General features: G+C 63.4%; 44 protein-coding genes (1 of these 44 only partly in view). 24 read left to right on the top strand and 20 right to left on the bottom strand.

Translation table 11 applies throughout. The features are described 5' to 3' along the window. Positions 1-42: 42 nt before the first annotated feature. From C404_RS48170 to queA, 8 genes are all read right to left on the bottom strand, one after another. The gene (locus C404_RS48170) at positions 43-2,298 is read right to left on the bottom strand and encodes a xanthine dehydrogenase family protein molybdopterin-binding subunit (protein WP_021195975.1); all 2,256 of its coding nucleotides are present in this window, start codon (positions 2,296-2,298) and stop codon (positions 43-45) included. Continuing rightward, positions 2,299-2,772 carry a (2Fe-2S)-binding protein gene (locus C404_RS48165; protein WP_021195974.1) on the bottom strand — a complete coding sequence of 158 codons (474 nt, stop codon included), beginning with the start codon at positions 2,770-2,772 and terminating at the stop codon, positions 2,299-2,301. Further along, positions 2,769-4,025, bottom strand: coding sequence for a cytochrome c (locus C404_RS48160; RefSeq protein WP_442792371.1), 1,257 nt, complete (start codon positions 4,023-4,025; stop codon positions 2,769-2,771). The genes C404_RS48165 and C404_RS48160 overlap by 4 nt, the downstream gene beginning before the upstream one ends. Positions 4,026-4,398: 373 nt before the next feature. Then, on the bottom strand, positions 4,399-5,370 hold the full coding sequence (secF, locus tag C404_RS48155; RefSeq protein ID WP_021195972.1) for a protein translocase subunit SecF: 972 nt from the start codon (positions 5,368-5,370) through the stop codon (positions 4,399-4,401). Between the two features lie 76 nt (positions 5,371-5,446). Beyond that, positions 5,447-7,339: a protein translocase subunit SecD gene (secD, locus tag C404_RS48150; RefSeq protein ID WP_021195971.1), complete on the bottom strand. Its 1,893-nt coding sequence runs from the start codon at positions 7,337-7,339 to the stop codon at positions 5,447-5,449. A 121-nt stretch (positions 7,340-7,460) separates the two neighbouring features. Beyond that, a complete protein-coding gene (yajC, locus tag C404_RS48145; protein ID WP_031329700.1) occupies positions 7,461-7,790 on the bottom strand; it encodes a preprotein translocase subunit YajC in 330 nt (109 codons plus the stop codon). A gap of 109 nt (positions 7,791-7,899) precedes the next feature. Then, positions 7,900-9,051, bottom strand: a complete 1,152-nt coding sequence (gene tgt, locus C404_RS48140; protein WP_021195969.1) for a tRNA guanosine(34) transglycosylase Tgt — start codon at positions 9,049-9,051, stop codon at positions 7,900-7,902. A 2-nt stretch (positions 9,052-9,053) separates the two neighbouring features. Then, on the bottom strand, positions 9,054-10,118 hold the full coding sequence (gene queA / locus C404_RS48135; protein WP_021195968.1) for a tRNA preQ1(34) S-adenosylmethionine ribosyltransferase-isomerase QueA: 1,065 nt from the start codon (positions 10,116-10,118) through the stop codon (positions 9,054-9,056). A gap of 92 nt (positions 10,119-10,210) precedes the next feature. On the opposite strand from queA, the gene recG reads away from it, so the two are divergent. Further along, positions 10,211-12,400, top strand: coding sequence for an ATP-dependent DNA helicase RecG (recG, locus tag C404_RS48130; RefSeq protein WP_031329698.1), 2,190 nt, complete (start codon positions 10,211-10,213; stop codon positions 12,398-12,400). Between the two features lie 12 nt (positions 12,401-12,412). On the opposite strand, the gene C404_RS48125 is transcribed toward recG, so the two are convergent. The 3 genes from C404_RS48125 to C404_RS0130180 all read right to left on the bottom strand — a co-directional run bounded on the left by C404_RS48125 (position 12,413) and on the right by C404_RS0130180 (position 13,896). Continuing rightward, on the bottom strand, positions 12,413-12,844 hold the full coding sequence (locus C404_RS48125; RefSeq protein ID WP_021195966.1) for a hypothetical protein: 432 nt from the start codon (positions 12,842-12,844) through the stop codon (positions 12,413-12,415). Between the two features lie 190 nt (positions 12,845-13,034). After that, a complete protein-coding gene (locus C404_RS60300; RefSeq protein WP_021195965.1) occupies positions 13,035-13,172 on the bottom strand; it encodes a hypothetical protein in 138 nt (45 codons plus the stop codon). A gap of 61 nt (positions 13,173-13,233) precedes the next feature. After that, positions 13,234-13,896, bottom strand: coding sequence for a TetR/AcrR family transcriptional regulator (locus C404_RS0130180; protein WP_021195964.1), 663 nt, complete (start codon positions 13,894-13,896; stop codon positions 13,234-13,236). A 75-nt stretch (positions 13,897-13,971) separates the two neighbouring features. Between C404_RS0130180 and C404_RS48120 the strand changes: the two genes are divergently transcribed. Continuing rightward, positions 13,972-15,369: a DUF1254 domain-containing protein gene (locus C404_RS48120; protein WP_021195963.1), complete on the top strand. Its 1,398-nt coding sequence runs from the start codon at positions 13,972-13,974 to the stop codon at positions 15,367-15,369. Between the two features lie 25 nt (positions 15,370-15,394). Here C404_RS48120 and C404_RS48115 read toward each other — a convergent pair whose 3' ends face one another. Further along, complete coding sequence (locus C404_RS48115) at positions 15,395-16,426, bottom strand: sensor domain-containing diguanylate cyclase (RefSeq protein ID WP_021195962.1); 1,032 nt, start codon at positions 16,424-16,426, stop codon at positions 15,395-15,397. A gap of 677 nt (positions 16,427-17,103) precedes the next feature. Here C404_RS48115 and C404_RS0130175 point away from each other — a divergent pair. Continuing rightward, positions 17,104-18,849, top strand: a complete 1,746-nt coding sequence (locus tag C404_RS0130175; protein WP_152524466.1) for a hypothetical protein — start codon at positions 17,104-17,106, stop codon at positions 18,847-18,849. Positions 18,850-19,013: 164 nt separating this feature from the next. Here the strand turns inward: C404_RS0130175 and C404_RS48110 are convergent, their stop codons facing one another. The 3 genes from C404_RS48110 to C404_RS48100 all read right to left on the bottom strand — a co-directional run bounded on the left by C404_RS48110 (position 19,014) and on the right by C404_RS48100 (position 21,853). Next, positions 19,014-19,850 carry an undecaprenyl-diphosphate phosphatase gene (locus tag C404_RS48110; RefSeq protein WP_021195961.1) on the bottom strand — a complete coding sequence of 279 codons (837 nt, stop codon included), beginning with the start codon at positions 19,848-19,850 and terminating at the stop codon, positions 19,014-19,016. A gap of 164 nt (positions 19,851-20,014) precedes the next feature. Beyond that, positions 20,015-20,923, bottom strand: coding sequence for an alpha/beta hydrolase (locus C404_RS48105; RefSeq protein ID WP_232317395.1), 909 nt, complete (start codon positions 20,921-20,923; stop codon positions 20,015-20,017). A gap of 78 nt (positions 20,924-21,001) precedes the next feature. Further along, positions 21,002-21,853: an AraC family transcriptional regulator gene (locus C404_RS48100; RefSeq protein ID WP_021195959.1), complete on the bottom strand. Its 852-nt coding sequence runs from the start codon at positions 21,851-21,853 to the stop codon at positions 21,002-21,004. A gap of 300 nt (positions 21,854-22,153) precedes the next feature. Here C404_RS48100 and C404_RS48095 point away from each other — a divergent pair, with 300 nt between their 5' ends. The 8 genes from C404_RS48095 to arsN2 are packed head-to-tail and all read left to right on the top strand — an operon-like array spanning position 22,154 to position 26,329. Beyond that, entirely contained in the window at positions 22,154-22,477 is a 324-nt protein-coding gene (locus C404_RS48095; protein ID WP_021195958.1) for an ArsR/SmtB family transcription factor, read from the top strand. Between the two features lie 11 nt (positions 22,478-22,488). Beyond that, on the top strand, positions 22,489-22,971 hold the full coding sequence (locus C404_RS48090) for an ArsI/CadI family heavy metal resistance metalloenzyme (protein ID WP_031329692.1): 483 nt from the start codon (positions 22,489-22,491) through the stop codon (positions 22,969-22,971). 10 nt (positions 22,972-22,981) lie between these two features. Then, positions 22,982-23,476, top strand: a complete 495-nt coding sequence (locus C404_RS48085; protein WP_021195956.1) for an arsenate reductase ArsC — start codon at positions 22,982-22,984, stop codon at positions 23,474-23,476. 11 nt (positions 23,477-23,487) lie between these two features. Further along, positions 23,488-23,982, top strand: coding sequence for an arsenate reductase ArsC (locus tag C404_RS48080; protein WP_021195955.1), 495 nt, complete (start codon positions 23,488-23,490; stop codon positions 23,980-23,982). A gap of 5 nt (positions 23,983-23,987) precedes the next feature. Continuing rightward, the gene (locus tag C404_RS48075) at positions 23,988-24,695 is read left to right on the top strand and encodes an aquaporin (RefSeq protein ID WP_021195954.1); all 708 of its coding nucleotides are present in this window, start codon (positions 23,988-23,990) and stop codon (positions 24,693-24,695) included. A 28-nt stretch (positions 24,696-24,723) separates the two neighbouring features. Then, a complete protein-coding gene (gene arsC / locus C404_RS48070; protein ID WP_021195953.1) occupies positions 24,724-25,146 on the top strand; it encodes an arsenate reductase (glutaredoxin) in 423 nt (140 codons plus the stop codon). Further along, on the top strand, positions 25,124-25,861 hold the full coding sequence (gene arsH, locus C404_RS48065; protein WP_031329690.1) for an arsenical resistance protein ArsH: 738 nt from the start codon (positions 25,124-25,126) through the stop codon (positions 25,859-25,861). The genes arsC and arsH overlap by 23 nt, the downstream gene beginning before the upstream one ends. 18 nt (positions 25,862-25,879) lie before the next feature. Then, positions 25,880-26,329, top strand: coding sequence for an arsenic resistance N-acetyltransferase ArsN2 (gene arsN2 / locus C404_RS48060; protein WP_031329688.1), 450 nt, complete (start codon positions 25,880-25,882; stop codon positions 26,327-26,329). 488 nt (positions 26,330-26,817) lie between these two features. Here arsN2 and C404_RS48055 read toward each other — a convergent pair whose 3' ends face one another. Continuing rightward, positions 26,818-27,438, bottom strand: a complete 621-nt coding sequence (locus tag C404_RS48055; protein ID WP_031329687.1) for a c-type cytochrome — start codon at positions 27,436-27,438, stop codon at positions 26,818-26,820. A 38-nt stretch (positions 27,439-27,476) separates the two neighbouring features. Continuing rightward, positions 27,477-28,820: a hypothetical protein gene (locus C404_RS48050; protein WP_021195949.1), complete on the bottom strand. Its 1,344-nt coding sequence runs from the start codon at positions 28,818-28,820 to the stop codon at positions 27,477-27,479. 1,030 nt (positions 28,821-29,850) lie between these two features. Here C404_RS48050 and C404_RS48040 point away from each other — a divergent pair. From C404_RS48040 to C404_RS48005, 8 genes are all read left to right on the top strand, one after another. Further along, positions 29,851-30,936, top strand: a complete 1,086-nt coding sequence (locus C404_RS48040) for an efflux RND transporter periplasmic adaptor subunit (RefSeq protein ID WP_031329685.1) — start codon at positions 29,851-29,853, stop codon at positions 30,934-30,936. Further along, complete coding sequence (locus tag C404_RS48035) at positions 30,936-34,049, top strand: efflux RND transporter permease subunit (RefSeq protein WP_021195945.1); 3,114 nt, start codon at positions 30,936-30,938, stop codon at positions 34,047-34,049. Before C404_RS48040 ends, C404_RS48035 begins: the two co-directional genes overlap by 1 nt. Beyond that, positions 34,046-35,302: a TolC family protein gene (locus C404_RS48030; RefSeq protein WP_031329684.1), complete on the top strand. Its 1,257-nt coding sequence runs from the start codon at positions 34,046-34,048 to the stop codon at positions 35,300-35,302. The genes C404_RS48035 and C404_RS48030 overlap by 4 nt, the downstream gene beginning before the upstream one ends. A 113-nt stretch (positions 35,303-35,415) precedes the next feature. Continuing rightward, positions 35,416-36,342, top strand: coding sequence for a cation diffusion facilitator family transporter (locus tag C404_RS48025; RefSeq protein WP_021195943.1), 927 nt, complete (start codon positions 35,416-35,418; stop codon positions 36,340-36,342). 155 nt (positions 36,343-36,497) lie between these two features. Next, a complete protein-coding gene (locus C404_RS48020) occupies positions 36,498-37,022 on the top strand; it encodes a cytochrome b (RefSeq protein WP_021195942.1) in 525 nt (174 codons plus the stop codon). Between the two features lie 48 nt (positions 37,023-37,070). Beyond that, the gene (locus C404_RS48015) at positions 37,071-39,362 is read left to right on the top strand and encodes a heavy metal translocating P-type ATPase (protein WP_031329683.1); all 2,292 of its coding nucleotides are present in this window, start codon (positions 37,071-37,073) and stop codon (positions 39,360-39,362) included. 5 nt (positions 39,363-39,367) lie between these two features. Next, positions 39,368-40,012 (top strand): hypothetical protein, encoded by a 645-nt coding sequence (locus C404_RS48010; protein ID WP_021195940.1) that lies wholly within the window; start codon positions 39,368-39,370, stop codon positions 40,010-40,012. A 52-nt stretch (positions 40,013-40,064) separates the two neighbouring features. Continuing rightward, the gene (locus C404_RS48005; protein ID WP_021195939.1) at positions 40,065-40,505 is read left to right on the top strand and encodes a universal stress protein; all 441 of its coding nucleotides are present in this window, start codon (positions 40,065-40,067) and stop codon (positions 40,503-40,505) included. 789 nt (positions 40,506-41,294) lie between these two features. Here the strand turns inward: C404_RS48005 and C404_RS48000 are convergent. Beyond that, positions 41,295-42,485: an AAA family ATPase gene (locus C404_RS48000; protein ID WP_021195938.1), complete on the bottom strand. Its 1,191-nt coding sequence runs from the start codon at positions 42,483-42,485 to the stop codon at positions 41,295-41,297. A gap of 541 nt (positions 42,486-43,026) precedes the next feature. Between C404_RS48000 and C404_RS47995 the strand changes: the two genes are divergently transcribed. From C404_RS47995 to ubiA, 5 genes are all read left to right on the top strand, one after another. Further along, positions 43,027-43,974, top strand: a complete 948-nt coding sequence (locus tag C404_RS47995; RefSeq protein WP_021195937.1) for a LysR substrate-binding domain-containing protein — start codon at positions 43,027-43,029, stop codon at positions 43,972-43,974. 318 nt (positions 43,975-44,292) lie between these two features. Further along, positions 44,293-44,535 carry a hypothetical protein gene (locus tag C404_RS47990; protein ID WP_021195936.1) on the top strand — a complete coding sequence of 81 codons (243 nt, stop codon included), beginning with the start codon at positions 44,293-44,295 and terminating at the stop codon, positions 44,533-44,535. 168 nt (positions 44,536-44,703) lie between these two features. Next, entirely contained in the window at positions 44,704-45,204 is a 501-nt protein-coding gene (locus C404_RS47985; RefSeq protein ID WP_004631595.1) for a Dps family protein, read from the top strand. Positions 45,205-45,333: 129 nt separating this feature from the next. Continuing rightward, on the top strand, positions 45,334-47,505 hold the full coding sequence (gene katG, locus C404_RS47980; RefSeq protein ID WP_021195935.1) for a catalase/peroxidase HPI: 2,172 nt from the start codon (positions 45,334-45,336) through the stop codon (positions 47,503-47,505). Positions 47,506-47,580: 75 nt separating this feature from the next. Beyond that, entirely contained in the window at positions 47,581-48,456 is an 876-nt protein-coding gene (gene ubiA / locus C404_RS47975) for a 4-hydroxybenzoate octaprenyltransferase (protein WP_021195934.1), read from the top strand. A gap of 547 nt (positions 48,457-49,003) precedes the next feature. Here ubiA and proC read toward each other — a convergent pair. Continuing rightward, positions 49,004-49,828 carry a pyrroline-5-carboxylate reductase gene (proC, locus tag C404_RS47970; RefSeq protein WP_021195933.1) on the bottom strand — a complete coding sequence of 275 codons (825 nt, stop codon included), beginning with the start codon at positions 49,826-49,828 and terminating at the stop codon, positions 49,004-49,006. A 30-nt stretch (positions 49,829-49,858) separates the two neighbouring features. Then, a protein-coding gene (locus C404_RS47965) for a YggS family pyridoxal phosphate-dependent enzyme (RefSeq protein WP_021195932.1) crosses the window boundary here: on the bottom strand, positions 49,859-50,444 show its 3' portion. It continues 137 nt past the right edge of the window; only the last 586 of its 723 coding nucleotides appear in the window; its start codon lies beyond the right edge, outside the window; it ends in the stop codon at positions 49,859-49,861.

The raw sequence follows: 50,444 nt of genomic DNA, 5'->3' as shown, positions 1-50,444 counted from the left end.
CGTACGACGGCGGCGTTTTTGTTTGCATGGTCGGTCTGCGAGTTATGCCTTCAACAGCGCGCGAATCGACTCGGGGTTGAACGGCAGGGTGCGCGGTCGTACGCCCACGGCGTCATATACGGCGCTGGCGATGGCTGACGGGATGACTGCGCAGGTTGGCTCGCCAGCGCCCACGGGCGGCTGGTCCGGCCGGTCGACCAGCACCACGTCCACCTGCGCCGGCAGTTCGGGGAACTTGAGCAAGAGGTACGTGAGCCAATCGAGGCTGGTCACGGCCGATTGCGTGAAGTTGACCTCTTCGAACAGCGTTCGGCTGATGGTCTGCACCACTTCGCCTTCCACCTGGTTGCGTACGCCATCCGGGTTGACCACCAGCCCACAGTCGTGCGCCACCGTCACCTTGCCGACCTGAATGACGCCGGTGGTGCGATCGACTTCCAATTCAATAACCGCAGCCACGTAGGCGTTGTTCGGCTCGTAGCGCACGCAGGCCATGCCGCGGCCACGGGCGATGTTGCCGCTGGGCTTGGTCGAGAACAATGTGCGGCGCACCCATCCGGAGCGCTTTTCCACCGCGTCGACGACTGCCTTGATGCGTGGCTCAGACAGATGGCGCAGCCGGAATTCGATCGGGTCGGCCTTGGCGGCCACCGACAGTTCGTCCATGAACGACTCGTTCGCATACGTGTGCTGGAGCCGGCCTGGGCCACGCAGCCATGCCGGGCGCAGCGGCGCGCGCGCATAGCGGTTGACCACGACGCTGGCGTTGGGCAGCTCGTAGGGCGCGACCATGTTGAATTCCATGCCACCGGGGTTGTCGGGTGGCTCGGCCAAGGTCGCGGAGCGGGTCAGTTCGCCAGCCAGCAAGGGCACGTCGACGCTGCCCGAAGCGCGATGCGGCACCCACGACGTGTACTGCCACGCCTGGATGCGGCCCTGGTCATCGAGTGTGCCCGCCACATCGGAGATGACCGGCGGGCCCTTCGGGTCCCAGCCGTGCTCGTCGTCACGCATCCACTGCACGCGCACGGGTTGGCCGATGGCCTTGGAGAGCAGGGCGGCTTCCGCAGCGGCGTCTTCGTGGCCATTGCGGCCGTAGCAGCCGGCGCCTTCCACGTAGATCAGGCGCACATCGCCCTTGTCCATCTTCAGCATCTTGGCGATTTGGTCGCGCGTCAGATGCGGTGATTGCGTGGCCGACCAGACGGTCAGCTTGCCATCGCGGTAGTCGCCAATCGCGCAGGACGGGCCGATCGAGCCGTGTGTCTGAAACGGCCACGCATACGTGGCGCGAATGGCCTTGCCCTTGCTGATCTGCGCATCCGCCTGGCCGCGCTCCAGCACCTTGCCCTGATCGTGTAGCGGCAGGGCGCGCACGGCGTCGTACAGCTTGGCTTGCGCGGGCAGCCCCTTCCAGTCGGACCACGTGGCCTTCAGTGCGCGGGCGCTGCGGATGGCCGCCCATTCGTCGCTGGCGATGACGGCCAGCAGGTTGCCCACGCGCACCGTGCGCAGGAAGCCCGGCACCTTCTTGGCGTGCGTGTCGTCCACGGTTTCCAACTGCGCGCCGTAGGCATCGGGGTGGATCACGCGTGCGTGCACCATGCCGTCGACCTTCACGTCCTGCATGAAGGTGAAGTCGGCAAAGACCTTCGTACGCACGTCGTCGCGCTTGATCGGCTTGCCCACGAGCTTGTAGTCCGCCGGCTTCTTGAGCGGCGCCTTGGGGTCGAGGTTGAGTGACAGCGGGTGTGCGGCCAGTAGCTTGTGATACGGCGTGCCCTGCGTGTCTGCCGCGCTACGGAAGGCGAGGCCGTTTTCCAGGCGCACATCGGCGGGCGCCATGCGATACGCACGCCCTGCCACCTCGCGGATGGCCGCTGCAGCCGTGGCGGCAGCCTGGCGCAACTGCGGGCCTGCATTGGACACCGACAGTGAGCCGATGGTGGCCCCCTGGTCGACCGTCATGGCCGTATCGCCCTGCACGACGCGCACGCGGTCGATCGGAAACTCCAGCTCTTCAGCCACCATCTGCGCGAGCGCCGTAGTGTTGCCGGTGCCCAGGTTGACCTTGCCCGTATAGAGCGTGAGCGCGCCATCGCCTTCCAGCACGAGGAAGGCATCGACACGCGTGGCATCCAGGGACTTGGCCTTGGCGAGTGGTGCGGCGCTTTCCTCAGTGATCTCGCCCAGGGCACGGGCCATGGCCAGCCCCGAGAACGAGAAACCAACAGCAAGCGCGGCCCCTTGCTTCAGAAAGTGCCGGCGGGAGAACGAAGTGGATTCATTGACGCGCATTTAGGCCTCGCTGGCTTTGAGGATGGCGCGGACGATCCGCATGTGCGTGCCGCAGCGGCACAGGTTGGAGGCGAGCGCTTCCTTGACCTGGGCCTCCGTCGGCTTCGGGTTGGTGTTGAGCTGCGAGCGCGCGGCGATCAGCATGCCGTTGATGCAGTAGCCGCATTGCACCGCCTGTTCGTCAATAAAGGCCTCCTGCAACGGGTCAGGTTTCTCTGGCGTGCCCATGCCTTCGAGCGTGGTGATGGGGCGTCCAGCCGCGGCGGCAACCGGCAGCACGCACGAGCGTTGCACCACGCCGTCGATCAGCACGGAGCAGGCGCCGCACTGGCCGAGTCCGCAGCCGAAGCGCGGTCCCTTGAGCGAGAGATCATTGCGCAGCGCATACAGCAGCGGCATCTCGGGCGAGACATTCAGGTCAACCACCTTTCCGTTGACGTGCAGGGTGATGGGGGTCGAGGTAGGGGTGGTCATTTGTCGTGTCCGGTTTGCTCGCGCAGCGTCTTGACGTCGCGGGCGGTGACGGCGGGTGCCTGATTGCCCCAGCTATTGCGCGTGAAGGTCAGCGCATCGGCAATCTGGGCATCGGTGAGCGCATGGCGATGCGCGGGCATCGGATAGGGCGCGGGAACACCGTCAATCACCAACGCTTCCGTGCCATTCAGGGTGACGTTGATGAGGGAGACCGGGTTGCCTTCCAGCACGTTGGGATTGCCCGCCAGCGGCGACAACCATGGCGCGGTGCCCTTGCCGTTGGGCAGGTGGCAGGACACGCAGTAGTTCTGATACACCTGCGCGCCGTGCGCCATCACCTTCGGGTCGATGGGGCCATGCTGCGGGATTGGCGTACCCGCGGCGGCCAGGGATTTCAGGTAGACCGCCATGGCGGCCAGATCCTGGTCGGTCATCCACTGCGTGCTGTTGTTGATGACCTCGGTCATCGGCCCGAATGCGGTGGCGTGCGAGTTGGCACCGGTCTTCAGGAAATCCACGATGTCCTGGGCACTCCACTTGCCGATGCCCGTGGTGGGGTTGGATGTCAGGTTGGACGCGAACCAGCCGCCCAGCTCCGCGCCAGACAGGTAGGCGCTGCCACGCTGATCGAGCGCTTTTTCCTGCAGGCCGATACCGCGCGGCGTGTGGCATGTACCGCAATGGCCCAGGCCCTGCACCAGGTAGGCGCCACGGTTCCACTCGACGCTATTCTCGGGAATGGGCTTGAAGCGCTCGGTATCGAGAAACACCAGGTTCCACAGCTTGAGCGGCCAGCGCATCTGCAGCAGCTTGGGAATCTCGGGCGCGAGATTGGCCTGCTTCACGGGCTTCACGCCATGCATGAAGTACGCGTACAGGGCCGAGATATCTTCGTCCGAGACCTTGCTGTACGACGGATACGGCATGGCCGGGTAAAGGTTGTGCCCGTCCTTGGCAACGCCCTCACGCACGGCGCGTGCGAACTCCTGCTCGGTATAGCGGCCGATGCCGGTTTCCGGGTCTGGCGTGATGTTGGTGGCGAAGATGGAGCCCAGCATGGGCACGGCCATCTTCAAGCCGCCCGCAAAGGGTGCTGCACCCTTTGCCGTGGAGGTGTGGCAGGCAACGCAGTCGCCCGCCTGAGCGAGGTAGCGCCCGCGCTCGATCAGCATTTGATCGGGCTCGGGTTGACTGGCTCTGGCGATGCCGATGGTGCTCAACAGCACGAGTATTGCGGGGAGTAGGGTTCTCAACGGCCTGTCCTTTGTCGAAATCTGCCGCGACTTTCCCGACTGCGGGGAAAGCCATTGCCGAATGGGACGCGCCGCATTGGCGTGCTGTGAGAGCAGGGAGGGCGGCGGGAGCGACAGGCTGGGTTCGGTAGGGTGTTGCGCTTTTGGGTGTCCGATCCGCCATGTGGAGGTGCCGCTCGAATCGGCCGTGGCACGTATGGAGCGCGTCTACCCGAGACTGTGCGGGATCGCCTCGACTTCCGAAATCGGAAAAGTCCGATATGGAGGTGCGATGTGGCGCCGAGTTGCCAGAGCGGCGTCGGCGTAGCTACCAAAGAAAAAGCCCCGCGACAAGCGGGGCTTTTTCTTGCTGCCTGAACGGCTGGCGAGGTGCTCAGACCTGCGCGCCGAAGTTTGGATCGTCTTCCTTGGGGCCGCCGGCCTTCTTGTCGGCCTTGACTAGGTCTTCGCGCTTGACGCCCAGCCACATGCACAGCGCGGCCGCCACGAACACCGACGAATAGATACCGAACAAGATACCGATGGTCAGCGCCAGGGCGAAGTAGTGCAGCGTCGGGCCACCGAACACCAGCATCGACAGCACCATCATTTCGGTCGAGCCGTGGGTGATGATGGTCCGCGAGATGGTGCTGGTAATCGCGTGGTCGATCACCTCGTGCGTGTTCATCTTGCGGTACTTGCGGAACGCCTCGCGGATCCGGTCGAAGATCACGACCGACTCGTTCACCGAGTAGCCCAGCACGGCCAGGATACCGGCCAGCACCGACAGCGAGAACTCCCACTGGAAGAACGCGAAGAAGCCCAGGATGATGACCACGTCGTGCAGGTTGGCGATGATGCCCGCCACTGCAAACTTCCACTCGAAGCGGATCGACAGGTAGATGACGATGCCGATCACCACGAACAGCAGCGCCAGCAGGCCGTCGGTGGCGAGTTCCTTGCCGACCTGCGGGCCGACAAATTCAACGCGCTGCAGCGTGGCGTCGGGGTTGGTGGCGTTCAGGGCCGTCATGACCTGCTGGCTCTGCACGGCCGAGGCGATGGGCTTGCCATCCGGGCCGTTCTTGAGCGGCAGGCGGATCATCACGTCGCGCGAGGTGCCGAAGTTCTGCACCTGGGCATCGGCATAGCCGAGCTTCTCGACGTCGGCGCGGACCTTCGGCAGATCAGCGGCCTGGGTGTAGGCGACTTCCATCACCGTACCGCCGGTGAATTCCACCGACAGGTGCAGCCCCTTGTGGAACAGGAAGAAGACAGCGGCGATAAACGTGATGAACGACACGGCGTTGAGAACCAACGCGTGCTTCATGAATGGAATATCGCGGCGGATGCGGAAAAACTCCATGGTCTGCCCTTTGTGGCACCGGCTGCGACAGCGCTAGCCGGTGCCGGTTATGCAAGATGTCTGTGGGTGATGTGCCTTACTGCTTTGCCGGCGGCTGGGCGTTGGGGGCGGTATTGCCCGGCTTCCAGATCTGACCGATTGCCAGACCTTGCAGCTTCTTGCGGCGGCCGTACCAGAGGTTGACCAGGGCGCGGTTGAAGAACACCGCCGAGAACATCGACGTCAGAATGCCCAGGCAGTGCACCACGGCAAAGCCCTTCACCGGACCAGAGCCGAAGGCGATCAGCGCCAGGCCCGCGATCAGCGTGGTGACGTTCGAGTCCACGATGGTTGCCCACGCACGCTCGAAGCCGGCGGCAATCGCCATCTGGGCCGAGGCGCCGTTGCGCAGTTCTTCACGGATACGTTCGTTGATCAGCACGTTCGCGTCGATGGCCATACCGAGTGCCAGCGCAATAGCGGCAATGCCCGGCAGCGTGAGGGTGGCCTGCAGCATCGATAGCACGGCGATCAGCAGGAACACGTTCACACCCAGCGCCACCACCGAAAACACGCCGAACAGCATGTAGTACAGGACCATGAACACCGACACGGCGAGGAAGCCGTACAGCGCCGAGTCGAAGCCCTTGCGGATGTTGTCGGCACCCAGCGACGGGCCGATGGTGCGCTCTTCGATGATCTCCATCGGCGCCGCCAGCGAGCCTGCGCGCAGCAGCAGCGCCAGGTCAGCCGACGCTTCCGTCGAGCCCATGCCGGTGATCTGGAAACGCGAGCCCAGTTCGGACTGGATGGTGGCCACCGTCAGCACTTCGCCCTTGCCCTTTTCGAACAGGACGATGCCCATGCGCTTGCCGATGTTGTCGCGCGAGACATCGCGCAGCATGCGGCCGCCCTGGCCGTCTAGCGTGATGTCGACCGAGGCGTTGTGGTTCTGGTCAAAGCCGGCCGACGCGCTGGTGATGCGGTCACCCGTGAAGATCACCTGCTTCTGCAGCAGCACCGGGGCGCTGCGGCCTTGCGTGAAGAGCTCGTCGCCCAGCGGCACCGGGTCGCCGGCGCGCGGCACCAGCGGTGCGTTCGGGTCAGCCAGGCGGGCTTCCAGCGTGGCGGTGCGGCCGATGATGTCCTTGGCCTTGGCCGTGTCCTGCACGCCAGGCAACTGCACGACGATGCGGTCCGGACCTTGCTGCTGGATCACCGGCTCGGCCACGCCCAGTTCGTTCACGCGGTTGTGCAGCGTCACGACGTTCTGCTTGACGGCGTTGTCCTGCACTTCCTTCATCGCGGCTGCGGTAAAGGTGCCGGTGAGCGTGGCGCCGTCAGCGGTCTTGTCGACGCTGTAGGCCAGTTCACGGGTGGAATCTGCCAGTACGCCACGGGCGCGGTCGGCGTCGTCGGCGTTGCTGAACTTGATGGTGATGGTGTTGCCGCTGCGGTCGATGCCGTTGTGGCGGATGCTCTTGTCGCGCAGTTGCGTGCGGATGTCGCCCGCCAGCGAGTCGAGCTTCTTGGTGATTGCACCGTTCATGTCGACCTGCAGCAGGAAGTGCACCCCGCCACGCAAGTCCAGACCCAGGAACATGGGCAGGGCGTGGATGGAGGTCAGCCAGCGCGGCGAGCCCGACAGCAGGTTCAGCGCGACGATGTAGGTCGGGTCGGTCTGGTCGGTGTTCAGGCCGTGGGACAGGATGTCCTTGGCCTTGAGCTGCGTGTCGGTGTCGGCAAAGCGCACACGCACGCTGGCCGAGGTACCGTTGTTGTCGAAGAACACGCCGTTGGGCTGGATGTTGGCCGCAGCGAGCAGGCTCTCGACCTGCTTTTGCACGTTCAGGTCGACCTTGACGGTGGCCTTGCCCGAAGACACCTGCACGGCAGGCGCCTCACCGAAGAAATTCGGCAGCGTATAGAGGAACCCGATGGCAAGCGCCACCAGGATCACAAGGTATTTCCAGAGCGGATAGCGATTCATCTTGCTTGGATGGCGGTGAGGCGGCCCGTCAGCGATGCGGGCGTGGGCGCGGATTCTTAGAATAGGCGCTGCCAGGGGTTCCGGCGCCCGCGTACAACGTTCGGGCGCCGGTCAAACCGGATTACAGCGCTTTGAGCGTGCCCTTGGGCAGCACGGTCGTTACAGCGCTCTTCTGGACGGTGATTTCAGTGTTGGCGGCGATTTCAACCACCACGAATTGCTCGGTCACCTTGGCAACCTTGCCCAGGATGCCGCCGGCGGTGACGACTTCGTCGCCCTTGGCCAGGGCTTCGAGCATGGCCTTGGTTTCTTTCTGGCGCTTCATTTGCGGGCGGATCATGATGAACCACAGCACCACAAACATCAGGATGATGGGCAGGAAGCTCATCAGGCCACTGGCGGCGCCGCCCGCCGGAGCGGTTTGGGCGTAAGCGTCGGAAATGAGGAACACGGTCAAAACTCCGTAAATGGTTCGTCGATCGGGCAAAAATTGGACCGGACATTCTACCATTGCCGTCTTGCGGCAAATGGGCGCATGGCCAGTCCTGTCAAGGGGGGCGTCAGAGTGCGCCGCGAGCCCGGTCGGCGGCAAAGCGCGCCTGGAATGCGGCAAAGCCGTGCGACTCAATGGCGGTGCGCATCTCGGCCATCAGTTCCAGGTAGTAATACAGGTTGTGGATGGTGTTCAGGCGGGCGCCCAGGATCTCACCCACGCGCTGCAGGTGGTGCAGATAGGCGCGCGAGAAATTGCGGCAGGTGTAGCAGCCGCAGGTTTCGTCCAGCGGGCGCGGATCGTTGCGGTGCACCGCGTTCTTGATCTTGATATCGCCAAAGCGGGTGAACAGCCAGCCGTTGCGCGCGTTGCGGGTGGGCATTACGCAGTCGAACATGTCGACGCCGGCGGCAACACCCGCCACCAGGTCTTCCGGCGTGCCCACGCCCATCAGATAGTGCGGCTTGTTGGCCGGCAGGCGCGGCGCCACGTGCTGCAGCACGCGCATCATGTCTTCCTTGGGCTCGCCGACGGAGAGGCCGCCGATGGCGTAGCCGCCAAAGCCTTCGCCGCCCGCATCGGCGTCAATCGCCTGCAGCCCGGCCAGTGATTCATCGCGCAGGTTCTCGAACATGCCGCCCTGGACGATGGCGAACAGCGCGTTCGGGTTGTTCTCCCGCTCGAATTCGTTGCGCGAGCGCTGCGCCCAGCGCAGGCTCATGCGCATCGAGGCGGCGGCTTCGGCCTCGGTGGCGGGGCGATCCCCGATCTTGTATGGCGTGCATTCGTCGAACTGCATGACGATGTCCGAATTCAGCCGGCGCTGGATCTGCATCGAGATTTCGGGCGACAGGAACAGCTTGTCGCCGTTGATGGGCGAGGCGAACGTCACGCCTTCTTCGGTGATCTTGCGTAGATCGCCCAGCGAAAACACCTGAAAGCCACCCGAATCGGTCAGGATGGGCTTATCCCAGCCATTGAAGCCGTGCAGGCCCTTGTGCGCATCCATCACTTCTAGCCCCGGGCGCAGCCACAGGTGGAAGGTGTTGCCGAGGATGATCTGGGCGCCGATGTCCTTCAGCTCCGCCGGCGACATCGCCTTGACCGCACCATAGGTGCCCACCGGCATGAAGATGGGCGTTTCCACCACACCGTGGTTCAGGGTCATGCGGCCGCGTCGGGCGAGGCCATCGGTGGTGAGCAGTTCGTACTTGAGCATGGTCAGAGCGATTGGGTTGCCGGTTCAGCGCGCGTGAGGAGCATGGCGTCGCCGTAACTGAAGAAGCGGTAGCGCTGGGCAATGGCGTGCTGGTAGGCGCCGCGAATGGCGTCCATGCCGGCAAACGCCGACACCAGCATCAGCAGTGTCGACTTGGGCAGGTGGAAGTTGGTCACCAGCGCGTCGACCAGGCGGAAGCGGTAGCCGGGGGTGATGAAGATGTCGGTGTCGCCGCTGCCTGCGTGGAGCGTGCCGTCCGGCTGTGCGGCCGATTCGAGCGCGCGCATCGAGGTGGTGCCCACCGCGATGATGCGTCCGCCCGCCGCCCGCGTGGTACGGATGGCCTCGGCCAGCGCGGGCGTGATTTCGTACCACTCGCTGTGCATGCGGTGTTCGGCGATGTTTTCCACGCGCACCGGCTGGAACGTGCCCGCGCCCACGTGCAGCGTCAGGAAACCACGTTGAATGCCCATGGCGTCGAGCTTGGCGAACAGCGCATCGTCGAAATGGAGGCCGGCCGTGGGGGCCGCCACGGCGCCCGGGTTGCGTGCATAGACGGTTTGATAGCGCGTTTCGTCAAAGCTATCGGGGTCGTGCTCGATATATGGCGGCAGCGGCAGGCGGCCGTACTGCTCGATCAGATCCAGCGCTGGCTGCGGGAAGCGCAGCGTGAAGAACGGCTCGGCGCGTGGGCCGACCGTCACATCAAAGGCATCGGCCAGGCGCAGCGTCGTGCCCTCGACGGGCGATTTGCTGGAGCGGATCTGCGCCAGCACGGTGTGCTCGTCCAGCAGGCGCTCGACCAGCACCTCGACCTTGCCGCCGCTGGCTTTGTGGCCAAAGAAACGGGCCTTGATGACACGTGTGTCGTTGAAGACCAGCAGGTCGCCGGGGCGCAGGTAGTCGCCCAGGTCGGCGAACTGGCGATCTTCAAAGGACACACCCGAGTGCACGCCATCGGCCTCACGGCGGACGGCCAGCAGGCGGCTCGCGGTGCGGTCGGGCAGGGCGGTTTGCGCGATCAGCTCGGGCGGCAGATCGAAATCGAAATCGGACAGCGTCAGCATGAAAAGTGGCGCAGACGTGGATTGCGCCAAGTGATGGTGGCGGGCGCCGGTACAATCGGGCGACTCGCAAAGTTCGCCATTGTAAACGTCCTGTGCCGCCTCGCGCCCGTTCCGCCGCTGATACTGCTCCACTGCCCGACGCTGATACTGCGCCGGCGCCGAAGCCAAAACGCGCGACCCCGGCAGACAAGCCCGCCGGGGTGACCAAAGCGGCGGCCCGCCCGGCCGACAAACTGGCCAAGCTGGGCCTGCACCGCGACGTGGATCTCGTCCTGCATCTGCCGATGCGCTATGAGGACGAAACCACGCTCCTGACCATCGCCGAGGCGGTCGCCCGCGCCAACACCGGCTGGGCCGCGCAGGTGGAAGGCACGGTCACGCGCAACGAAGTGGCGTTCCGGCCGCGCCGGCAACTCGTCGTGCATATCGCGGACGACTCCGGCGAGCTGGTACTGCGCTTTCTCAATTTCTACGGCAGCCAGGTCAAGCAGATGGCCGAAGGCGTGCAGTTGCGCGTGCGTGGCGAGGTGCGCGGCGGCTTCTTCGGCGCGGAGATGGTGCACCCGACCGTGCGCGCCGTCGCCCCGGACGAACCGCTGCCCGATCGCCTGACGCCGGTGTATTCGACCGTGGCGGGCGTGCCGCAGGCGTATCTGCGCAAGGCGATCCTGAACACGCTTACACGCACGCCGCTGCCGGAAACGGTGCCGAACAGCCTCATCACCGGGCCACTGGCGCCGCTCAAGCTGATGGCCCCGGCTGAAGCTGTGCGCCTGCTGCACCAGCCCACGCCCGACGTGGACGAACACAGTCTGGTCGAGCGTACGCACCCGGCGTGGTTGCGTATCAAATTTGACGAGCTGCTCTCGCAGCAGCTGTCGCTCAAGCGGGCGCAGGCCGCGCGGCGCATGCGCAATGCGCCCATCCTGCGCGACAGCGGTGAGGACGGCCTGCTCGCACGCTTCATGAACGCCTTGCCGTTCAAGCTGACCGGCGCTCAGGCCCGCGTGTGGGAAGAGATCCGCGCCGACCTCGCGCATCCGTACCCGATGCAGCGCTTGCTGCAGGGCGACGTGGGCAGCGGCAAGACCGTCATCGCCGCGTTGGCCGCGTGTCAGGCCATCGATGCCGGCTGGCAGGCCGCGCTGATGGCGCCAACCGAACTGCTGGCCGAACAGCACTATCGCAAGTTGTCCACATGGCTTGAGCCGCTGGGTGTGGATATCGTCTGGCTGGCCGGCAGCCTCAAGCGCAGGCAGAAGGACGAGGCGGCTGCACGCGTGGCGGCCGGCACCGCGCAACTCGTGATCGGCACGCACGCGTTGATTCAGGATGCTGTCACGTTCGCGCGCCTTGGCTTGGCCGTGGTGGATGAACAGCACCGCTTTGGCGTGGCGCAGCGGCTTGCCCTGCGTGGCAAGGCAAGCAATGGCGGTGCACCTGTCGCTGCCAATGCCCAGGTGCCGCATCAGTTGATGATGTCCGCCACGCCCATCCCGCGCACGCTGGCGATGACGTACTACGCCGATCTCGATGTCTCCGCCATCGACGAATTGCCGCCGGGGCGCACGCCCATCGTCACGCGGCTGGTGAACGACGCGCGCCGCGACGAGGTGATCGAACGCATCCACGCTGCCGCACAAGAGGGGCGACAGGTTTACTGGGTCTGTCCGCTCATCGAAGAAAGCGAAGCGCTGCAATTGCAGACTGCCGTGGAGACGTTCGAGACGCTCTCGCAAAGCCTTGCCGGTTTGAAGGTGGGCCTAGTGCATGGCCGCTTGCCTTCCGCTGACAAAGCCGCCGTGATGAGCGCCTTCGCCAGCGGTGAGTTGCATGTGCTGGTGGCCACCACCGTCATCGAAGTGGGGGTGGACGTGCCCAATGCCTCATTGATGGTGATTGAGCACGCCGAGCGCTTTGGCCTCGCGCAGCTGCATCAATTGCGCGGGCGCGTGGGGCGGGGCACGGCGGAATCGGTGTGCATCCTGCTGTACCAGGCGCCGCTGTCGCCCACGGCCAAGCAGCGCCTGCAGACCATGCGCGAGACCACCGATGGCTTCGAGATCGCCCGGCGCGATCTGGACATTCGCGGCCCCGGTGAATTCCTTGGCGCGCGGCAATCGGGCGAGGCCATGCTGCGCTTTGCCGATCTCAATCACGATGCGTGGCTGGTCGAGTTTGCGCAGGGCGCCGCGGAGCAGATGCTCGCGCGCTTTCCCGAAGCCGTGGAGGCGCATCTCAAGCGCTGGCTGGGTGAGCGTGAGCACTATCTGCGGGTCTAGCCACCCGAGGTTCTAGCGGCGCGAGCCGCCTTCATGACCACCCTCGTGTCCGCCGTGGAATCCGCCGTGGAAGCCTCCGCCGCCCCGCGCAAAGCCACGGCCGTCGTGGTGGAAGAACGCACCGCGCATGTGGTGGATATGGTGGAAGCGGTCTACAAAGACCACGCTGCCGAAGAACACGGGGCCGCCCCAGTACCACGTGTCGTCCAGGTAGTAGGGCGGGCCCAGGTAGGTGACGGGGCTGCCGTCGGTGTCCACCATCTGCCACGTCCCATCCGGTTGCAGGCACGCCGTGCCTTGCACCTCCTGCATGACGCCATTGATCTCGGTTTGCCCCGCCATCGGCTGGCAGGTGCCGACCGGCACATCCTGCGCCGTCGCGCACGCGCAAATGCCAAAACTCATCAGCGCAGTCATCAAGACTGTCAGACGTTTCATGTTCATTCCCCAAGCTAGGAATGCCCGACGTCTCAATACGGCACCTGCACGAACTGTCCGGTCGTATCACCTGGCACATCGGTTTGCCTGCGGGGGGCTCGCCGACACCGTGATCGAGGGGCCCCCGCTTGACGAGTAAACCGATCCGCCGCGTGGTTTATTCCGGAGCGTGTGCAGCGATGTGTAACTGTTCATTTCAGTAGCCGTGGTGCGTCATGCTGCCCGCGTTTGGGCTGCTGTTGCTATTGCTTGGCGGCGCCCCGTTACCCGTGGAACACGCTGCCAGCGGCAGCAGGACGAGCAAGGCGATGCAAAGCGGACGAAGTGCGTTCATTGAGCGTCTCCTGGGGGTGGGTTTTGCCTCCCGATAGCAGTAAACCCGCGACCTTGCCGGTTTATTCCACAGCAATAGCGGGCTTGTCCGCGCACTCGCGCAGGAAACCACGGACCAGCATGAACAGGCTGTTCTCGAAGTCCGGGCTGGCGAGCCACTGCTCGTCGTAGGAAAGCGCGCTGCCGATCGCCCCCATGACCGAGCGCGTGAGCACGAAGGCCTGGATGGGCGAGAGCGTCACACGTTGCCCGTCGGCGTCACGCGCGCCGGCTGAACTCAGGAAGGTCGACACGTGCCCCGGCGTGATTAGCGGGTTGCGCCCGCGTGCGATGGCCTGTTCGAGCACGATGCGGCGCGCGCGATGCCGCCCGCCGAATGCGCCCAGCAAGGTGCGCACGGCCAGCCGCAGCCGTGCATCCGGCGACAGCGCGTCGGGCGCGGTCAGTACCGCCAGCAACTCGGCGGTCAGCCGATCGCTCTCGCGCTGCGCGAGTTCATCCAGCACCTGCAGCTTGTCTCCGAAATACTGGTACAGCGTGCCGATGCTGATGCCGGCCGCCTCTGCGATGCGGTTGGTGGTGAGCGCCTCCAACCCCGCCTGATCGAGAATCCGCAGCGTCGCTTCCAAGATGAGTTCGACCTTCTCGCGCGAGCGGGCCTGGCGCGGTTGGCGTCGCGCAAGTGATTGATCTGTATCGGGTTTGTCTCCGGATTGCGAGGCCATGGAACGCGAGTGGTGAAATATGAGTCGTGCTCATATTATGGTCGCCAGATCGAAAAACACCTCAGGAGGAGACCGATGTTGTTCAGCCGACGACGCCCCCTCGCGGGCAAACGCCTGCTCGCCTTTGCTGCGGCGAGCCTGTGCGCCAATCTGGCGGCGGCAGCCGCCCAGGACTGGAGTACCGCCGAATCCACACCCTCGCAGGAGACCGTGCTGCACCAGGCCTTCGATTACGCGTTTCCGCTGGTCGCGATGGGGCGCCTGCGTGCCGGCATGCTCGGCACGGATGCCAAGCCCGGGCGTCTCCAGTTGGGCCAGTGGTCGCATCAGCACAAGCTCTCGGGCCCGGAAGATCGCTGGGTGACCACGCCTAACAGCGATACGGCGTACTCCACGCTGTGGCTCGACTTGCGCCAGGGGCCTGTCGCACTGACGGTGCCGGACATGGCCGGCCGCTACTACTCGCTCGCCTTCCTGGACATGGCGACGAACAATTTCGAGATTCTCGGCCGGCGCGCCAATGGCACGCGCAGCGGCACGTTCGTCATCGTCGGCCCCGATTCAACGCAGCCGCTGCCGCCCAATGCGCAGGTGATCCGCGCACCCGCCAACGATGTGCTTGTGCTGGCACGCATCCTGGTGAATGGCGAGGCCGACATGCCCGCCGTGACGGCCCTGCAGGACCAGTTCAAGGTCGAACTGATCGGCACCGGCAAGACGCCGCCGCGGTGGCAAGCTGCGCCTCCGGTTGAACAGAGCCCGCAAGCCTTTGTCGACATGGCCAACCTGATGCTGGCACGCAACCCCGCACCGCGCTACGAAGATGCGCTGATGCAGCGCCTGGCATCGGTCGGCATTTGTGGTGCCGCATGCCAGTGGGAGGCGCTGTCGCCGGAGGTCAAGGCGCTGTGGACGAAGCAGTTGCCGGCCATGCTGGCCTCGCTCAAGGGCGGGCTGTCGGCGGCTGGCCCTAAGAGCGATGGCTGGTCGTACTCAAAGGCCGATCTTGGCGATTTCGGCACCGACTATGCCTACCGCGCGCAAGTCGCGCTGGGCGGCCTGCTCGCGCTCAAGACAGTCGAGGCCATGTACCCGATCACGTTTGTCGACCAGCAACAGGGGCGGCTTTCGGGCGCGCACCGCTATCGGCTGCATTTGCCGGCGGGGGCGCTGCCGGTCAATGCGTTCTGGTCGCTGTCGATGTACGAGGTGGAGCCGGACGGCAAGCTGTTCTTCACGCCCAACCCGATCGCGCGCTATGCCATTGGCGATCGCACCGCCGGTCTCAAGGTGGGCGCAGATGGCGCGATCGATCTCTTGATCCAGCGTGATGCGCCGGCCGATCCTGCCCAGCGCGCCAACTGGCTGCCGGCGCCCGCCGGTGACTTCGCCCTGGTGCTGCGCGCCTACGAACCGAAAGCCGAGCTACGCGATGGGCGTGCGCGGGTGCCGGCCGTGGAGCGGTTGGACTGAGCCTGCTGCCGTTGGGCTGAGGGCGTCAATGCGCGGTGGTGGCGGTCTGAGTCTGCTTGCGCAGGCGCTTGGTGGCGTACATCGCGCGGTCGGCTTGGTCGAGCAGGGTGGTGATCTCGGTACCGTCTTCGGGCATGAACGCCACCCCTACGCTCACGCGCAGGTCCAGCGACTGGCCTTCAAACGCATACGGTTGCTGCACCTCTTCGATCAGGCGCTCGCATTGGGTGTGCGCATCGCCGCGTGCATCGATGCCCGGCAGGATGACGGCAAATTCGTCACCGCCCACGCGCGCCACGGTGTCGGAGCGGCGCGCGCTGCGGCTCATGCGCTGCGCGGTCTCGCGGATGGCCGCATCGCCGGCGCGATGGCCGTAGCGGTCGTTGATGGTCTTGAGGTTGTCCATGTCGACGTTGAGCACGCCGAGCGCGCCTTGCGCGCGCTGCGCGAGGTGGATCGACTGGCGCAGTCGGTCGTAGAACAGTGCGCGGTTGGGCAGGGCGGTCAGCGCATCGTGCGTTGCGCGCAGGTAGAGTTGGTCGCGCTCGGCATTGGCAGCATGGAACATGGCCGCCGCAATCAGTTCGGACATCAATTCCAGCACACCGACATCACGCTCGGTAAAAGCATCCACCTCGGGTGCCACCAGCTTGAGCACGCCCACCGTCGTGTCCAGATGCTTGAGCGGCGTCACCACCATGGAGCGCAGGCCCACGCGACGGCAGGCTTCGCGGTCGACGCGCGGGTCGAGTTCGGAATCTTCGCAGCGCAGGATGTCGCCAGTCTGCACACACAGGCCCGACAGGCTGCCCTTGCGCGCCAGGCGCAGGCCCAACAGCGAGTCGGTCAGGCCAGACGTGGCGCGGTAGACCATGTCTTCGCCCTCGGCCAGTTCCAGCACGGCGCCGGTTGCGCAGGTCAGGTGCTGCGCCCGTTCGGTAACGAGCGCCATGATGGCGCCCAGATCCGTGCCGAGCTTGGCGATTTCGGACTGCGCCCGCACGATCTCGATGAGGGTGGCGGGGTCCTGCAGACTAGGGTGATCGAGGGTCGACATAAAGCGGCGAAGCGGGACGTTCGAGCCGCAAATTCTAGCGTGGTCGACCGAACTGCGTAGATCAAACTGCGGTTGCTTGGTTACAGGGGATTAGGGCATTCGGATGCCCTGTATTGGGGCGTGTAAGTGGTGCCGCGGCGTGCTTCTTTAGTTGGAAAATCAGTGGGATGCGCGGAGTGTCAGCCGTGTGAGTCGCCATGACGTCCGGCCTTGCCGATATGCCAGTCGAACAACCGCGCACGATGTCATGACCAGCAGCAAGCAATGCACGCAGTACATCGGGTTGTGTCGGAAACGTTTGGCCCCGAGCGTGCCCGATTGCAGGCGTATCTCATGCGGTTGCATGCACATCAGAGCAAAGAAACTTTCATGCTTGGCTGCCCCGGCCATCTCCTAGGCTAGCACTGCCATTGCGCAGTCCCCGCGCAGTGCACGCCGGATCCACACACAACAATCACGGCAACGCACTGTGCAAGCGAGTGCAGCCATCGGGGTACCGCTCCGCGCTGCAGCGTGCGAACCGACACGCGCCCCGACCTGACTGCGCCGTTCATTCCGCTGCCTGCGCTGTGCTTGCGCGTCGCAGCTTTCGCGGCGCATCCATGAAGGAGATGAACGCCCACCCGAATCCCGATTCAGTACCAAAGGAACAATGACCAATACCCTGGGGAGGCGCTATGCCACTGCGTTCCGGAGTTCAGCAAGCTTTGCGTGGTGCGGCGTTGCTGGCCGCGTTGGGCGTTGCACAGACGGCTGCGGCACAAGCCGTGCCGACCGATGCCGCCGGAGGATGTCCGATCTCGCCGGCCACTGTTGCGAGTTTCTTTGATAGCGGTACGGTCACGCTCAACGGTGTGGTCAAGCCCGCCGACAGCACGGTGGCGCTCGCGCCCAATTGCGGCTTCTTCCAGTGGACCGAGCAGATGTTCCTGTGGCTGACGTCGCCCGCGCCCGCCACGTATGGCGGTGGCAGCCACGTCATGTTCTCGCCGCAGTTCTACACGGTCAGCCCGGAAGACAGCAGCGGACGCCGCAACTTCATCCCCAATTCACCGGGGAGGCCGATCAACATGTTCCTGCGTGCCATGGAGCTGGGCCCGCATGGCCTGCCGATCGTGATGGCGCGCACCGGGCAGATTGTGGAAGTGCCGCACGAAATGCCGGGGCAGAAGCCGCCGTCGATCCGCCTGGGCAATGGCAAGCTGATCCCGGGTACGCAAGTCCAGAACGTGCGCAAGACCGAGCAGGGCACGCTGGAACTGCTCGATGCGCACGGCAAGCTGCTGGCGCCGAAGGTGCTCAAGCTCGCACCGATCGTGCGCCAGCGCGCGCTGCTTTCGGCAGATCGGCCGGTGCCGGTTGTGCCCGTGAAGGCGTTCACCTCTGCCATCCAGGCGCGCAAGCTGGTCGTCAAGGGCATCCCGATCTTCATTGATCCGGCGGGCAACGTGATTGACGTTGAGCCGGGCCAGGCAGACAGCGGCGTGCTGATCTCGCAGAACGGGTCGTTGATCTACTACATCATCGCCGTGAACGATGTGTTTGCCTTCCACCGCACGATGCAGGGCGCAGCGGTGATCCCGGGCAATACCAACATCGCGTTTCCAACCTCAATGGCTGACGTGAACGCCGTGGTCAGCTTTGCGGCCAGCAAGGGCCATACGATCCAGGACCCGAAGGCGCTGGCCATCGAGACCAAGTCGAGCTGGATGGATGCCAGCAAGGTGCCCAACCCGAACGACTACATCCAGGTCGAAGCGGTGGTCCCGACGTTCGACAAGAGCAATCCGAACAACTGGGTGCCCAACGGGCAGACGACGTTGAAGCTGGTCATGCTGGGCCTGCATGTGGTGGGCTCAACGAGCGGGCACGGCGAGATGGTGTGGGGCACGTTCGAGCACGAGGGCAATGCACCGAATGCGACCTACGCCTACAACTCGACGAGCGGCATGAAGACGGTCACGCAGGACACCGCCGGCAACTGGCTGTTCATGCCCAGCGGGTCGAGCGGTCCGTTCAATGCCACCAACAACAGCTGGACGGGCACCGCCATTACCGGCACGCCGGTTGGTCCGTCGCCTGTGCTGCGCGCCAAGCCGTGGGGATCGAACGATGGCGGCAACCCTGCCAATGCGGCTGGCTTGAACACGCAGGTGATCTCGGCCAACGCCAGCGTGATCTCGCAGTTGAACGCGGCAGACGTGCGCCGGCAGTACTTCCAGCTGGGCACGACGTGGACGATTTTCGGCGCACCGCCCAACGGGGGGAACGAGGTCGGCACGAACCATCTTGCCAACGCGACGATGGAAACCTTTGTGCAGGGCACGACGCCCTCCGCCCCGAGCGCCAACTGCTTCTCGTGCCATACGACCAACAAGGTGCCGGTCAGCCATGTCTACCCGAGGCTGACGCCGCTGCCCTGATCGGCAGCACTGTAACGAGACACGGGGCATCGACGGATGCGAAAGCGGTCGTCGATGCCCCGTGTTGTTAGTACTGGCGCGTTGTCATGCGATGGCGTTGCCGCAGGAGGGCGAACGCCTTGTGAGCCTCTGCAGCCGACGTCTTCAAAAGAGTGGACGCAGCCTCAGCCCCCGAACATCCACACGACGACCGACGCAACCAGGCAGTAGCAGCCGAACAGATACCACCGCCCTTGCTCCAGCCAGCGCGACAGCCAGCGCAGTGCGACCAAGCCGGCGATAAAGCTGAACACCATGCCCAGCAGGCTCGGCGCGAGCATGTGCAGCATGCTGTCGGCGGTGCCCGCATAGGCCTTGTAGAAGCGATAGCCTTCCTTGACGATGACCGCCGGGGTCAGCACCACGGCAAGTGCGAAGCTGAACTCTTCGGCACGGCGGCGCTGCACACCCACCAGCATCCCCGCAGAGATCGTCGCGCCGGAGCGCGACAGCCCGCGAAACGGCAGGCACAGCCCCTGCACGGCCCCGATCCAAAGCGCGCGCCAGCCGGTCAACTCGCCGGTGGCCGTGTTGGCGTGCCTGGACGACACGATGATCAGCACACCCGCCACGGCCAGGCTGACCGCCATCAACTTGGTATTGCCAAAGAGGTGCTCCACCTCAAAGCTGTCGGCGCCGCCCATGAAGGCGTGCTTGATCACGTAGAGCAGGGTCAGGCCGACGACGCCCGTGGCCACCGTGGCCACGGCCAGCTGGACGCCGTTGTTCCACAGTGCCCGGGTCGACGAGAAATACGTTTGCCGCCACGAGCGCCAGAAATACACGATGACGGCAAACATGGTGCCCGTGTGCAGCATGACCAGCATCAGCGTCATATCGGGCGATGTCGGGTCCAGCCCCAACCATTTCTCGGCCAGGATGACGTGGGCCGAACTGGAAACCGGCAACAGCTCGGCAAGGCCTTGGACGCAGGCCAGGATGATGATGTGAAGCGTGGTCATGCTTGGGTGGAGGCGATGGACTGAACGTTGTGTGGTGACGTGCGCGTGGCATGGCCAAGGCTGTCAGACCGAAACGGTATCAGATCATCAAGACGCGTCGGGCCGAAGGTGGCTTGAAGGGCGTCGGCGTTGTATTTGCGCCGGCCGCCCCTGGCCCGGTCAGATCAAAGATGCTGGCCAAACCATTCGGCCGCGACGCGACTGGTCTGCTCAAAATGTTCGATGTAGGGCGTGAAGTGTCCACCCTTGACCAGCGAGAGCGCCTTGGGCTGCAACGCGCGCTCGTAAGCCTGCAGGCAGAGATCGACCGGCGTCAGCACGTCCTGATCCGCCACGATCATCAGCAGCGGGGTGGGCGCGATGCGGTCGACAAAGGCGCCGGGCTCGTTCTCGCGCGACAGCTCTGCGCTGCGCAGCGTGACTTCATTGCGCCAGTTGGGAGCGAACGGCGCGGTGTCGGTAAAAAAGCGGAAGCCGTCGGCACCGGCCATTGCGCACGGCGCTGTCGGGTCGGCGGATACGGCGGGCACCATCATCGGTGCGGCACCCGCGAAGCGCTGCTGCCTGTCCTGTGCGAAGCGCGCCAGCGCTGCCGGCACGAGATCGGCACGCGTGCGCCGCAAGGCGGATTGATAGCCGCTGATGGTGGGCACCTGCGACACCACGCACTTGACCCGTTTGTCGACGGCGGCCACCTCCAGCACGTGCCCTCCGCTGAAGCTCGTCCCCCAGATACCGATACGCTGGCCGTCCACCTCGGGCCGCGAGATCAGATAGCTGATGGCATCGCGATAGCCGCGCTTCTGCATGACGGGGTCGGCTTCCTGGCGCGGCTGGCCGTCGCTCGCGCCAAAATTGCGATGGTCATACACCAGCACCGCAAAGCCGCTGCGTGCAAAGACTTCGGCATAGCGATCCAGGTATTGCTCCTTGACTGCGGAAAAGCCATGCGCCATCACGATGGCCGCGCCGGCCTGGTCTGGACGCGCATCGGCGGCCGGATAGAACCAGCCGCGCAGGATCACACCTTCGGAAAGAAATTCAACGTCTTCACGCACCATGTCGGTCCTCATTCGTTTTGCTGCACGGGGTGTGCTGGGCAACACGATAGGCGGCGCACCTCAGCGGCGCATCTGCGTGGCGGACGTTTGCTACGCCGAATCGGACAACATGGCGTACGCGCTGGGCGGCACACCGATAAAGCGCCTGAACAGGGTCGAGAACGCCCCTACGGTCTCATAGCCCAGCTCGGCCGAAACCGCCGTGACGGGCATGCCCGCAGCCAGCAGCGGCAGTGCCGCGCAGATGCGGGCCTGCTGCCGCCAATGCACGAACGACAACCCGGTCTGCGCAACGAACAGGCGTGACAGCGTGCGGCTCGACGCGCCCGCCTCGGCGGCCCAGTCTTCCAGCGTGCGCGGGTCGGATGGGTTGGCCAGGATGGCGTCACAGATGCGGGCCAGGCGACGGTCCGAGCCCGATGGCAGGGGGAGGGGCTGGTCTGGCGACCACTCGATCTCTGCCAGCATCAGTTCGGTCATCAGTGCCTCACGGCCGGTCGGCGGATGCCCGACGGGAAGCGCCGCCACCCGCACGATCAGCTCGCGCAGCAGTGGCGACACATTGACCATGCGCGGCACCGGCGGCGCACTCTGCCCGTACGCCTGCGGGCTGACATACGCCGTGCGCATCTCGACATCGCCGCAGGCGCGCATGGCGTGCGGCATGCCCTGCGGAATCCAGAGCGCTTTCTGCGGAGGAATACGGCAGAGCGCATGGTTGGCCGTGACCTCCACAACACCGCTGGTAGCGAAGATCAACTGCGCCCGCGCGTGCTCGTGTGCTGCCACCACGAAACCGTTGGGAAACCGCTTGGGCATCACGGCTGCCAGGCCCGGCGTGTTCTGGTAGTCGCCCGGGTTCAGGCTCTTGGCGTCCACCGCCGGGCCGTGCAGTTGGCGCGGCCGGTGCGCGCTGTCGTCAGGTGTGGGCGGGGGCGGCATAGGGGTCGGTGAAGCGGTGGATTGCGCACAATTGTAGAGCGCGGCGGCAACCGGCTTTGTTTCCGCCGGGCCGTGCTAGACAGGGCGCCAGCAAGTGTCGGTCTAGCGAAGAAAATTAGAAAAAGACGCCTCTCTGGGTTCAGGAATAGCGAAGTAAGTTAGAAAAAATAGCGAAGTAGGTTGGTGTCGATCGACTGCTGGTTGCGGTGGGTATGTCCACTGCCAACCAAGAGTGGTCGCTAGTCTCTACCCGTGCGCCAACTCCTTGCTGCCATTCAATAATTCGAATATATTGGAAATATGGAAGAAAACGACGCTATCCGATCCCTTGCCGCGCTCGCCCACGGCCTCCGCCTGCGAGTGTTCCGAATGCTGGTGGTCGCCGGGCCCGCAGGTATGACTCCCGGTGCGATTGCCGAACAGCTCAACGTGCCGGGCGCCACGTTGTCGTTCCACCTCAAGGAACTGATGAACGCGCACCTGGTGACGCAAGAGCGCGACGGCCGCAACCTGATCTATCGCGCGGCGTACGACCACATGGACGGTCTGCTCGGCTTCCTGACTGCCAACTGCTGCCAGGGCGAGGCCTGCCTGGAAGCCAGTTCCACCGATTGCAAATGCTGAAGGAGCTCTCCATGAAACGATTCCACGTCCATGTCCACGTTGACGACCTAAGCAAGAGCATCGCTTTCTACTCCAAGCTGTTTGCCGCTAACCCGACGCGCGTAGAGGGCGATTATGCGAAGTGGATGCTGGACGACCCACGTATCAACTTTGCCATCTCCACGCGCGGCAGCGCGGTTGGCGTTGACCACCTTGGCTTCCAGGTGGATGACGCCGGCGAACTGGCCGAGCTGAAGGCACGCGCCGAAGCCGCAGACATGGCGCTGCTGGACGAAGGCGAAACCAGCTGCTGCTATGCCCGTAGCGACAAGCATTGGATTACCGACCCGCAGGGCATTGCATGGGAGCACTTCCATTCGCTAGGCAACATCCCGGTGTTCAGTGAAGACAAGAAGGAAGACGCAGCCACGGAAGGTTCCGCCTGCTGCGCACCTCGCGCGCCGCGTGGAAAGCCGATCGGCATCGCAGTGAAGTCCAATTCATCCTGCTGCTAGGAGCGCCACTATGGTCGACAAGATCTACAACGTGCTGTTCATCTGTACCGGAAACTCCGCCCGCTCGATCCTCGCTGAGGGCTTGCTGAACCACCTGGGGGGTGACCGCTTCAAGGCGTTCTCTGCCGGCAGCCATCCGACCGGGACAGTGAATCCGTTTGCGCTGCGTGCGCTGCAGCAGTTTGGTGTTGCGACCGACGGCTTCCGCAGCAAGAACTGGGATGAGTTCTCACAAGATGGTGCGCCCGAGCTGGATTTCGTTTTCACCGTCTGCGACAAGGCGGCCGGCGAGGTCTGCCCGGTCTGGCCTGGCCAGCCCATGACCGCACACTGGGGTGTAGCTGACCCCGCTGCGGTGGAAGGCTCCGACGAACGCAAGCAGCAAGCCATCCGCGATGCAGCCATCACCCTGAAGCGTCGTATCGAGCTGTTCCTGTCGCTGCCCATCCCCAAGCTCGATACCGTGGCCCTGCAGAAAGCCGTGCGCGACATCGGCCAACAGTAAGCCTCCTTTCCATGACCACCAACGTCCTCATCCTCTGCACCCACAACTCTGCACGCAGCGTGCTGAGTGAGGGCATGCTCAATCACTGGGCGCAGAAGCTCGGCAAAGATGTACGTGCATACAGCGCCGGCAGCGCACCGAGCGGCCGCCTTAACCCATTCGCACTCGAAGCCCTCACCAACGCAGGCATCGATACCGCCGGCTATCGCAGCAAGAGCTGGGATGAATTCGTCGCAGACGGCGCGCCGCAAATGCGCATCGTCATTACCGTGTGTGACAGCGCTGCAGCGGAAACCTGCCCGTACTGGCCCGGCAGTCCCGTGAAGGTGCATTGGGGCTATGCTGACCCGTCCAACGCGCCGGGCGGCGACGAGGGGAAGCGCCAAGCTTTCGAACTGACGCGCCAAGCCATCGGCTACCGCATGCTGCAACTTCTCGCGCTGCCGCTCGATACGCTCAGCAACGCCGAGCTGCAGACCGAGCTTGAACGCATTTCGCAGGACTGAGCGCCATGGTTGATATGCGTAGCCGGCTCATCGCCGAAGCATTGGGCACGGCTCTTCTGCTGGCCATCGTTATTGGTTCGGGGATCATGGCCGAGCGCCTGGCTGGCGGAAACGTTGCGATAGCGCTGCTTGCCAACACGGCGGCCACGGTGGGCGGGCTGTACATCCTGATCGAGACCTTGGGGCCGGTCAGCGGCGCGCACTTCAATCCGGTGGTCAGCGCCGTAATGGCGGCACGCGGCGAGCTACCCGGCGCTGCGCTGGTTCCCTACGTCGTCGCGCAATTGATCGGTGCCGTGCTGGGCGCATGGCTGGCGCATGCCATGTTCGACATGAGCATCCTGCAGTTTTCCACCAAGGTGCGCAGCGGCACCGGGCAGTGGATTGCCGAAGCGGTGGCAACCGCCGGCTTGCTCCTGGTCATCCTGCGGGCGCCCAACGGGCGTGCCTCGTCCATGGTGGCGGCGTACATCGGCGCGGCGTACTGGTTCACGGCGTCTACGTCGTTCGCCAATCCGGCGGCGGCGTTTGGTCGCATGTTCAGCAACAGCTTTGCCGGCATCGCGCCGGGCAGCGTGCCGGGGTTCGTGCTGGCCGAATGCGTGGGGGCTGTCCTCGGTGTTCTGCTGCATCGAGCGCTTGAGCCTCGCTTCGCCCGCAGCGGCCATCCCAACGTCATTGAATCTTCAGGCGAGCACCTGCCGAAGACGTAGGGCTCATCCGTACCCAAGGAATCTCGACATGAGCAACATCACGATCTACCACAACCCTGACTGCGGCACGTCGCGCAACACGCTAGCCCTGATCCGTAACAGCGGCGAGGAACCCGTCGTTATCGAGTACCTCAAGACGCCACCGTCGCGGGAAACGTTGGTCAAGCTGGTGGCCGACGCTGGCCTCACCGTACGCGAGGTGCTGCGGGAGAAGGGCACGCCTTATGCGGAACTTGGCCTTGGCGATCCGAAATGGACCGATGCGCAGTTGCTCGATTTCATTGGGCAGCATCCGATCCTGATGAACCGGCCCATCGTGGTCACACCGATTGGCACGAAGCTTTGCCGGCCGTCCGAGGCTGTCTTGGACATCCTGCCGAATCCGCAGAAGGGACCCTTCACCAAGGAAGACGGCGAGGTCGTGATCGATGCCGAGGGTAAGCGTGTCTGAGCCGCTTGACGATCTGCCCCAACTCGACGCCGCGCTGTTTTGCGTGCCTGATGCTGCCAAACTGCGGCCGGCATCACCGTCGACCCATCCGCCGCGAGTGCTGCTCCTCTACGGGTCACTGCGCGAGCGTTCGTTCAGCCGCCTCCTAGTCGAGGAAGCCTCGCGCTTGCTCATGGCGATGGGTGCGGAGGTGCGCGTATTCAATCCGAGCGGTTTACCACTGCCGGACGATGCGCCCGAAAGTCACCCGAAGGTGGTTGAGCTTCGCGAGCTTGTGATGTGGTCCGAGGGGATGGTGTGGTGCTCGCCCGAACGTCACGGCGCGATGACCGGGATCATGAAGTCGCAGATCGACTGGATTCCGCTGTCGGTCGGCGCTGTTCGGCCAACGCAAGGAAAGACGCTCGCGGTTATGCAGGTGAGCGGCGGTTCGCAGTCGTTCAATGCGGTGAACCAGATGCGTGTGCTGGGGCGCTGGATGCGCATGCTGACGATCCCGAATCAGTCGTCGGTGGCCAAGGCGTTCATGGAATTCGACGAAGCTGGGCGGATGAAGCCGTCGTCCTACTACGATCGCGTTGTGGACGTGATGGAAGAGCTGGTCAAGTTCACGCTGCTGACTAGGGACATTGGCCCGTACTTGGTCGACCGGTATAGCGAGCGTAAGGAAAGCGCTGAAGAGCTGTCGAAGCGCGTCAATCAATGCAGTATCTGAACTGTGTAAGGCCCGACCATGCCCAACTTCCGACCAGCGTGCACTGAGGACTATGCAGCGATACGGGCCTTGCTCGCCGCGCAAGGTCTTCCAAGCGAGGATGTTGGCGCCAGCGAAGAAGCCCACCGCTTCCATCTGGCCGAGCAAGACGGGCAGATCGTTGGCTGCGCGGGTCTTGAGGTGTACGGCACCGATGCACTACTTCGCTCTGTTGCTGTGGCACCTTCCATGCGTGATAGCGGCTTGGGGCGCGCACTGGTCGACATCACTGAGCGCGATGCTGCGGCGCTTGGCGTACAGAGGCTGTTTCTGCTGACGACCAGCGCCGCCGACTACTTCAGTCGCATCGGTTACAAATCATGCAACCGCAGTGTGGCGCCGTCTCCCGTACAGACCAGTTCGCAGTTCGGCCGGCTGTGTCCGGTATCCGCTATTTGCATGTCGAAAGAACTCCTTGCTGCTCAATGAGCATGGAGTTCCGAGGATGTTCGCTCCGGGGCGTTGGGATCCGTTGCGGATAGGGAGGTGGCCGGCTATTACTGGCCATCAACGGTGTTTTACGCGCATGTCGAGACTGCTGCTCTCTGCCGGTCCCGTTGTCCCCCTCCCACGAATTTCGTTGCCTTGCGCAGCTGTTAGGATGAGCCGCATATGTCGACGTGGCGAAGTTAGTTGGAAAAATCGATGCTTTCTCAACCGAATCTAGCGAAGTAGAAAAAAATGGCGAAGTTGGTTCGATGGAGTGCAGTTCGAGCATTGGCTTGTTCGGTGCATGCGCTCAATGCTGCGGGCCATCGTCGGAAAATCGGCTGAATTGCCTCTTTGTTGAATTCACAGCCGATTGCGGTCGGTAACGCTACTGAATCAGCAAAGATGGCTGGTTGGTGCGCTGAGAGGCAGCTCGAGTTGACGAGGCAGTCTTTCTGAGAGAGCTAACGGAACACGTTGAATCCCATCTACTGGGCTTGCAGAAACGTGGCAACCGCTTTCGCCTGTTCGTCTGTCAGCGTGTGTGCGACGGCACTCATCACAGGTGCGTTTGCGCGCGTTCCATTCTTGAAGACACCGATTTGCCGCAACAGGTACGCCTCGTGTTGTCCCGCCAAGCGGGGGAAGGTGCCATTGCCCTCGGCATGGGCGCCATGGCAAGACGCGCACGCTGGTACGCCTTCGCCAGGCAAGCCGTGCTCGAAAATCTCCTTGCCGCGTGCCATCAAGGCTGGCTCACCTGTTGGGCCAGCAGGCGCGGATTGACGCGCGTAGTACTCGGCCAGCGATGCGATCGTTGCGTCGTCGAGCTGGGAGGCAATGCCCCACATGAAGGCTTGTGCATCAGTCTCGCCGCGGCCGCGGTTGCGAAAGCCCTTCAACTGCGCTTCCAGGTAGTGCGGCACCTGCGCATCCAGGCGCGGGAACATCGGCGATTCGCTCTTGCCGTGCACGCCATGGCAGGATGAACACAACTGCGCAGCGAGCTTTTCGCCGTCTTGCGCGCCGGCTGCGGCTGACCAACCGATGGCTACCAGGGCCGCCAAACCAGCAAGCCAAATCCGCCCGGGTTGATGGAACCTCTTCATCGTGTTCTCCCCCTCGCATCTTTGCGTTGATACGGCCGCTAGAACATGAACCAGCCGAGCAGATAGATCATGTTGTTGTCGCTCGCGTTTCTGCCGTTGCCGTCGTAGTTGGTATGCGCCCCGTTGAACTTGGTGTACCAGGTGTATTGCAGTGCCAGTTTGATCTGCGGGTGTGGCAGGTAGTCCAGTTCAAAGATCAGGCCCTGCGTATCAGGTCGCCCGTTGGCGCTACCGGTGACGGGTGCCGGGGCGTAGAGGCCGGGGTCTGCGTTGCCCGTCGTCGAGAAGTAGGCCAGCGTGGCGCCGTACTTGCGCTGGTAGTAGTACGAGGCCTTAGCCTTGAAGGTATCCAGGTGATCGGTTGCGTTGGCGGGTGTCGGGCCTGCGCCGATGCCGCCGCTCGGGAAGCTGGCGCGCCAGTTCTGCTGTTCGTGAATCCACGCCAGCTGCGCCGTGAAGGCGTGCGTCATGGTCAGGTACTGGTACTGGCCGTCGAGGGCAAAGTCGCGGAAGCGGTCGGTGGGCGTGCCGGGCATGGTGTTGTCTGGATACCTGTTGGCCAGGAGACCGAAGGTGCCGAACATGATCGAATGCGCCCCCCATTCCTGGTTGTACGCGATGCGCCAATACGGATTTGCGCCGCTGAGGCGCGCGACGCCGCCCGGGGTGGCAGTGTCCTGTCCCGCCCGGAACACAGAGAACGCCTGATCGGCGGTGCGGTAGGCCCCGAGTTCGGCGTACACGTGGCGTTGCCAGAACGCGTAGGCACTGGCGCCGACCACCTGCTGAGCGAGTCCGCCGTCGATCAGCGTACTTGCCGCAGGCGGCACCCCGATGTTGGGCGCAGCGTACGGATAGCCAAATGCCGGACTGGTATTCCAAACATCGGACACCGTTGGGTTGTTGTTGACGGTGATGCCGTAGATGAAATCGACCTCTTCCCGCGTCAGGTGCCAAGCAGCGCGAATGTCGGTGTTGTCCAGTGCGCTGTGGTGGGCGATGCCGTCATACGTCCATTGCGCGAAGGCACCTACTGGGCCATAGATGCGGCCAGCATAGAAGAGGCTGGCCTGCTGCGGGACGGTGTCGCCATTGCGGACGAAGTCGAAGTCCTGCTGGTCGATGGTGCGTGTGTTGGTGCGCGAGATCTGCACCATACCCGAGAGCGGGATGGTGTCGTTGTTTTTCAGCGTGTAGCCGGTCATCTTGAAGAACCGGCCGAATGGGGTCAGTTCGGGAAAGCTGACGTGACAGGCCATGCAAGCCATACCGGTTTGGCGCGCAAAGGCAGGTACCGCGCCTGCTTCGCTGGACCATGCCACGAGACCGCCAATCGTCAGCAGCGCCGCGAGTGCATTGAGCACAACAATGAAACGTCGCATGGTGCTCCTCCCCATTGTTCTTGGTTTTCACCAGCACGTTCAAACATGAAAGTCGTTGGGGGCGATGCTGTCAATCTGCTGACGAGATCAAGCTGATGCAGATCAAAGATAATCGAGAGGGGCTTAGGGGGATCTCTTCGAGGAGAGGCTCGGTTGCCTTTGCGCGATGCCGGTTGTACGTTTGCGTACGCCTTGGTGCGACTGTCTCCCGTCAGTACATCCAACGATATGCCATGCGCTACAATGCGCGCATGTCACGTGCAACCCCAAGCATCTCGCTTCGGGCTGTGTTGCTGCTCCTTATCGTGTTGCTGCAGCTGCTGAGCCCGCTCCTGCACGGCCATTTCGGAACTCCGAAACAGACTGGCCTGCACGTGCACACGGCGCTTCCTGGCGCGGTTGATTCTCATTTTCAATCCCTCGGATATCCCTATCACCGAGCCTCCGCGCACGAGGAGGATGCTCTCGGTCGTGAACTGGCGCTGACGAGCAGGGAACCCTTTGAGGTCGATGTCGAGCCCGCGCTCGGTCCATCGGATCTCGCCGGATTTCTTTGGGCTGCTGCGGGGCCTGGGTTATCGGCACTCACCTTTCTTCTGCTGGCAGCGCTTGCCCGCTCTGCCATATCACGCCCAGTCTTTCGGCCAGCACCAATTCGCGCGCGCTGGCGCGATCGCATCAATCGACCTCCTCCAGCGCAGGCTCCCCCACTGGCCCGCTGATCCTCAGCAGGCGGACGGCACGCGCGTCACGGTGCAGCAGAACACTTGTTTAATTGATCTGCAACAGCCCCATCACGCCCACCGTAGCGATCATGAATTCGTTAGGAGCATCGGCTTCTGACCCATCACGTTCGCTCGACGCCACAAGGCGGTAGCTGCATTGCTATCCGCTGGCCATCCACTGCTTCCAAATTCTTGTTCGCATCACCTGGAAATACCCAGCCGCAGTCGGTCCTTATACCGCTTCGGGATGCGACGCAGTTAGAGGATGACGCTGACAGCGTTGCCTTCGTGGATTGGAGTCAAGCATGTTTCTCAAACGAATTCTGGTGGTTGGCGCATCGATTGCACTGACTGCATTTCCTTTGCGTTGGGCTACTGCTCAACCGGGGGCACGGGCAGCGTCTCTGTCGGCTGAGCAGGCGCGCGCACTGGGTGTGCGCTTTAGTTTGGTCGCAGCTTCTGGGGGCTTGGAAGTCGGCACCCACGCACGTGTCGTCTTCAAGCCGGATGCGCAATATGTGGTGGCGGCTCCGTACGCGGGCGTGGTGCCTCGCGTGCTGGTGTCACTCGGGCAGACCGTCCGCCCGAGTCAACCGCTGGCGAGTTTCCTGAGCCCGCAGCTCTTTGAAGCGAGCCGCGCGCTCACAGAGGCCAACTCGCAGGCGCGTTTGGCGCAGCAATCGCTCGCCCGTGACAAGGCGCTCTTTGACGACGGCATCATCGCCGGGAGCCGCTGGCAGGCAACGCAGGCGCGGGCCGCTGAAGCCAACGCCATGGCCAAGGCGCGCCGGGCCGAACTGGCTTCCGCAGGCATCGCATTCGCTAGTGCGGGCGGTGAAGCGCAACTGATTGCGAATCATGGCGGCGTGGTGTCGGAGGTCAACGCTGTTCCGGGGGCTCGAGTTGAAGCAGCCGCGCCGCTTTTCCGGATCGTTGACCCGGCTGCGCTGGAGCTGGACCTGCTGGTTGGCCGCGATGTGCCCGTGCCAACCATAGGCGACCGCATCGAGATCGTGCCGCGCGGTGCAAGCGGTACGGTCATTGGCGTTGCGCCTTCGGGTGACGGTACGGCAGGGGTGCGTGTGCGGGCGTCGCTGGAGCGCCGTGGCGACCTGCGCGCCGGCGAGAGCGTCAACGTCACGCTCAAGCTGCGCGGCTCTACCGGCGCGGGCGCCTCGGGACTGGTGCGGGTTCCGGCGGCCGCGTTGGCCTACGTGTCCGGCGTTCCGGGCGTGTTTGTCGCCACCGACAAAGGCTTCCGCTTCCAGGAGGTCGCAGTTGCCAGTACGGATGACGCCGTCGCTGTCCTGCGCGCCAATCTGCCTACAGGGACACGCGTAGCGGTTGCGGGCGTCGGTGCACTCAAGGGCTTGCTGGCGGGAGAACAGTGATGCTGCCCCGCCTGATTGAGTTTTCTTTGCGCCAGCGTGTGCTGGTGCTGATCGCGGCCGGCGTGCTTGCTGCCGCTGGCGTCTGGGCTTACCTGAACCTGCCGATTGATGCGTTTCCCGATATCTCGCCGACGCAGGTCAAGGTCGTGCTCAAGGTGCCGGGCATGACGCCGGAAGAAGTCGAGCAGCGTGTCTCGACACCCATCGAGCAGGAACTGCTCGGCCTTCCGCATAAGACGATCGTGCGCTCGGTGTCCAAATACGGCATCAGCGACGTGACGGTCGATTTTGAAGAGGGTGTGGACGTCTACTGGGCACGCCAGCAAGTGTCGGAGCGCCTGGCAGGTCTTGCCCGCGACCTGCCGTCGACAGCCGTGGGCGGCCTAGCGCCGATCACCACGCCGCTGGGCGAGATGTTCATGTTCACCGTGGAGGGCGACGGCTACTCGCTGGCGGAGCGGCGCCGAGTGCTGGACTGGGTCATCCGGCCGGCGTTGCGCACCGTTCCTGGCGTGGCCGATGTCAACGTATTGGGTGGCGAGGTCCGCAGCTATGAGGTAACGCCCGATCCGGCACGCTTGCGTGCACGGGGGGTGACGCTGGAACAGCTGCGCCAGGCGCTGGATGCCAACAATCGCAACGATGGTGCGGGCCGGCTTGATCGCGGTGACGAGCACTGGGTGGTCCGCGTGGAAGGCGGCGTGCGCGGGCTCGACGATCTGCGGGCGATTGTCGTGGTGCCAGCGCAGAGTCCGGCGTCCAACCCTGCCGTCACCGTGGGCGATGTGGCCACCGTGCAGCTGGGTGAGGCGACCCGCAACGGCGCTGTCAGCAAGGATGGCAACGGTGAGGTAGTCGAAGGGCTGGTGCTGGGCCTGCGCGGCAGCGATGCCCGCAAGCTGGTCGAGGCGGTACAGGAACGGTTGGACACGCTTGGCCCTCAACTGTCCAAGGGCATGTCGGCACACGTGTTCTACAACCGTGGCGAGCTGGTGACACGCGCAGCCAACACGGTGGTGCGTGCGCTGATTGAAGCCAGCGTGTTGGTGGTCATCACGCTGTACCTGTTCCTGGGTGGTGTGCGGGCGGCGCTGGTGGTGGCGGCCACGCTGCCGCTGTCGATGCTGGCGACCTTCCTGCTGATGCGCTACGTGGGCCTGACCGCCAACCTGATGAGCCTGGGTGGACTGGCCATTGCTCTGGGCATGCTGGTGGATGCGGCGGTCGTTGTGGTGGAGAACATTGAGACCGCCATGGCGCGTGCCCAAGACCACAAGACCGATCCAGCGCTGCGCGGGGCCGTGATCCGTCACGCAGTGGCTACCGTTGCGGTGCCGATGCTCTCCGGCGTTTCCATCATCGCCATCGTGTTCCTGCCGCTGTTGTCATTGCAGGGGCTGGAGGGCAAGTTGTTCGGGCCGGTGGCGCTGACCATCGTGCTGGCACTGGCCTCGTCTGTGGTGATCGCCTTTACGGTCGTGCCGGCGTTGGCCTCCATGCTGCTGCTCGCGCATGCGGATGAGGCGCCTTGGCTGATGCGCAAGGTGGCGGGTGGCTTTGCCCGCCTGCAGGCCTGGACCGCGGCGCGCCGCCGCATCGTGTTTGGCGTGGCGGGGGTGGCGCTTGTCGTGGCCGTGGTGCTGTACATGTCAGTCGGCAAGACGTTCATGCCGACCATGGACGAAGGCGATCTGATTGTGCAGTTGCAAAAGGCGCCGTCTGTTTCCCTGGCAGCATCGCTGGACCTGGACCAACGCGTGCAGCAAGCGCTGCTCAAAGAGGTGCCCGAGATCCGCTCCATCGTGGCGCGCTCCGGCTCCGACGACCTGGGCCTGGACCCGATGGGTCTGAATGAGACCGACACCTTCCTGGTGCTCAAGCCCAAGGACCAGTGGCGCGGCAGCAAGGAGGACATCGCGACAGCCATTCGTCACGTGATGGAGCGCTTTCCCGGCGTGATCTATGGCTTCACGCAGCCGATCGAGATGCGCGTGTCGGAGATGCTGACCGGTACGCGCGGAGATATCGCCATCAAGCTCTTCGGCAGCGATCTCGCCGCTATTGACGCGGCCGCACAGGCCATTGCTGCCAAGGTGCGCTCCATCCGTGGCGCCGCCGAGGTGATCGCGCCCAGCAACAGTGGTGTGCAGTACCTGAAGGTCTCGCTGGATCGCGCGGCAGTCGGCCACGCTGGCTTTACCGGAGATGCCCTGCAAACGCAGTTGCGAGCCCTGATCGAAGGTGACCGGATTGGCGTAGTGCCCGAAGGCATTGTGCGTACACCGCTGATCCTGCGCGGCGGAGCGGGCCTGCGCCAAGCGCCGGAGAACCTCACCGGCCTCCTGGTGACGGCGCCAGATGGCAAAGCTTGGCCGCTCACGTCTCTGGCCCGCATCGAACGCGTGGACGGGCCTGTGCGCATCAACCATGAGGACGGAGCCCGGTTTGCAGTGATCCAGGCCAACGTTGAAGGCCGGGATCTGGCCGGCTTTGTGCAGGAAGCACAGGATGCGGTTGGCAGCATCAGCACGCTGCCGAAAGGACTGCGTGTTGTCTGGGGCGGCCAGTTCGAGAATCAGCAACGTGCGGCGGCGCGTCTAGCACTGGTCGTGCCGCTGGCCTTGGGTGCCATCTTTCTGCTGCTGATGCTCACGTTCCGCTCGGTGCGGCAGGCGGTGCTGGTCGTCGTCAACATTCCGTTTGCGCTCGTAGGCGGCATCGCTGCGCTGCGGATATCGGGCGAGTACCTGTCGGTGCCCGCCTCCGTCGGCTTTATCGCGTTGCTCGGGATCGCGGTGCTCAATGGTGTGGTGCTGGTGTCGCACTTCAACACCTTGCTGGAGTCGGGCTTGAGCATGGCGGAAACCGTGCGTGTGGGCGTGCAAGACCGCCTGCGGCCGGTGCTGATGACGGCCTGCATCACCGCACTGGGGATGATTCCGCTGCTATTGGCCAGCGGGCCAGGGTCGGAGATTCAACGCCCGTTGGCGATCGTTGTGTCGGGCGGGTTGCTTTCTTCGACGGCACTTACGCTGCTCCTGCTCCCCTTGCTGTTTGAACGCTTTGGTATGCCCCGGGCCCGGACGGCCGATGGGCAGGGAGATTCGCGATGAGGTTGGACATGTTTCGCTTCGCATTGGTCGGAGCCGGCGTGATGCTGCTTTGCGGCACCGCCGCGCAAGCGCAGAACACGCCGGGCTACCTACCCGCTGAGAGCTCGGTGCGTGAAGCGGTTGCGCAATCGCCCGAGGTGATGACGGCCGAAGCCCGGCGCGATGCCACGCTGGCCCGTGCCGAAGGCATTCGAGCGGGGACGGCCGAGACTGTGGTGAGAGCGATAGGACAGGGGCGTCAGGTCCGAGATCCGTCTGAGCGACATGCCGAAGGGCAGATCGCCGTGGAGCGGCCGTTGAGGCTGTGGGGCAAGGCTCAAGCCGATGGCCAGCTTGCTGATGCGGCGGCCGAGGCTGGCCAACTTGCGGTGAAGGACGCACGCCACGAAGCATCGCGGCAGATCCTCTCGCTGTGGTTTGCTGCTGTGCGGGCTGGGCAAGCACGCCAGGCCGCTCAGGAGAATGCCCGGGCTGCGGCCGAGTTGGCGACGCTGACGGCCCGCCGGGTCCAGTTGGGTGACGCTTCGCGCTTGGACGGTGAACTGGCAGCAGCTGATCAGGCTCGCATGCAAGCCGCACTGGCGACGGCTGCTGCAGCCGAACAGGCCGCGCAGGCGGAACTGCAGGCCCGTTTTCCGGGGTTGCCCCGGCCCATGATGGCCGCTGACACCGCGCTGCCTGTGTTGCCGCAGGACCCACCGGAACGATTGCGCACGCAGTACATACAGGACAGCCACGAGTACCGGCTTGCCATGGCGGAAGAGGCGCAGGCACAGCAGATGGCCAAGCGTGCAGATCTGGAGCGCCGGCCCGATCCCACCGTCGGCATGTTCGTATCGGTGGAGCGTGGTGGTGCGGAACGCATCATGGGAGTGAGCGTGGCGATGCCGCTTGGCTCGGCGCATCGCCGTACTGCCGCAGTGGCGGCCGCGGCCGATGCGGAAGCTGCAGCTCGCCGCAGACTCGGTGCAGAACGACGCCTGGGTGCGGAATTCGACGTGCTCTATCGTGACCTGCAAGGCAAAGGAGGAGCCGCGCAGGCACAGATCGAAGCGGCTACGTTACAGAGACGCGCAGCCGACCGCGCCACCCGCGCGTTTCGCGCCGGCGAGTCCGGCTTGACCGAGCTGTTGGTGGCACGCCGCAGCCTTGCCGACGCAGTGTTGGCCGAGCGGCTCGCTCGGGTGAACGTACTGGAGGCGGACAGCCGGCTCCAGCTGGATCTGCATCGCATGTGGGATTTCGATGACTGATCTTGAGCAACGCCTTACATGCCCCATGAATAGATAGCGATAACCATCAACGTGGGTGCGTTCGCAACGACCGAAGCAGCGGCGTACTCCACGTGTCCTAACGTAGATGAATCATGCGACATCCCGAAGACCTCGATCTCAAGATCGACCTGGATACCGAAGACAGTGCGACTAAGCAGGCAGCCGCACGGCGCAGCACGCTGGTGAGCGTGGGCGTCAACCTGAGCTTGACCGTTGCACAAGTCGTGGCGGGCATCCTGGCCGGCTCCCAGGCGTTGGTGGCCGATGCCATCCACTCGTTGTCCGATTTGATCTCGGACTTCATTGTGCTGTTTGCCCGCCACCACAGCCAGAAAGGACCGGATGCAACTCACCACTATGGCCATCAGCGCTTCGAGAACGCCGCGTCGCTGGTGCTCGGCTTGCTGTTGCTGGCCGTCGGCGTCGGCATGCTTTGGAATGCAGTGGTGAAGCTGGAGCACCCCGAGGCCATTCAGCCAGTCAAGCTCATCGGCCTGTGGGTCGCTCTCGGGGCGCTGGCGGCAAAGGAGCTGCTGTTCCGCTACATGCTGGCCGTTGCCGAGCGTGTGCGCTCCAGCATGCTGGTCGCCAACGCCTGGCACGCACGCTCGGACGCCGCCTCGTCGCTGGTGGTGGCGCTCGGCATTGTGGGCAATGTGTTCGGCTACCGCCTGCTTGATCCTGTGGCTGCCCTGATCGTCGGCCTGATGGTGACGCGCATGGGTTGGCAGTTCGGGTGGGAGGCGCTGCACGATCTCATGGACCGTGCCGTCGACCAGGAAACCGTTGAGGCGATTCACCAAACGATGCTGGAAACGCCGGGCGTGCACGGCGTACACGACGTCAAGACCCGCCGCATGGGCGACATGATCCTGGTCGATGTCCACCTGGAAGTCGATGCGCGTGCCAACGTGAGACAAGGCCACGACATTGCATTGGAAGCGCGGCGCCGCGTCATGCTGCGCCGCGATGTGCTCAACGTAATGACCCACGTGGACCCTGTGGAGGCGCCAACCTAAACGCGAGGGAGGGCAGTTTTTTGATCTGCGACAACTGTTTTCCGTATCACGGTGGCGATCGATCAGAAGTCGCTGGTCCGCAACGGGGCATGCGAGTACATAGATGTTGTACTGCGCAGCCATGATTCACGCATTCTCAATTTCTAGGTGGTTTTATGCGCTCCGAACAGAAGTACTCCCTTGCCATGCGCTCCCTGCATTGGCTGGTATTCCTGGCAGTCACGATTGCCGTGGTGGCGATCGAGATACTCGACTTTTTCCCCAAGGGCAGCACCACGCGCGCCGCCGTATTTGTCGTTCATCAGACCGCGGGGCTGTCCGTGCTCGCGTTGATGGTGCTGCGTTTATTTGTCCGCTGGGGAACCCAGCCGCCGGCACCGGTCCCTGGCCCACAACTGCTGCAGCGTGCAGCACGCCTCACGCATGGCGTGCTCTACCTGTTGATGGTCGGGATGCCCATTCTTGGCGTGCTGGCGCTGGCCTGGGGTGGTAAGCCGATTCAGCCGTTCGGGCTGACCTTGACGCTCCCCCTCGTGCAGGACAAAAGCTTGGCGAGCCTCAGCAAGGAGGTGCATGAGTCAGGTGCCACGCTCGTGTACATCTTTGTTGGGCTGCATGCGGCCGCAGCACTCTGGCATGAGTTCATGCTGAAAGACCGATTGTTGCGTCGCATGATCTAGCGCAGCAAACGGTTCTCCCAGGTCGCTATTCGCGCAGGCCCATCGTTCATGGAATCCGGCTTCCGTCATCTCAATATGGCGCTGCTCGCTGTCTCGGCCGCGACGCTGGCGGCCGGATTGTTGGCGCGCTACCTCAATGCCGATGCGCTTGCGCGAGACCTCTGGCTAGTTGGGGTCGTCCCGAACTGGCTGGCCCTGGCGGTGACGATTACCCGTTCGGTCATGCGGCGGCAAGCCGGGGTAGACGTCCTGGCGCTGTTGTCGATCAGCTTTGCCCTGGTGTCGGGGGAGGTCCTGGTTGCTGCCGTGATCGCCCTGATGCTTGCGAGCGGGCGGGCACTGGAGGATTTCGCGCAATCGCGGGCGCAGCGAGAAATGACGGCGCTGTTGAGCCACGCGCCAAAACGGGCCAACCGCTTCCACAGCGGTCAGTGGCAGCAGGTTGATCTGGCTGACGTTCAGGCGGGGGATCGCCTGCTGGTGCGGCACGGCGAAGTCGTTCCCGTGGACGGTACGCTGTCAGAGCCGGCGGACCTCGATGAAGCCACGCTGACGGGAGAATCGATCGCTCGACATCGCCTCGCGGCCGATGCGATCTGCAGCGGCGTGTTGAATGTCGGTACCGCCTTTGAAATGGTGGCGGGCGCGTCAGCGGAGAACAGCACGTTCGCAGGGATTGTCCGCCTGGTCAGCGCGGCCCAGGCGGAGCGCAGCCCTTCAGTGCGGCTGGCCGACCGCTACGCCGTCGCTTTCTTGGGCGTTACCGTTTTCCTGGCAGGGGTCAGCTGGATACTCACCGGCGACTCGACGCGATGCCTGGCTGTGTTGGTCGTCGCTACACCTTGCCCATTGATTCTCGCCGTGCCGGTCGCGATCGTCGCTGGCATGTCGCGTTGTGCAAAGCGAGGGGTGCTAGTCAAAGGCGGTGGAGCCCTCGAACAACTCGCTCTGGCCGACACACTGTTCTTTGACAAGACGGGAACTCTGACCAGCGGGTACGCCCGTTTAGTCGACATTGAATGTGACCATCGCTATCGACCGGACATGGTGCTGAGCCTCGCCGGTTCGCTCGCCCAAGCATCGAATCATGTCATGGCGGAAGCGGTTGCCAAGGCGGCCCATGAGCGTGGAGCTGCGCTGCAACTTCCCAGTGACGTTGTCGAAAACCCAGGTGCAGGTGTTCAAGGTCGCGTGGGTGGCCACGTCGTTGCGATTGGCACGTTGCCCCATGTCCTGGGGGCATCTGATGTGCCTGCCTGGAGCAAGGGATTCATCAAGCGTGTAGGTTACGCGGGTGCGTCAGCTGTTTTTGTTGGGGTGGACGGTGAACTGGTCGGCGCACTGCAGTTGGTCGACCGCATCCGTCTCGAGACGCCCCGCGCGCTGCGTCTTCTGCGTCAGGAGGGCGTGCCGCGTCAGGCGATGCTGACAGGAGACCGGCCTGACGTTGCCGAGTCCGTTGGGGCCATGTTGGGGGTGACCGAGGTCTACGCGTCACTGTCGCCGGCAGCCAAGCTGGCAGCCATCCAGGAGGCTCGCGCGATCGGCAAGGTGATCATGGTTGGGGACGGTGTGAACGACGCCCCGGCGCTGGCCGCAGCGGACATCGGTGTGGCGATGGGCGCCCGCGGGGCGGCGGCGTCCTCCGAGGCGGCGGACGTGGTGCTGTTGGTCGACCGGTTGGATCGACTGGTCGAGGCCGTACGAATCGCACGCCGCACACGGCAGATTGCGCTGCAGAGCGTGGCGATCGGGATGTCGATGTCTCTCGTGGCGATGGCTGCCGCGGCTCTGGGCTATCTGCCGCCATTGGCAGGCGCAATGCTGCAGGAAGTGATCGACGTACTCGTCATTGCCAACGCGCTGCGTGCCCTGCGGCCGGCTGCAAACGAAGCGATGCTGTCTCTGGCACCGGCCGACGTTGAACGCCTCAAGGCGGAGCATGCGGAACTGGAACCCATCATGGATCGGATCCGCATCATGGCGGACACATTGCCCCACATGGAGGGCAGCGCGGCAAGAGCCGAGCTGCTGGCACTGAACCGATCACTGACTGAGGTTCTCGTGCCGCACGAGCGCCGAGACGATACCGAGCTCTATCCGGATGTAGCGCGCCTGCTCGGCGGAGAGGACCCGATGGCCGCGATGAGTGGCATGCACCGCGAGATCTTCCGGGTGACGAACGTTCTCGGCCGGATCGTTGCGGATATTTCTGCTGAAGGACCCGACGCACTTGTCACGCAAGAGCTGCAGCGTCTGCTGTATGGCTTGGAGGCGGTCCTGCGTCTGCACTGTGCTCAGGAAGATGAGTTGTTTCACGTGCTCGGTAGGGAGGCATGAACGTTATGACGAGTTTGCTGGCTTTGTTTGTGACGATCTTTCTACTGAACGTGGTGCCGGCGTTTGCTCCGCCAACTTGGATGGTGATGTCTTGGATTGGCTTCTCGCAACCCGACGCCAATCCAGCACTTCTTGCCGGCGTGGCGGCTTGTGCGGCAACCGCCGGTCGACTGGTCTTGGCACGGCTGTCCTGCATGCTCGTGCGTAACCGCTGGATGCGCGAGGCGGATCGCCAAAACATCGATGTGATCCGGGCCTTGTTGGAGGACCGCAAAGGCATGACCGTGGGGCTGGTATTCGCGTATGCGTTCAGCCCGTTTCCCTCCAACTTCGTCTTCATTGCCTACGGCCTTACCAGCATGCGTCTGTGGCTGATCGGGTTGCCATTTTTCGTCGGCCGTTGGGTGAGCTATCTGACCTGGACGCACATCGCCCAGATTGGTGCGCGTTATCTGGATGAGGGGTCCGAGATCGACGGTGCTTATATGGGCATCTACTTCGTCCTGTCGCAGGCGTTGTTCTTGGCCCTCGTTTACGGATTCGCAAAAATAGACTGGCGCTATTTCCTGCAAGCGAAACGTCTACGCTTGCGGCGACCGGAGCCGGGGGCGACGCCTTCCGATGATGCACGGAGAGAGGTAGAACGCTGATCCTCTCGGACTGTGAGGTTGCAACTCGCTGCGCTATTACTAGGAGGTCACAATGTACGACACCATCATGGTCGCAATCGACGGAAGTCCGACGGCACAACATGCTTTGGACGAGGCGATACGGTTGGCTAAGGCGGTTGGCTCGAAGCTGGTCATCGCCCATGTCGTCGACAACACCCACGTCAAATGGGATCTTGGCGCGCTGAATATGCGGAAAATTACCGAAACGTTGATCGAGCACGGCCATAAGCTTGTTGCGGAAGCGATGCTCAAGGCGCAGCAGGCTGGCGTGCAGGCTGCGAAGGTCACGACAGATGACCCGCTGACCTATATCGACGTTGCGACAGAACTCGAGAGGCTGGCTCTGCAGGCCGGGGCACAAGCCATGGTTTTAGGCACCCACGGCCGACGGGGAGTGCGGCGCGCGTTGCTGGGAAGTGTCGCCGAGAGTGTGGTTCGTTTGTCTTCGCTCCCGGTTTTGTTGGTACGTTAGCGCATACTTGGCTTCAACGCGAGGGCATAGGCTTTCAGTTGCCTCTCATCCGCATCTTGCCGAATGCCCGACTGGAACAGGCCCCAGCTGTCGTGCTGGGGGCGGCCGAATCGCCCATTTTCCCATTAGGTTCGCTGTACCGATAACCGGATCGCCCAGTTTATGTGGCGTTCGGTGCTGGTTTGCGCAGTTTATGGGTCATTCCCCACAATCGGCGGCCAGATTCACGCCCGCAAGGAAATGAAGGTCGTGTGTGCACCATAGGTACTGCTATGGCAACTGCCGCGTTCGCGCGCGTCAAAAATGTATCGCTGGTCATGAATCGGCCGAATTTGTCTGCCGGCATGGTTTGCTCCATTTATCTTTGCAGAGTACTCCGGCCACGCTTGCGCGGTTGAGCGTTGACATAAGTTCTGCGTACTCGTAGTACACCTCACCCCGGTGCAGCGCGCACTCACAGCCGAGAAACAGAATCATCGACGGGGTTTCCCTTTCGAGCGAGATTTGCGAGCTTTCCGCAGGCGAATTTCGGCACCCTTTCTAGTCAAAACGAGGGTATCGCCTTGGCGCCATCCCAGAGCAGCCATCACGGCATTGGGAATCTCCAAAATGCGATCCTCACTCCCGTCCCCTGGATTCAGGAGTCTAGTCTTAGACCGGTCAGTTGCACGTGATGTTTTATGTTTCCTTGGCATACAAGATCCTTCGATCAGCAGCCTACTTCTCGACAACCATCGCTGGCGGGAGTGGCGGTGTCCTCCCCTCATGGCCGTCACCGCCGTCGGAAATTCACGCGTTGGTTGTGAAACCAATCGACAGCCGCACAACAGGCTGCGGCACCTTCAGCATGGCGATGTCCTTGCCTGACTCCAGCGCAGTCGCAAATGCATCCTGTACCAAGCGATGTGTTGCGCGCAGATCGATGTCGCTCCGTTCTGACAAAGCTTCTGCCGCACTGGCGTCCAATTCAATGCGCTTGCGGGTAGCACGCTGCAGCCGCCGAATCTCCGCCAAGATGAGCCGAAGCCTTTGCTCGGGCTCGGGTGTTGGGATGTCAAACACCTCTACGCGACTCAATAGTGGAACAGGCACAGCGTTGAGGTCATTGGCCGTCAGGACATAAATGATCCGACTGGCGTCAAACGCCATGCGGAAAAACGTGTCCTGGAACGCGCTTGCCGTTTCAGGCTCAAGTAGATCCAGCAGTACTGGAGTTACCGGGTAGCGGCCATCGCTACCAATCTTGTCCACCTCGTCCAAGATGAGGACAGGCGTCGCCGAGCTGCCGCTGGCGAGCATCTCAATGATCATCCCGGGGCGAGCGTGGTGCCAGGCGCTATCGCTGCCCGCCAGTTGGAAGCTTGCTTGGGCACTCCCGGCGGACCACTTCCGCATCGGCACATTCAAGATTTCTGCCAGCTTCAGCGCGAAGTGCGTTTTTCCCACGCCTGGTTGCCCTGTCAGCAAGATCGGCCGAACGCGAAAGTCCCTCGCCCGCATCGCGCTCATGAGCGTGAGGTCAATCTTCAACTTCTGAATTGGCTCGCGCAGGTTGCCAAACAGCACCTGCGTTGTTTCAAGCTTCTTCAGTGTCGAGCGGGCGCGAGGCAGTGCTCGGTAGCCATCATCAGTGCCCGCTTGCTCCAGCAATGACTGGGCATACCGTTGCTGGCTGCGGTCCGCACCTTGCAGGTTCTCGTTGGCGAGTGCCAGCGCCTCAGCCCCAAAAACTTGAACCTGCCGAGGCCTGGCTCGACGAGGTGTGGGCGCTACTGCCACTGGCGCAACCGTGGAAGGCTCCTCGACCGGGAATTCAGGGATCTTCTCCTCGGGTTCCTTGTTTTCCCGGGCAGCGACAAGAGCGGAACGCGTGTCCGAGGGGATAAGCAACCGCCACGCTTCGGCGCTGCGTAGTGCTGTGAGATCGCCTAGAGGCAAAAACCCAGGGGGAGGGTCCGACGAGTGCTCGGAAGTAGACATGATCCTTCTCCATACGCGAACTAGCGGCGTGCAACCGCAGGGGGCCAATTGGGCAACGCCCGGGACCTATAGGGCTGGGGACCAGCTGACTATTCGCGTACGAACTCGTCCGGGCGGAGCGAGCGTGCGGCTGCCGCAATCGACCACTGCGGTCGATTGGTGACGGCGGAAGTCTGTGGCAGCCATGGAGAACGTGGGGGAGTGGTGGTTCGTGTTGCTAAGTTGTTTCAACATACAACACCGGCGGGGTCGAGGCTATCCGGCGAAGTATCGATAGGGTGACCAGATGGCCGCAGAGTTCAGATGCACCGTAAGCGGAATTATGCGACGCATCATTTTTGATGCGGGAAAAAGTGCGGGAAATGGCTGTAGAACACGGCTTTCATGGGATGACGTGCCGTTTCCAGCTTCGATATTTTCTAGCCTACTTCGCTATTTTCTAATTTCCTTCGCTACGCCAACAGCAAGACTTCATGAAGTCCAAGCAATCTCCCGCGTCACAAGTTAAAATCTATCGGACCCCAAAAGCCGATTGATTGCCATGACGCTCACCGAACTCAAATACATCGTCGCTGTTGCGCGGGAACGCCACTTTGGCCGTGCCGCCGAGGCCTGCTTTGTCTCGCAGCCGACGCTGTCGGTCGCCATCAAGAAGCTGGAGGACGAGCTGGCCGTGCAGATCTTCGAGCGCGGTGCGTCGGAGGTGAGCGTCACGCCGGTGGGCGAGCAGATCGTCACGCAGGCCCAGCGCGTGCTGGAGCAGACCATGGCGATCCGCGAGATTGCCAAGCAGGGCATGGACCCGCTGGCCGGGCCGCTGCGCCTGGGGGTGATCTACACGATCGGGCCGTACCTGCTGCCGGCGCTGGTCAAGCAGATGATCGACACCGTCCCGCAGATGCCGCTGATGCTGCAGGAGAACTTCACCGTGCGGCTGGTGGAGCTGCTCAAGCAGGGCGAGATCGACTGCGCCATCATGGCCGAGCCGTTTCCCGAAGCCGGGTTGATGACGGTGCCGCTGTACGACGAGCCCTTCGTGGTGGCGGTGCCGCGCGGCCATGATTTGGCCAAGCTGCGGGCGGTGGACCCGGAAGCACTCAAGCAGCAGACCATGCTGCTGCTGGGCAATGGTCACTGCTTCCGCGATCACGTGCTGGGTGTCTGCCCGGAGCTGTCGCGCTTCTCGCAGAACGCCGACGGCATCCAGAAAACCTTTGAAGGTTCCTCGCTGGAGACGATCCGTCATATGGTGGCCAGCGGCGTCGGTATTACCGTGCTGCCGCGCACCTCGGTGCCGAACATGCAACCGGCGGCCACCGATTTGCTGGCTTATGTGCCGTTCCAGGAGCCGGTGCCGGACCGCCGCGTCGTGCTGGCCTGGCGCAAGAGCTTTACCCGCATCGCCGCCATCGAGGCGGTGGCCAAGGCGGTCGCGCAATGCGATCTGCCCGGCATCAAGCCGCTGCCCGTTACCCAGCTGATCCACTGATTGTCACCCGCCGCCGTCGTGTTTCATGACGGCGATAGCGCACGTCTAATTGATAGATAAAAACAATCAAATTAAAGAATTGATAGCTCGAAGGTAGACTGTTTCCCATGGTGAGCGCGTTGCTCATCGCAGCGTCGCCATGGAGCCCGTCATGTCCTACCACCTTGCCTCGACCGCCGTCGCGACTGTGCTGGAATGGCTCGCCGCCTATGGTGAGTCGCATTGATCTCGCGGATTTCCGAGGTCGCCCTGGCTTGCGGTGCAAGCGCCAGCAAGCGTGGGGTTTGAAGTCATGCAGTGCAGCAAGGAGACAGGATCATGGCAATGGTGCGGATGTTCGTTTCGGAATGGCAGGCGTTTGGTGGCGCGGTGCGCGCATCGCAGGCAGAGGTGCCGACGCTGTCCGGGTTGCCCGGCAGTGTGGCCGGTGGCCGAGGCATGCCTAACGCGGAGCCCGCCCGCCTGCAGCGCAAGTGGGTGCGCAAGCAGATCGGTCTGACCATCGTGGCGGCCGGCGCTATGATCGTGTTCCTGCACGGTATGGTGCAGCTCATGGTCTGACGGGCCTGACGCTCGGTTGCGACCGGCTTTGCGTTTCGTCATGGAGCGATGCCATGATCGGAACTTGCAACCCGCGCAGCAACCGAAAGAAGGCTTGAAGCGCGCGTCGTCTGACCGGACTTCGGTAGGCCTTCGCGTTTTTGCACACCACTTCATAGGGGAATCCAGATGGCAAAGAAAAACAGCGGCGCGACTGCCGCAGCCCAGATCAACATCGGTATTGCTGACAAGGACCGCAAGAAGATCGCCGACGGCCTGTCGCGCCTGCTGGCCGATACGTATTCGCTCTACCTGAAGACACACTACTTCCACTGGAACGTCACCGGCCCGATGTTCAACACGCTGCATCTGATGTTCGAGACGCAGTACAACGAACTGTGGAACGCCGTTGACCCGGTGGCTGAACGCATCCGTGCGCTGGGCTATCCGGCACCGGGTTCGTACTCCGAATTTGCCAAGCTGTCGTCGATCCCTGAATCGAAGGGCATTCCCGAGGCGATGGACATGGTGCGCGAGCTGGTGGCCGGCCACGAAGCCGTGACGCGCACCGCCCGCAGCCTGTTCCCGGACGTCGACAAGGCCGCTGACGAGCCGACTGCCGATCTGCTCACGCAACGCATGGACATCCACGAAAAGACCGCTTGGATGCTGCGCTCGCTGCTGGCCTAAGTTAGCCATGGCGGTCGTGTTGCCACGGTGGCGACAGGTGTTTCGAGAACAGTGAATTCCTCCCCCCGCCCGTCAGCCTGCTGCGCTGCGGGTGGGGCCTCATCCCCCCAAGACCGAAACGAGAGAGCGATGACTACTGAAGCTAAATGCCCGTTTTCCAGCCAGGCGCTTGCGGCTTCGCAAGCCGATGGCGGTGGCACGACCAACAAGGACTGGTGGCCCAATCAACTGCGCGTTGATCTGCTCGCCCAGCATTCCGAAAAATCCGATCCGCTCGGTACGAACTTTAACTACCGCGAAGCCTTCAAGAAGGTGGACTACGACGCCCTCAAGGCTGATCTGCGTAAGTTGATGACCGACTCGCAGGACTGGTGGCCGGCCGACTTTGGCCACTATGGTCCGCAGTTCATCCGCATGGCCTGGCATGCTGCCGGCACCTACCGCACGGGCGATGGCCGCGGCGGCGCCGGGCGTGGTCAGCAACGTTTCGCACCGCTCAACTCGTGGCCCGACAACGTCAACATCGACAAGTCGCGTCGCCTGTTGTGGCCGATCAAGCAGAAGTACGGCCAGGCAATCTCGTGGGCCGACCTGCTGATCCTGACCGGCAACGTGGCGCTGGAAACCATGGGCTTCCGCACCTTTGGCTTTGCCGGCGGCCGTGAAGACACCTGGGAACCGGACAACGACGTCTACTGGGGCGCCGAGAAAACCTGGCTCGCGCCCACCAACAACCCCCATAGCCGCTACTCGGGCGAACGCGATCTCGACAACCCGCTCGCAGCCGTGCAGATGGGCCTGATCTACGTGAACCCGGAAGGCCCGGACGGCAACGGCGATCCGATTTCGGCCGCACGCGACATCCGCGAAACCTTCGCCCGCATGGCGATGGATGACGAAGAAACCGTGGCGCTGATCGCCGGCGGCCACACCTTCGGCAAGACGCACGGCGCGGGTCCGGCGAGCAACGTCGGCCCGGACGTTGAGGCTGCACCGCTCGAAGCGCAGGGCCTCGGCTGGGCCAGTACTTATCAGTCCGGCAAGGGCAAGGATGCGATCACCAGCGGACTGGAAGTCACCTGGACGCAGACGCCCGCGCAATGGAGCAACTTCTTCTTCGAGAACCTGTTCAAGTACGAATGGGTGCAGGAGAAGAGCCCGGCCGGCGCGCTGCAATGGGTGGCAAAGGATGCTGATGCGATCATTCCGGGCCCGACGCCCGATTCGCCCAAGCGTAAGCCGACGATGCTGACGACCGACTTGTCGCTGCGCTTCGACCCGGCATACGAGAAGATCTCGCGCCGCTTCCTCGACAACCCGCAGGCGTTTGCTGAAGCCTTCGCGCGTGCCTGGTTCAAGCTGACGCACCGCGATCTGGGGCCGAAGTCGCGCTACCTCGGCCCGGAAGTGCCGCGTGAAGACCTGATCTGGCAAGACCCGCTGCCGGCCGCAACGCACAAGCCGACCGAGGCTGACATCGCCGACCTGAAGGCGAAGATCGCGGCGTCTGGTCTGTCGGCGTCGGAGCTGGTGTCGGTGGCCTGGGCGTCTGCCTCGACCTTCCGCGGTTCGGACAAGCGTGGCGGCGCCAACGGTGCGCGCATCCGCCTGGCGCCGCAAAAGGACTGGGCCGTCAACCAGCCGGTTGCTGGCACGCTGGCCAAGCTGGAGGACATCCAGAAGGCTTCGGGCAAGGCGTCGCTGGCGGACGTGATCGTGCTGGCGGGCAGCGTGGGTATCGAACTCGCTGCCAAGGCGGCCGGCACGAGCGTCACCGTGCCGTTCACGCCGGGCCGTGTCGACGCCACGGTCGAACAGACCGATCCGGTTGCGATGGCCGTGCTCGAACCCATTGCCGATGGTTTCCGCAATTTCCAGAAGGCCAAGTTCTCGGTGCCGGCGGAAGCGCTGCTGATCGACAAGGCGCAGTTGCTGACGCTGACCGCGCCCGAGTTGACGGTGCTGATTGGTGGCCTGCGCGCCATCAACATCAACGCGGATGGCAGCAAGAACGGTGTCTTCACCGCCACGCCTGGTGCGCTGACGAATGACTTCTTCGTCAACCTGCTCGACATGGGCACGGAGTGGAAGGCCGCCGGTGACATCTACGAAGGCGTTGACCGCAAGACGGGTCAGGTCAAGTGGACGGGCACGCGCGTTGATCTGGTGTTCGGCTCGAACTCGATCCTGCGCGCGCTGGCCGAGGTGTATGGCAGCGCTGACGGCAAGGCACGTTTCGTGAGCGACTTTGTTGCGGCCTGGGTCAAGGTGATGAATCTCGACCGTTTCGATCTGGCCTAAGCCTTCAGCCCAAGTCATCGGGACTAAAATGGCGCCTTGCCTCGTGCAGGCGCCATTTTTCTTTGGTGATTTCCCATGCAATCGTCTGCTGCTCAACCCAGCCGTCTCGTGCTCTATGCGCGCCTGATGCGCATGGACAAACCGATTGGCACGCTGCTGCTGCTGTGGCCGACGCTGTGGGCGCTGTGGATGGCGTCTGACGGGCATCCGCCGGTTGCGTTCGTGGTGATCTTCTCGGTCGGTACGTTCCTGATGCGCTCGGCGGGGTGTGCCGTCAACGACTGGGCGGATCGTGACTTCGACAAGCACGTCAAACGCACCAAGGAGCGGCCGCTCACCGCCGGCCTGATCGCGCCATGGGAGGCACTGGCCGTGGCGGCCGTGCTGTCACTCATCGCGTTCACGCTGATCCTGCCGCTCAATGCGCTGACCAAATGGATGTCGGTCGCGGCCATCGTGATTGCCGGCACGTATCCGTTCTTCAAGCGCTTCTTTGCGATTCCGCAGGCGTATCTGGGGATTGCGTTTGGCTTTGGCATTCCGATGGCGTATGCGGCTGTGCAGGATCAAGTGCCCACGCTGGCGTGGCTGATGCTCATCGGTAACGTGTTCTGGGCGGTTGCCTATGACACTGCTTACGCGATGGTGGATCGTGATGATGACCTGCTCATCGGCATCAAGACCTCGGCTATTACCTTCGGCCGTTTTGATGTGGCTGCGATCATGCTGTGCTATGTGGCCTTCTTTGGGATCATGGCCTGGGCTGGTTACGTGATGGCGCTGGGTGTGGCGTTCTGGGTCGGGATGGCGGCGGCTGTGGCGCTGGCGCTCTGGTACTACCCGATGCTGCGCACGCGGGACCGCATGAAGTGCTTCTTCGTCTTTCGCCACAACAACTGGTTGGGGGCCTGTGTGTTTGCTGGGGTGGCGGTTGCTTACTTGATGCGGTGAGTTGGTTTTTATTGGCCCTGGTGGGGCATCCCTTGTTTCATCCCCTGCCGGGGCTGACTCACTTTCTTTGGTCTTGCCCAAAGAAAGTAAGCAAAGAAATGCGCGCCCGAGATGGCGACCCCCTCCTTGAATTTTCATAACCGGGCGGAGATGGGGAAAACTCGCTTCGCTCAAACAGTTCCCCATCTTTTTTCCGCCCGCTTACGAAAACTCAAGGCGCCATCAAGGGCAGAACGTCAAAAGACAAAGGCCAACCCGTCGTGAGGTTGGCCTTGTCGTTTGGGCTGGTGCCCAGGGGGTTTGGCTTTTGGCTTTTGGCTTTTGACTTTCCCTGCCCTATGCGGCGCCTTGAATTTCTGTTGCAAGGAGGAAAAAAGAAGGGGAACTGTTTGAGCGAAGCGAGTTTTCCCCTTCTCCTCCTTGCGACATAAATTCAAGGAGTCTTTCGCCGCATCGGGCGCGCCTTTCTTTGCTTCCTTTCTTTGGCAAGACAAAGAAAGGGAGTCGGCCCCGGCAGGGGACGATACCGGGGATAGACCACCCAGGCTCAATCCCGCCCAAACTCCTCACCCATCTCCTTACCGCGTGCAGCGGCTGCATGCATGGCACGTACAAACGCGGCCTTGATGCCGGCACCCTCCATCGAAGTGAGCGCCGCATAGGTCGTCCCGCCCTTGGAAGTCACACGCTCGCGCAGCACTTCCACAGGCTCGCTCGACTGCCCAGCCAGCGTGGCCGCGCCAATAAACGTTTCCACCGCCAGCGTGCGCCCATCTTCCGCCGCCAGCCCCAGTTCCTGCGCCGCCTGCTGCATCGCTTCGATGAAATAGAACACGTAGGCCGGGCCGCTGCCCGAGATGGCGGTCACGGCATCAATCTGTGCCTCGGCAGGCACCCACACGCTCTTGCCGACGGCATTGGCGATGGCGCTCGCCGTGGCGCGATCGGCTTCCGACAGGCCATCGTTGGCCGCCAGCCCCGTCATGCCCAGGCCCGACAGCGCCGGCGTGTTCGGCATCGCACGCACGATGCGCGCATGCCCATTCAGCCAGCGAGACAGGTCCTGAATGCGAATACCCGCCGCTACCGACAGCACCAGGCTGTTACCCAGATGCGGTGCGAGCTGTGCACACACCTCACGCATCTGTTGCGGCTTGACGGCCAGGACGATCACGTCGCGGTCGGCCAGTTCGGCGCCGGGGGCAGCGGCGGTGTGGGCGCCCCAGGTTTGTTCGGCGCGTGTGCGGGCCGGCTCGGTCGGGTCGACCACCACGATGTTGGCGCCGTGCGCGCCCTTGGCAATCAGGCCGCCGATGAGGGCTGCCGCCATGTTGCCGCCGCCGATGAAGCCGAGTTTCAGAGTGTCGAGCATGAGAGTGGTGGGGTCAGGAACAACGGGAAATCAGGCGGGCGCATGCGCATACTGCCGCGCCCCAAAGATGGCGCTGCCGACGCGTACGATGGTGGCGCCTTCGGCAATCGCATCTTCCAAGTCTGCGGACATGCCCATCGACAGGGTATCGATGGCGATGCCCGCGTCCTGCAGTTGGTCGGCCAGCTTGCTCAGTGCGGCAAAAGGCGCGCGCTGGGCAGCCGGGTCGTTGGTCGGTTCAGGCACGGCCATCAGGCCGCGCAGTTGCAGGCGGGGCAGGGCCGCCACGGCACGTGCCACGGCAAGGACTTCATCGAAATCAGGCAGAAGGCCGTGCTTGCTCGCCTGGCGGCTGATGTTGATTTCGAGGCAGACTTGCAGTGGCGGCAGGGTATCGGGGCGCTGGGCGGAAAGGCGTTCCGCAATCTTGAGCCGGTCGACGCTGTGCACCCAGTCGAAGTGCTCGGCTACAGCGCGCGTTTTGTTACTCTGCAGGGGGCCGATGAAGTGCCAGCCGATCGGGTCTGCACCCGTGCGCAGATCGGCCAGTGCGTCAATTTTGGCAATGCCTTCCTGCACATAGTTCTCGCCAAAGAGGCGTTGCCCGGCAGCATGC

This window comes from Ralstonia sp. AU12-08 (assembly GCF_000442475.1).
Classification (GTDB): Bacteria; Pseudomonadota; Gammaproteobacteria; order Burkholderiales; family Burkholderiaceae; genus Ralstonia; species Ralstonia insidiosa.
This window is presented reverse-complemented; position numbering and strand designations above follow the sequence as displayed.

Excerpts from the sequence above, each read along its gene's own strand:
- C404_RS48165 (WP_021195974.1), bottom strand. The coding sequence starts at position 2,772 with ATGACCACCCCTACCTCGACCCCCATCACCCTGCACGTCAACGGAAAG.
- C404_RS48105 (WP_232317395.1), bottom strand. The coding sequence starts at position 20,923 with ATGAGGACCGACATGGTGCGTGAAGACGTTGAATTTCTTTCCGAAGGT.
- C404_RS48055 (WP_031329687.1), bottom strand. The coding sequence starts at position 27,438 with ATGAAGAGGTTCCATCAACCCGGGCGGATTTGGCTTGCTGGTTTGGCG.
- C404_RS48080 (WP_021195955.1), top strand. The coding sequence starts at position 23,488 with ATGACCACCAACGTCCTCATCCTCTGCACCCACAACTCTGCACGCAGC.
- C404_RS48000 (WP_021195938.1), bottom strand. The coding sequence starts at position 42,485 with ATGTCTACTTCCGAGCACTCGTCGGACCCTCCCCCTGGGTTTTTGCCT.
- tgt (WP_021195969.1), bottom strand. The coding sequence starts at position 9,051 with ATGCTCAAGTACGAACTGCTCACCACCGATGGCCTCGCCCGACGCGGC.
- C404_RS48050 (WP_021195949.1), bottom strand. The coding sequence starts at position 28,820 with ATGCGACGTTTCATTGTTGTGCTCAATGCACTCGCGGCGCTGCTGACG.
- C404_RS48035 (WP_021195945.1), top strand. The coding sequence starts at position 30,936 with ATGCTGCCCCGCCTGATTGAGTTTTCTTTGCGCCAGCGTGTGCTGGTG.
- C404_RS48005 (WP_021195939.1), top strand. The coding sequence starts at position 40,065 with ATGTACGACACCATCATGGTCGCAATCGACGGAAGTCCGACGGCACAA.
- C404_RS48085 (WP_021195956.1), top strand. The coding sequence starts at position 22,982 with ATGGTCGACAAGATCTACAACGTGCTGTTCATCTGTACCGGAAACTCC.
- C404_RS48030 (WP_031329684.1), top strand. The coding sequence starts at position 34,046 with ATGAGGTTGGACATGTTTCGCTTCGCATTGGTCGGAGCCGGCGTGATG.
- C404_RS47995 (WP_021195937.1), top strand. The coding sequence starts at position 43,027 with ATGACGCTCACCGAACTCAAATACATCGTCGCTGTTGCGCGGGAACGC.
- C404_RS47985 (WP_004631595.1), top strand. The coding sequence starts at position 44,704 with ATGGCAAAGAAAAACAGCGGCGCGACTGCCGCAGCCCAGATCAACATC.
- C404_RS48110 (WP_021195961.1), bottom strand. The coding sequence starts at position 19,850 with ATGACCACGCTTCACATCATCATCCTGGCCTGCGTCCAAGGCCTTGCC.
- C404_RS48115 (WP_021195962.1), bottom strand. The coding sequence starts at position 16,426 with ATGTCGACCCTCGATCACCCTAGTCTGCAGGACCCCGCCACCCTCATC.
- queA (WP_021195968.1), bottom strand. The coding sequence starts at position 10,118 with ATGCTGACGCTGTCCGATTTCGATTTCGATCTGCCGCCCGAGCTGATC.
- arsC (WP_021195953.1), top strand. The coding sequence starts at position 24,724 with ATGAGCAACATCACGATCTACCACAACCCTGACTGCGGCACGTCGCGC.
- C404_RS48090 (WP_031329692.1), top strand. The coding sequence starts at position 22,489 with ATGAAACGATTCCACGTCCATGTCCACGTTGACGACCTAAGCAAGAGC.
- arsN2 (WP_031329688.1), top strand. The coding sequence starts at position 25,880 with ATGCCCAACTTCCGACCAGCGTGCACTGAGGACTATGCAGCGATACGG.
- C404_RS48025 (WP_021195943.1), top strand. The coding sequence starts at position 35,416 with ATGCGACATCCCGAAGACCTCGATCTCAAGATCGACCTGGATACCGAA.
- C404_RS48120 (WP_021195963.1), top strand. The coding sequence starts at position 13,972 with ATGTTGTTCAGCCGACGACGCCCCCTCGCGGGCAAACGCCTGCTCGCC.
- C404_RS0130175 (WP_152524466.1), top strand. The coding sequence starts at position 17,104 with ATGCCACTGCGTTCCGGAGTTCAGCAAGCTTTGCGTGGTGCGGCGTTG.
- katG (WP_021195935.1), top strand. The coding sequence starts at position 45,334 with ATGACTACTGAAGCTAAATGCCCGTTTTCCAGCCAGGCGCTTGCGGCT.
- C404_RS48010 (WP_021195940.1), top strand. The coding sequence starts at position 39,368 with ATGACGAGTTTGCTGGCTTTGTTTGTGACGATCTTTCTACTGAACGTG.
- C404_RS48170 (WP_021195975.1), bottom strand. The coding sequence starts at position 2,298 with ATGCGCGTCAATGAATCCACTTCGTTCTCCCGCCGGCACTTTCTGAAG.
- C404_RS48040 (WP_031329685.1), top strand. The coding sequence starts at position 29,851 with ATGTTTCTCAAACGAATTCTGGTGGTTGGCGCATCGATTGCACTGACT.
- C404_RS48015 (WP_031329683.1), top strand. The coding sequence starts at position 37,071 with ATGGAATCCGGCTTCCGTCATCTCAATATGGCGCTGCTCGCTGTCTCG.
- C404_RS48125 (WP_021195966.1), bottom strand. The coding sequence starts at position 12,844 with ATGAACATGAAACGTCTGACAGTCTTGATGACTGCGCTGATGAGTTTT.
- ubiA (WP_021195934.1), top strand. The coding sequence starts at position 47,581 with ATGCAATCGTCTGCTGCTCAACCCAGCCGTCTCGTGCTCTATGCGCGC.
- C404_RS48095 (WP_021195958.1), top strand. The coding sequence starts at position 22,154 with ATGGAAGAAAACGACGCTATCCGATCCCTTGCCGCGCTCGCCCACGGC.
- C404_RS47990 (WP_021195936.1), top strand. The coding sequence starts at position 44,293 with ATGGCAATGGTGCGGATGTTCGTTTCGGAATGGCAGGCGTTTGGTGGC.
- C404_RS48020 (WP_021195942.1), top strand. The coding sequence starts at position 36,498 with ATGCGCTCCGAACAGAAGTACTCCCTTGCCATGCGCTCCCTGCATTGG.
- arsH (WP_031329690.1), top strand. The coding sequence starts at position 25,124 with ATGCCGAGGGTAAGCGTGTCTGAGCCGCTTGACGATCTGCCCCAACTC.
- C404_RS48075 (WP_021195954.1), top strand. The coding sequence starts at position 23,988 with ATGGTTGATATGCGTAGCCGGCTCATCGCCGAAGCATTGGGCACGGCT.
- C404_RS60300 (WP_021195965.1), bottom strand. The coding sequence starts at position 13,172 with ATGAACGCACTTCGTCCGCTTTGCATCGCCTTGCTCGTCCTGCTGCCG.
- C404_RS0130180 (WP_021195964.1), bottom strand. The coding sequence starts at position 13,896 with ATGGCCTCGCAATCCGGAGACAAACCCGATACAGATCAATCACTTGCG.
- secF (WP_021195972.1), bottom strand. The coding sequence starts at position 5,370 with ATGGAGTTTTTCCGCATCCGCCGCGATATTCCATTCATGAAGCACGCG.
- secD (WP_021195971.1), bottom strand. The coding sequence starts at position 7,339 with ATGAATCGCTATCCGCTCTGGAAATACCTTGTGATCCTGGTGGCGCTT.
- proC (WP_021195933.1), bottom strand. The coding sequence starts at position 49,828 with ATGCTCGACACTCTGAAACTCGGCTTCATCGGCGGCGGCAACATGGCG.
- C404_RS48100 (WP_021195959.1), bottom strand. The coding sequence starts at position 21,853 with ATGCCGCCCCCGCCCACACCTGACGACAGCGCGCACCGGCCGCGCCAA.